We start from the raw sequence: 57,124 nt of genomic DNA, 5'->3' as shown, positions 1-57,124 counted from the left end.
GGCTGCCATGACTGTCGCCGCATCGGGGCCCTTGCTGGAGACGGAAGGTCTCACCCGCCGCTTCGGGGGCCTCACCGCTGTCGATCATGTGGATTTCCAGCTGTTCCCGGGCGAGATCCGCGCCCTGATCGGCCCCAACGGCGCCGGCAAGACCACTTTCGTCGGCCTGCTCTCGGGCCGCATTCCGCCGTCGGAGGGGCGGGTCCGCTTCGGGGGCGAGGACGTCACCCGCCTGCCGGCCCATGCCCGCATGGCGCGGGGCATGGCCTACACGTTCCAGATCACCTCGGTCTTCGCCAATCTGAGCCTGTTCGACAACGTGGCGCTGGCCGTCCAGCGGCGCCTCGCCCGCGGCGAGGGGCTGGAGGCGGAGACCATGGCCGCGCTTGATCGCGTCGGGCTGGCGGGCCGGGCGCGGCAGACCGCCGGCGATCTGTCCTACGGGCATCAGCGGTTGCTGGAGATCGCCATGGGGCTAGCGCAGCGGCCGCGGCTGCTGATCCTCGACGAGCCCACGCAGGGGCTTTCGGATGGCGAGATCGAGGGCTTCAAGGCGCTGGTCCGCGATGTGGCCGCGGAGGCGACCGTCCTGCTGATCGAACACAACATGGACGTGGTGATGTCGCTGGCGACCCGGATCACCGTGCTCGACATGGGCGCCCGGCTGGCCGAGGGCGACCCGGCCGCGATACACGCCGACGCCGCCGTGCAGCGCGCTTACCTGGGGGGCTGAGAGGATGCTGGAGGTCAGCGGGCTCGACGCCGGATACGGCAAGGTGCAGGTGCTGCGCGGGGTGAGCCTTTCGGTCGGGGCGGGGGAGATCCTCTGCGTCATGGGCCGCAACGGGGCGGGCAAGACCACGGCCATGAAGGCGATCATGGGGCTGGTTCCGCCGACGGGCGGCTCGGTGAAGATCGCGGGGGAGGAGCTGGTCGGGCTGCCCCCGCACGAGATCCCGCGCCGGGGCCTGGGCTATGTGCCCCAGGGGCGGCGGCTGTTCGCGGAACTGACCGTGGCCGAAAACCTCGACATCGGGCTGATGACCCGCAACCGGGGCGCGGCGGTGCGGGAGCGGATGCTGGACATGTTCCCCCGCCTGCGCGACCGGCTGCGGCAACGGGCGGGCACGCTTTCGGGCGGGGAGCAGCAGATGCTCGCCATGGCCCGCGCGCTGTGCCTGGAGCCCTCGGTCCTGCTGATGGACGAGCCGACGGAGGGGCTCCAGCCCTCGATGATCGCCCTGATCCGCGAGGCGGCGACCGCGATGAAAGCCGCGGGCGTCGCCATCGTGCTGGTCGAGCAGCGGGCCGACGCGGTGCTGTCGGTGGCCGACCGGGTGACCTTCCTCGACAACGGCCGGGTGAAGGAGACGGTGGAGGCGCAGGCGCTGCGCGACGACCCGGCCCTGCTGCACGCGCATGTGGGGGTCTGAGACCTCCGAGCGCGAACCCGGTCCCCGCGAAAGCGGCTGGACAGGCGGGGCGAACCGGGCTTGGATTTGTTTGTGAGCGAATGAAGCGGGCCTGCGCCCGGCGCGGCCCCGCCGGGGCGGCGCGAGAGGAGAGACGTGCATGAGCGTGGTTGCGGGCGTCGATGTCGGCGGGACCTTCACCGATCTGGTCTGGCTGGACGAGGGGACGCGGGCCGTGCGGCTGGCCAAGGCCCCGACCACGCCGCGCAACCAGGCCTTCGGCGTGCTCGCGGCCTTCGAGCAGGCGGGCGTCGACGTGGGCGGGGTCGACCTGATCGTGCACGGCACCACGGCCACCACCAACGCCGTGCTGGAACGCCGCCTGTCCCGCGCCGGCATGATCGCCACGGAGGGCTTCCGCGACATCATCGAGCTGGGCCGCCGCACCCGCCCGCAGGCCTACGGCATGACCGGGAGCTTCACGCCGGTCATCCCCCGCGACCTGCGCCTGGAGGTCTCGGAGCGGATGGACGCCGAGGGGAACGTGCTGACCCCGCTGGACGAGGACGCCCTGCGCGCCGCCGCCGCCCGGCTGCTGGAGGCGGGCTGCGAGTCCGTCGTCGTCCATTTCCTCCACGCCTATGCCAACCCGGCGCATGAGATCCGGGCGGGCGAGATCCTGTCGGAGATCTGGCCCAACGCCTATGTCACGCTGGGCCACGCGCTGCTGTCGGAATCGCGGGAATTCGAGCGGGGGGTGACGGCCTCGGTCAACGCCTCGGTCCAGCCCTTGCTGCAACGCTATGTGGACCGGCTGGCGGAGGAGCTGCGGGACCGGGGCTACGCGCATGACCTGCTGGTGATGAACGGCAACGGGGGCATGGTCTCGGCCCGGATGGTGGCGCGGGAGGCGGCGAAGACGGTGATGTCGGGGCCGGCCTCGGGCGTCATGGCGGCGGCCTATACCGGGCGCCGGGCCGGGGCGCCGGACCTGCTGACCTATGACATGGGCGGCACCTCCACCGACGTGGCGCTGATCCGCGACGCCAAGCCGGCGGTGTCGAACGAAATCGAGGTCGAATACGCCATGCCGATCCACGTCCCCATGGTGGACGTGCGCACGGTGGGGGCAGGGGGCGGGTCGATCGCGCGGGTCAACGCCTCGGGCCTGCTGGAAGTGGGGCCGGAGAGCGCCGGCGCCGATCCCGGCCCGATCTGCTACGGGCGGGGCGGGACGCGGCCGACGATCTCGGACGCCAACCTGCTGCTGGGGCGGCTCGACCCGTCGCGGCTGAACGCCGTCGAGGGCGGCGTGCGGATCGAGGACGTGGCGAGGGTGTTCGAGGCCGAGCTGGGCGCCCCCCTCGGCCTGTCCGCGACGGAGGCCGCGTCGGCCGTGATCCGCGTCGCCAACGCCCGCATGGCCGGCGCGATCCGCATGGTGTCGCTGTCGCTGGGCGAGGATCCGCGGGACTTCGCGCTTTTCGCCTTCGGGGGCGCCGGGCCCCTGCACGCGGTGGCGCTGGCGCGCGAGCTGGGCGTGCCGCGCGTGCTGGTCCCCGCCCGCCCGGGCATCACCAACGCGCTGGGCTGCGTGGTCGCCGACCTGCGCCATGACTTCGTGAACACCGTCAACCGGCCGCTGGACGGCGCCGACATGGACGAGGTCCACGCGGTTTTCGCCCGCCGCATCGAGGAGGGCCGCGCCCTGATCGCGCAGGAGAGCGTGGCGGTCGAGCGCATCGAAACAATCTGCTCCGCCGACATGCAGTTCATCGGCCAGACCCATCTTCTGCGCGTGGCGCTCGATGGCCCGGCGCCGGCCCGCGAGGATCTCCAGGCCCGGTTCGAGCGCGCCTACTGGGACCGCTTCCGCGTGTCCTTGCCCGAGATCCGGCCGAGCCTGGTGAACCTCAGCGTCTCGGTGATCGGGGTGCGGCGGGAGATCGACCTGGCCCTGCTGATCGACCCCGAGGGCCGCCGCGCGACGGTCGCGGAGGCCCGGACCGGCCTGCGCCCCGTCTGGTTCGACGGCGGCTGGACCGACACGCCGGTCTACCGGCGCGAGCATCTGCCTTGGGACGCGGTGATCGACGGCCCGGCCATCGTGGAGCAGCTGGACGCCACGCTGGTCATCGACCCGGGCTGCACGGCGCGGGGCGATGCGGACGGCAACCTGATGATCGAGATCGGAGGCGCGGCATGACCCCGCTCGACCCCATCACCCTGTCGGTGATCCAGGCCGGCCTGTCGCAGACCTGCGACGAGATGGACCTCGCCTTCACCCGCGCCGCGTTCTCTCCCGTCATCGCGGAGGCCAACGACCGCGCCGACGGGATCTATTCGGCCGAGGACGGAAGCCTGATCGCCCAGGGGCCGGACGGGCTGCCGGTCTTCGTGGGCGCGATGCAGGAAAGCACCCGCGTGCTGGTGGAGCGCATCCGCGCCGGGATCACCGCGGCGCCGGAGCCGGGCGACGTCTACATCGTCAACGACCCCTATCTGGGCGGCACCCACCTGATGGACGTGCGCTTCGCGCGCCCCTTCTATCGGGACGGCAAGATCTGGTGCTGGCTGTCCAATACCGGCCACTGGCCCGACACCGGGGGCGCGGTGCCGGGGGGCTTCTCCGCCTCGGCCACGTCGGTGGAGCAGGAGGGGCTGCGGCTCCCCCCGGTGCGGCTGTTCAAGAAGGGTGTTCTGGACCAGGAGATCTACCAGATCATCTGCTCCAACATCCGGGTGGCGGAGCAGCGGATCGGCGATGTGAAGGCCCAGGCGGCGGCGCTGGACGTGGGCGCCGCGCGGCTGGAGAAACTGCTGGACCGCTATGGCGACGCGGTGGTGGAGCAGGCGATCGCGGAGCTTCGCGCGCGGGCCGCCGAACAGACCCGCGCCCATATCCGCGCCATCCCCGAGGGCCGGTTCGAGGCGACCGCCTGGGTGGATTCCGACGGCGTGGTGAATGAGCCGCTCGCCATCCGGCTGGCGGTGGAGCGGGCGGGCGACGGGCTGGTCTTCGACTTCGCCGGATCGTCGCCGCCCTGCACGGGGCCGATGAACTCGGTGCGCTCCACCACCCTGTCGGCGGTCTATCTGGCCATGCGCCACATCTTTCCGGACGTGCCGATTTCCGCCGGCGCGTTCGAGCCGCTGGAGGTGCGGGGGATCGAGGGCACCTTCCTCGACGCCCATTACCCGCGCCCGGTCTCGGGTTGCGCCGCCGAGACCTCCCAGCGCATCGCCGAGGCGGTGTTCCTCGCGCTGGTCAACGCCATCCCCGACAAGGTGACGGCGGCGCCGGCGGGCACGTCGGGCAATTTCGGGCTGGGCGGGTCGGACCCGGCCAAGGGGCGGAATTTCGTGATGTATCAGCTTTCAGGCGGCGGCTATGGCGGCTCGGCGCTGGGGGACGGGCTGTCGAACGGCTGCTCCACCATCGGGATTTCCAAGGCCCCGCCGGTGGAGATCATGGAGCAGCAGTTCCCCATCCTCTTCCGCCGCTACGCCCTGCGCGAGGGCTCGGGCGGGGCGGGGACGGCGCGGGGCGGCCTGGGGCTCGACTACGAGATCGAGCTGCGGCGCGGCGAGGCGCGGGCGAGCTTCGTGATGGATCACGGCCGCTTCGGGCCTCCGGGCGCGCGGGGCGGGGCGGACGGGGCGCCCAACACCATCGAGGTGGTGCGGGGCGGCGTCTCCCATGTCCCGCAGCACCTGTCGAAGGAGCAGGACATCGCCATGCGCCCCGGCGACCGGGTGCGGGTGGGCACGCCGGGCGGCGGGGGTTATGGCGATCCGTTCGCGCGGGACGCGGAGGCGGTGGCCGAGGACGTGCGGCTGGGCCGGGTGTCGGCGAAGGACGCCGCGGCGCTCTATGGCGTGGCGGTCGCGGACGGCGCGGTGGACCCCGCCGCCACCGATGCGCTGCGCGCAAGGCGCGACCGCGAAGTGTCGTAGGGCGGGCGCCAGCCCGCCGCGCCGAACGGGGAGGCCGCGTCCGTGGCAAGGCGGGGGCGGCGGGTTCGCACCCGCCCTACGCGGGCGGCGCGGATGCCGGTCGCGCCGCGCGCCTCTCAGCCCAGGCCGTAAAGCGCCTTGGTCCGTTCCAGAAGCTGGCGGCGATGGGCGATGCCGTTGACGCCGCCATTGATGATCTTCGTCACCCGCATCAGATCGTCCCGGTCCGCCGGCCCGTTCAGCCCGCGGTTCGCCCAGTACCAGCCCGCCACGCCGACGCAGAGCTCCAGGTCCTCGGCGACGAGGGTGGGTTCGGACATGATCTCGTCCTTGCGGTCCACGGCCTCCGAGAACTTCTCGTAGTTGAAGCGGCCCGTGAGCTGGATCAGCCCGCGGCCCTTGAACCGCCGGCCGTCGCCCGACCGCACATTGCCGAGATCCGTCCGGCCCTCATAGGCGGCGCCCGAGGCGATCTCCTCCTGGAAGCGCAGCTCGCCGCTTTCATGCCCGATCTGGGCGAGGAAATGCGCCTGGCGCAGGGGCGTGGTCAGGTCGAAATCCGCGAAGCACTTGGCGATCGGGTCGCGGAAAAGCTCCACCTTCGCATCCGCCGCGGCCAGCATCGCGAGGCGCAGGAGCCGCGCGGAGAACACCGGCTTCACGCTCATGCGCAACGCCCGTTCCGTGCCGGCGCCGGGGGTGACGACCGAGTCCGGCTCCTCCATCCCCAGCAGCGCGGTCTGGGCGGCGACGATGCCCTCGCGGGTCTTCTCCCCGTAGATCCCGTCGGGCTTGAGCGGCGCGTCCAGCGTGATGCGCCCGTCCTCGGCGGTGTAGTTGAGCAGAAGCTGCACCGTCTCCACGTCGTCGCGGCGGTTGGGGCGCTTGGGCCCGACCTCGGCCGACAGCAGGGTGGTCATGGAGCCCGCGGGCGGCAGCGGAACCTGCGGGATCACGGGGGCGGGGGAGGGGGCGCCGGCCGCGATCTCCCCCGCCGTCATCGGCACGGTGGCGGGGCGCGGCGGCGGGACGGCCCCCGCGGCGGGGGCCAGCACGGTTCCCGCGACGGGCCCGGGGCGGGCGGTCACGCCCTCGCGCCGTTCGAAATGCGGGGTGTCCTTGAAGCTCGACCAGTTGCCGCCCCAGGCGTTGGCGGGATCCAGGCTCTCCCAGTAGTCGCCCAGGGCCTGCAACACTTCCTTGTCGTAGCACAGGTCCAGATCGTCCCCGTCGCGCACGAAGAAGTTGAGGTCGATGGCCAGCCGCTTCATGTGCTGGCTGTTGAGCGTCCTGGAGCGGCCCTCGCGCATGTGGATGCGCTGCTGCTCGATGGTGCGGTAAAGCTCGCCCCCCGTGACCACGAAGCCGAGGTCATGGGCGCGGCCGATCAGCCGGGACATGTCGGTCAGGAACCGGTCCTGTTCGTCGAGCAGACCCATCACTTGCCCCCCGAGCCGGAGCCCTTGAGGGCCGTGTTCTCCTCCAGCAGGCGCTCGATCGCGGCGCCCTTGCGGCTGGAGCCCTGGGAGGAGCCGAAGAAGAACTGGATGATCGCCGAGAGCGTGACCCCGAGCAGGAAGCCCAGGACGGTGTCGACGATGCGCGACTGCGCGAGCCCGGCCTCGGTCAGGGAGCCGTCGGGGTCCGTGCCGAAGACCGGACCGAACGCGGCCCAGCCGATGAAGGCCCCGGTCATCACGGTGATCAGCAGGGCGTAGACATAGATGAAGTTGCGGGAGAACCAGTCCTCGGTTCTCAGGGCCTGGCGTTGCAGGCCGCGGGCGTTCTTGCGGTCCTCGTTCTCGACTCGCATCCGCTCGATCTCGGCCTGGTCCTGGGCCTGGGCGGCGGCGAGCAGAAGCTCCTGGTTGCGCAGCTCGAATTCCTTGAGCTGGATCCATTGCGCGTCGGTGAGCTTCTGTTCGGCGACATCCTCGATCCTGATGCCGGTCTGATCCTCGATCAGCTTGGCCACTTTCTCGACGCCGGCGTCGGCGGCGCCGGAGAACACCCCGGTCAGAAGATCCAGCCCACGGCTGGCGAGCGCCGGGACCACGGCGGCGCCGAGCGCCCCCAGAATTGGCAAGACCATGTTCCGCGCCCTCCCCGAGCCTGTGCGAAAAGTCACTTTCTCATTGAGAAATAATGACTTGGCTTTCCGCACGCTACGTCAGGTGACATGACGTCAACCTGAACGGGCGGAGGAGGCGGCGGATGAGTTCACCCGGCGGCGCCCGGACGGGGCGCCGATCCGCGCGGGCGCCGGGCGCGCGGGGAGTAACCGGGGGGAAGCCGGGGGAAGGATCGGCGTCAGGTTCGGGGGCGGAGGCGGGCGCGCCTCCGCCCTCAGACCACCACGTCGCGCGCGGCCTGCTCGCCCACGCCGAAGACCCGCTTGTAGCGCGCGATCTCCTCGGCCGGGCCGGTGGCCTTGTTGGGGTTGTCCGACAGCTTCACGCAGGGATGCCCGTCCGCCGAAACCGCCTTGCACACCAGGCTGAACGGCGCCAGCCGGTCGTCGGGCGCCAGCCCGCGGAAGTCGTTGGTCAGCAGCGTGCCCCAGCCATAGGAGACCTTGACCCGGTCGGCGTAGCGGGCGTGCAGCGCCTCGATCAGCTCGATGTCCAGCCCGTCGGAGAAGATGATCCGCTTCTGCGACACGTCCTGGCCGTGACGCTGCCAGAAGGCGATGGCGGCTTCGGCGGCGTCGAACGGGTCGCCGGAATCCACCCGCACGCCGGTCCAGCGCGCGATCCATTCCGGAGCGTTGGCGAAGAACCCCTTGGACCCGATGGTGTCCGGCAACACGATGCGCAGGTTGCCGTCATAGTCCTTCTGCCATTCCTCCAGCACCTGGTAGGGGGCGGCGGCGAGGGCCGCGTCGTCCTCGCCTGCCAGCGCGCAGTAGACCATGGGAAGCTCATGGGCGTTGGTGCCGATGGCCTCGATGTCCTGGCGCATGGCGATCAGGCAGTTGGAGGTGCCGGTGAAGCGCCGGCCCAGCCCCTCGATCATCGCCTGCACGCACCAGTCCTGCCACAGGAAGGAATGCCGGCGCCGGGCGCCGAAATCCGCCACCGCGAGGTCGGGAAGCTTCTGCAGGCGCTCGATCTTCTCCCACACCCGGGACATGGCGCGGGCGTAGAGGATCTGAAGCTCGAACTTGCCCATGTCGCGCAGCACGGCGCGGGAGCGGAGCTCCATCAGGATGGCGAGGGCGGGGATCTCCCACATCATCGCCTCCATCCACGGGCCTTCGAAGGTCAGCTCGTACTGGTCGCCGCGGCGCTCCAGGTGGTAGTCGGGAAAGCGGAACCCCTCCAGCCACTGCATGAAGTCGGGCGTGAACATCCAGCGCTTGCCGTAGAAGGTGTTGCCGCGCAGCCAGGTGCTTTCGCCCCGGGTGAGGCTGAGCGAGCGCACATGGTCGAGCTGCTCGCGCAGTTCGCCCTCGTCGATCAGGCGGGCGAGCGGCACCGCGTCGGAGCGGTTGATGAGCGAGAATTCCACACGCGCCTCGCGGCGGTTGCGGAACACGCTCTGCGCCATCAGGAGCTTGTAGAAATCCGTGTCGAGGACCGAGCGGACGATCGGGTCGATCTTCCATTGGTGGTCGTGGACGCGCTGGGCGATGTTGATCATGCGGTCGAGCCGGGCAGGGGCGGCGCGGCGCCCCCGGAGGGACGCGCGGCCGCGGACGGGATCAGGCGATGCGGACCAGCAGGCGCAGAAGCTGCGCCCGGTCGTCGGGATCGAGCGGCGCGAGCGTGGCGTGGGTGGCCGCGACCGCGTCTTCGGCGAGCGCGGCGAACAGCGCCGCGCCGGCCTCGGTGAGCGAGACGATCAGGCGGCGGCGGTCGTCGGGCGAGGCGGCGGTGGACACCAGGTCCCGCTTGGCCAGTCGGTCGATGACGCCCTTGATGGTCGCCGCGTCCATGGCCGTGGCCCGGCCGAGCTGGTTCTGGCTGACGGGGCCGTCCTCATGCAGCTTGGCCAGCGCCGCGAACTGGCGCGGGGTCAGGTCGGGGATGCGGTCGGAGAAGATCGACAGGTGGCGCTGGTTGGCGCGGCGCAGCAGGTGGCCGATCTGGGCGTCCAGCCGATAGGCGTCCGCGGCCTCGCCCAGCGAGCGGCGCGCGTGCTGGTGGGCGGGGGGAGCTTCGGACGCCCCCTCCGGCGGGACCTGCCGGTCGCCCGCGCCGCGAGGGCCGGCGGCCGCTTCGGCCGGTCCGCGCGTCGCGCCCGCTTTCGTCGCCATGGCCACGTCAGCCATCCTCCCGTGAGAAGCCGTTTTGTCGTGACTAGCCCAATCGCGGCCGGATTGACAGGCCCGGCGGGGGGAGGCGCTGCGCCGCCGATTGACAAGACGCGGGAGCGGGGCGCAGGCTGTGTTTGCACGCAAACGATCGCGGCGGACCGTCCCGCGCCCGCGCCCCGCCTTTCGCGGGGGCCCGGCAGCCAGGCGCCGCCGCCGGAGACGCCGATGAGCTACGAGCGGCCCGAGAGCCTCGAACGCGCGCTGGCCCTGCGCGCCGCGCCCGGCGCGGTGCTGGCCGGGGGCACGGATCTCTATGCGCTGACCGCCCGGCGGGAACTGGCGGGGCCGGTGCTGGACCTGACCGCCTGCGCCGCGCTGCGGGGGATCGTCTGCGGGCCGGACGGGCTGCGCATCGGCGCCGCGACCAGCTGGACCGCGATCGCCGAGGCGAGGCTGCCCGACGCCTGCGCCGGGTTGCAGGCCGCGGCGCGGCTGGTCGGCTCGCGCCAGATCCAGAACCGCGGCACCATCGGCGGCAACCTGTGCAACGCCTCGCCCGCCGCCGATGGCGCGCCCCCGCTGCTGACGCTGGACGCGGAGGTCGAACTGGCCTCGGTCCGCGGCGCCCGGCGGCTGGCGCTGTCCGACTTCCTGCGCGGGCCGCGGGAAACGGCGCTGGCGGCGGACGAATTGATGACCGCGGTGATCCTGCCCTCGGCCGGGCTGGCCGGGCGGGGGACGTTCGTGAAACTGGGCGCGCGGGCGCATCTGGTGATCTCCATCGCCATGGCGGCGGTGCGGCTGGAGGTGGCGGGGGGCCGGGTCTCCGCCGCCGCGCTGAGCTTGGGGGCCTGCGGGCCGGTGGCGACGCGGCTGCCGGGGATCGAGGCGGCGCTGGCCGGGCGCGACGCCTTGCCCGAGGCGCTGGCCGCCGCGGTGACCGACGCGGCCGTGGCCGAGGCCGTCTCCCCCATCGACGACATCCGCGCCGACGCCGCCTATCGCCGTCGCGCCGCCGCCGAGATCCTGCGCCGGGCGCTCGTCGCGGCGCTGGAGCCCTCCGCCGCTTTCCGGGAGACCGCCGCATGAGCCTCGACGACGCCGCCTCCGCGCCGGGGCTGGTCCCGACGGTCGAACTGGTGCTGGACGGCGCGCCCGCCCGCATCGAGGCCGATCCCTCCCGCCGCCTGTCCGACGCGCTGCGCGAGGGGGCCGGGGTCCGGGGGGTGAAATCGGGCTGCGACGCGGGCGATTGCGGGGCCTGCACGGTGCTGCTGGACGGGGCGCCGGTCTGCGCCTGCCTGACCCCGCTGGGGCAGGCGGCGGGGCGGGAGGTGACGACGGTCGCCGGCCTTGGCGGCTGGGAGGTCAACGCCCTGCAGCGGGCCTTCCTGCGCCATGGGGCGGCGCAATGCGGGATCTGCACGCCCGGCATGCTGATGACCGCCTCGGCCCTGCTGCGCGAGACGCCCGCGCCCTCGCGCGCGGAGGTCGAGGAGGCGCTGGGCGGCGTGCTCTGCCGCTGCACCGGCTACGCCAAGATCATCGACGCGGTCTGCGCCGCCCATGCCGAGACGCCCGGCGCCGCCGCCCGCCCGGCCCCCGACCACGCGCCTGTCGGCGCCCGGATCGAGCGGCTGGACGGGCGTCCCAAGGTGGACGGGACGGAGGCATTCGGCGCCGATGCCTGGCCCGAGGGGGCCCTGGTGCTGCGCGCCGTCCGCTCGCCGCATCACCGCGCGGGGTTCGCCTTCGGGGACCTCGCGGGCTGGATCGCGGCGCGGCCCGGGCTGGTCGCCGTCTTCACCGCCGCCGACATCCCCGGCCGCAACCGCTTCGGCGTGATCCCCGACTGCGCGGATCAGCCGGCGCTGGCGGAACCCGCGCTGGGCGCCCGTTTCCGCGGCGAGGCGGTGGCGCTGGTGGCGGGGGAGGCGGAGGCGATGGCGGCGCTCGACCTTTCCGACTTTCCCATCGAATGGCGCCCCGAGACCCCGGTGATGGAGCCCGAGGACGCCGCCGCCCCCGGCGCGGCGCTGGTCCATGCGGACCGGCCGGGCAACCTGCTGATCCGCGGGCTGGTGCGCCGGGGCGACGCCGAGGCCGGGCTGGCCGCCGCCGCCGCCGTGGCCGAGCTGGCCTTCGAGACCGCCTATGTGGAGCACGCCTATATCGAGCCCGAGGCCGGCGCCGCCTGGATGGAGGGCGACGTGCTGGTGATCTCCGCCTGCACCCAGGCGCCGGTGATGGACCGGGACGACGTGGCGCTGGTTCTGGATCTGCCGAAGGACCGGGTGCGGATCATCCCCGCCGCGGCGGGCGGCGGCTTCGGCGCCAAGCTGGACCTGTCCGTGCAGCCGCTGCTGGGGCTGGCGGCGCTGAAGCTGGGGCGGCCCTGCCGGATGGCGTTCAGCCGGGGCGAGTCCATGGCCTCGACCACCAAGCGCCATCCGGCGCGGATGCGGGGGCGGATCGGGGCGGACGCCTCGGGACGGATCACCGGCATGGATTTCGACGGGGACTTCAACACCGGCGCCTATGCGAGCTGGGGGCCGACGGTGGCGAACAGGGTGCCGGTGCACGCCTCGGGCCCCTACCGGACGCCCAATTACCGGGCCGAGGCGTGGGCGATCCACACCAACGGCACGCCCGCGGGCGCGTTCCGCGGCTTCGGCGTGCCGCAGGCGGCGCTGGTGCAGGAGGTGCTTTACGACGACCTGGCGCTGGCGCTGGGCATCGACCGGCTGGCGTTCCGAAGGCTGAACGCGCTGGGCGAGGGCGAGGCGACGGTCTGCGGGCAGGTGCTGCGCGGCGTGGGCATCGGCGCCTGTCTGGACGCGCTGGAAGGCCCCTGGGCCGAGGCGCTGGCCCGGGCCGAGGCCGCCAACGCCGCGGCTGCGGCCGGGGGCGTGGCCGGGGGCGGGCCGCTGCGCCATGGGGTCGGCGTCGCCTCCTGCTGGTATGGCTGCGGCAACACCGGGCTGCCCAACCCGTCCACCGTGCGGGTGGGGATCCGGGGCGACGGGCGCATCGCGCTGCATCAGGGGGCGACGGATATCGGGCAGGGCTCGAACACCGTCATCACCCAGATCTGCGCCGAGGCGCTGGGGGTCGCGCCCGAGGCGATGCTCCTGATCGGGCCGGACACCGCGCTGACGCCGGATTGCGGGAAGACCTCGGCCTCGCGCCAGACCTATGTGACCGGCCGCGCGGCGCAGGGCGCGGGCGCGGCGCTGCGGGCGCAGGTGCTGCGGCTGCTGAACATGGGCGAGGGCGCGCGGCTGCGCGCGACGCCGGGCGGCATCGAAGGGACCGAGCGGGGGGAGACGCGGGCGCTGGACCTCTCCGCCCTGGCGCCCGCGCCCGAGGCCGCGGCGCAGGGCTACGCGCTGATGGCCGAAGCGCGCTACGATCCGCCGACCACGCCGCTGGATGCGGACGGGCAGGGGGTTCCCTACGCCGTCTACGGCTATGGCGCGCAGGTAGCGGAGGTGGCGGTGGACATGGCGCTGGGGACCGTGAAGGTCACGCGGCTGGTCGCGGCCCATGACCTCGGCCGGGTCATCAACCCGATGCTGGCCGAGGGCCAGATCGAGGGCGGGGTGGCGCAGGGGCTGGGTCTCGCGCTGATGGAGGAGTTCATCCCCGGCCGCACCGAGAACCTGCACGACTACCTGATCCCCACCACCTCGGACATGCCCGAGATCCGCTCGATCCTGCTGGAGACGCCGGACCCCGAGGGGCCGTTCGGCGCGCGGGGCCTGGGGGAGCATGCGCTGATCCCGACCGCGCCGGCGATCCTGAACGCGATCCGCCACGCCTCGGGCGCGCGGATCACCCGGGTTCCGGCGCTGCCGCACCGGGTGCTGGCCGCGATCGACCGCGCGAAGGCCGAGGGGGGGGCGCCATGACGGCCTGCCGAGGGAGCCGCGCGACCACCCGCCCGAGAGCTTGGAGCCTCCGCCCGCGCGGCGGGGCGACCGGGCGCCAGGCCGCCCCGACCCCCAGCCGGGAGACCGCGTGATGGACGGACCCGATCCCAGAACCCCGCGGGCCGCGCCCGAAAAGATCCGCTGCGACGCCTGCCCGGTCATGTGCTACGTGGCCGAGGGCAGGACCGGCGCCTGCGACCGCTACGCCAACGAGGGCGGGAAGATCGTGCGCTGCGACCCGCTCACCGTGCTCGATGCGGCGCTGGAGGCGGGGGCGGCGGTGACGCCCTTCCTCGACGCGCCATGGGACGGCGCGCCCGCCCCCGACGCCCGCCGGTTCGTCACCGGGCTGGGCGCGGGGACCACCTATCCGGATTACAAGCCCGCGCCCTTCATCGTCTCCCGCCAGGTGGCGGACGCGGACCTGGTGACGGTGGTGACCGAGGCGATCTTCTCCTATTGCGGGGTCAAGCTGAAGATCGACACCGACCGCCACCTGGGCGACGAAACCGCCATGGTCCGCGCCGACGGCGAGCCGGTGGGCCATGTGACCACGGCCGAATACGGCTCCCAGATGCTCAGCCTCGGCGGCGTGCGCCACCTGACCGGGGGCGAGAAGCGCGAGGGCCGGGTGACCTGCGACACCCTCCTGCGCCTGTGCAACCGCGAGGCGGTGAAACTGACCATCGACGGCGGGGCGACGGTGATCGCCCAGGCCGGGCGCCCGCCGATCGTGGACGGGGTGGAGGAGACGCGGATGCGGGTCGGCTGCGGCTCGGCCACCATCGGCATGTTCGCGACCCAGTGGCAGGGGCTGGCGGACGAGGTGGTGGTGGTGGACGACCACATCACCGGCGTCGTCTCCGAGCACCAGGCGGGCAAGGAGATCGGCTGGCCCGACACCGGCATCCGCATCAAGGGCCGCCGCTCCACCCCCGGCCGGTATTTCCGGGTGGCGGAGCCGGGCAAGGGCTGGGGCGGGGCCGATATCGACGACCCGCTGGAGATCCTGGGCGCGTGGAACCCCAAGAAGGGCGCGCGGCCCGGGCTGCGGCTGCTGATGGTCTCCACCACCGGGGAGCAGCACGGGTTCTACGTGCTGGACGAGGATCTGGTCCCGCGCCCCGCGCCGCTGCCCGAGGCGCTGCGCGGTCCGGTCCAGGTGATCGAGGAGAATTGCGAGCCGGCGCTGACCACGGTGCTGTTCGTCGGCGGCGCCGGGGGGAGCCTGCGGGCGGGCGTGACCGGCAACCCGGTGCGGCTGACGCGATCGGTGCAGGCCGGCGAGACGCGGGTGACCTGCGCCGGCGCTCCGGTCTGGATCTGGCCGGGCGGGGGCATCACGCTGATGGCCGACGTGATGGACCTGCCCGAGCGCGCCTTCGGCTATGTGCCCACGCCGGCGCTGGTGGCGCCGCTGGAATTCACCCTCCCGCGTGAGGCCTATGCCGGGATGGGGGGGCATATGGGCGCGATCCGCTCGGTCGAGGACGTGCTGGCGAGGGGCGGCGAATACGGGGGCGCGACCCGGGGGCTCGGGGTCGAGCCCGGGCGCGGGCCGGGCATGACATGGCCGCGGCGGCGCTGAGCCCTTCGGCCCCGGCCCCGGCCGTGGTCCCGGCGTCCGCGCCCGCGGGGACCGCGGGGCCCGGCTGGCGCGCGCAGGCGGCGATGCTGCCGGACGGCCGCCGGATGCACCTGCATCACGGACCCATCGACCTTGTGGTCGAGGCCTTCGGGCCGGAGCCGGAGATCCGCGCGGCGCTGGCGCAGGCGGAGGCCCGCTTCGCCTCGGTGCTCGACGCGCTGGTGGCGGAGCTGCCGCGCCTGCGCGCGCCGCTCCCGCACGCCGCGCCCCCGGCGCTCTCCGGTCCGGTCGCCGGGCGGATGCTGGCGGCCTGCCTGCCCCATGCGGAGCGCTTCGTGACGCCGATGGCCGCCGTCGCCGGGGCCGTGGCCGATGAGGTGCTGGCGGCGATGACCGCGGGGCGGTCCCTGACCCGGGCCTATGCGAACAATGGCGGCGACGCGGCCATCTGGCTCGCCCCCGGCGCGGCGATGCGCGTGGCGCTGGGCGCCCCCGACGGCGTGACCGGCGGGCGGGCCGAGATCCGGGCCGGGGATGCGGCGCGCGGCGTGGCGACCTCGGGCTGGCGGGGGCGCAGCCATTCGCTGGGCATCGCCGACGCGGTGACGGTCCTGGCCCGCACCGCCGCCGCCGCCGACGTCGCCGCGACGCTGATCGCCAACGCGGTGGACCTGCCGGGCCACCCCGCCATCCGACGCGGCCCGGCCCGCGCCGAGGCCCCCGACAGCGACCTCGGCGACCGGCTGGTGACGCTCGGCGTCGGCCCGCTGACCCCGGACGAGGCGGAGGCGGCGCTGGACGCCGGCCTGTCCGTCGCCGAAGACATGCGCGCGCGCGGCCTGGTCGAGGCCGCCGCGCTGACCCTCGCAGGCCGGACCCGCATCGCGGGCGCCCCGCGCCTGGCGGGGCCAAGGGAGGAGAGACCCAAGCCATGACCACCCAGTTCCCCATCCGCCGCACCGCCCTGATCGTCGAGGAGATCTTTCACGAGGGCGGACCGGCCCCGGAAACCCCGCGCCGCCGCGCCGCCATGCTGGCCGTCGTCGCCAACCCCTTCGCCGGGACCTTCGCGCCGGAGCTTCAGCCCGCCATGGAGGCCCTTGAGCCGCTGGGCGAGATGATGGCCCGGCGCCTGGTCGAGGCCATGGGCGGCCCGGGCAAGGTGGACGCCTATGGCAAGGGCGCCATCGTCGGCGAGGGCGGCGAGATCGAGCACGGCGCGCTGTGGCACGTCCCCGGCGGCTACGCGATGCGCGGGCTGGTGACCCCCTCCCGGGCCATCGTGCCCTCGGCGATGAAGGTCGGGGGCATGGGCGCGCGGCTGGACGTGCCGCTGGGCCATGTGAACGCGGCCTATGTGCGGTCGCATTTCGACGCGATGGAAGTGGGGCTGCCCGACGGGCCGCGGGCCGGCGAAATCCTGTTCGCCCTGGTCATGGCCGAGGGCGGTCGGGTCCACAGCCGCATGGGCGGGCTGGAGGCCCGGGACGTGACCGGCGAGGACGGGCTGCGCTGAGCGGCGCGCAGGGCGCCCCGATGCGAGGGGGCGCGCGACGGGGCGCGCGCGACGGGATGCGCGCGACGTGATGCGCGCGAAGGGGCCGGCTGGAAAAGCGGGATCGGCGGGAAAACCCCGGACGGCGGCAGGAGCGTCGTCGCCCGGGGGGAGTGGGCCTCCTTGCGCGCCGTGGGGGCGACGCGCAGGCCGGCTCGCCGAGAATGCGGGTCGTTGACCGCATCCCCGGCCGCGACGCCGGCTCTGGGGAAACCGGCGCACGCGGCGTCATGAACGCGAGATGACTTCGCGTCATGGGCACGAACGGGGGGATAACTCATGCTGCACCGCAATAAAACCGCTTGAATCAACTCAAAGGGGCAAATTGTGCGATTCCGGCGAATTATTTCGCCCTTTGGAAAGGTTAACGAGTTGTATCTACTGAAATATTCCGGAGACCTGACGATCCCGCCAGGCCGATGCGGAGGCGTTCCCGGGCCTATCTTCAAGTCAGGAAAAGGTTTTTCGGTCCCGAGGGCGGTCATGCCGCGCTGCGTCAGGGCGCGACGTCGGACAGCCCCTGCGGCCCGGAAGGCGTGAGCGAAATGCCGTTCATCAGCAGTTCGAGGAAGATCTCGGAGATCTGCTCCGGCGTTTTCGATTCGTCGTCGGTGTACCAGCGCAGGATCCAGTTCACCGCGCCGAGGAAGTAGTTGGAGGTGATCCGCACGTCGAGCGGCCGGATCGCCCCTTCCTCGATCGACTTGGTGAGCAGCATCCGCGAGTAGCGGTCCAGCTGGCGGCGTCGTTCCAGCAGCTGCTCGCGCTTGTCCTCGGGCAGCGCCACGAGATTGGCCTGGGTGGTGAAGGCGCCGCGTTCCTGCATCAGCAGGATCATGAAGCGGCGGTAGAGGTGGCGCAGACGCTCATAGGCGGTTCCGCCCAGGGCCTCGGTCTCCAGCCGCGCGGTCTGCCCGCAATCATAGGAGACGCGCAGGCATTCGAAGAGCAGCTGCTCCTTGTTCTTGAAGTAATAGTAGAGCGCGGTCTTGGAGACGCCGATCTCCTCGGCGATGTCGTCGAGCGAGGCGCCGTGGTAGCCCTTTTCGTTGAAGGCCCGGGCGGCGACCCGCAGCGCGACCCGGCGCTTGAGCTCGCGTTGTTCGGCGCGCGAGGCGACCACTCCGTCCCAGCTCGGCATGTCCCGCGCTCCTTGCCCCAGATCGTTCCCTCTTTGTAGCGCGGGCTGACGCGGGGCGCGAGGGCGAACGCGGCCGCACCTGCGTCGGAGGCGCCGCGCCGCGGCATGACGCGAAGGTGCGCGCGCCCCTGCGCCGGCCCCGTCCGCAACCGCCGACGATCCGTCTTTTTCCCTTTTAATCAGGGACCCTGACAAAGCGCAGGATTGAAGAGGCTGCATGTTGACGCAGGGTGGAAAAGGTGGTCTCAATCTTCGAAACAGACGCCGGCGGACAGAAGCCGGACGCAACGGGGAGCCGCGACGATCCCTCGAAACGACGGTCCAGGAGACCTGCGGAAGTCCCGCCGCGCCGGCTGGCGTGGGCGCGCCCCGTGGGAGCCGTGACGCGCAGGCCGCGCGCGTCCGGGGCGCCGTCGCCGGGGGAGGGTCGGGGGGGCCGGAGCGCGGGAGGCGCGCCGGCGTCGAAACGAAGACCAGGGAGGACGTCATGACCGAAGATCGCAAGGGGCTCGACCGCCGGACGCTGATGCGCGGGGGCGTTCTGGGCGCGCTCGCCGCGCCGGCCCTGATCGGCAAGGGCATCGCCGCGGGCGAAGTGAACTGGCGGGTGCAGTCGCACTGGCCCAAGGCCTCGGGGTCGTTCAACGACAGCCTCGGCGTGCTGGCCGAGCGGGTGAAGGAGCGCACCGACGGGCGCATGACGCTGGAACTGTTCGGCGCCGGCGAATTCGCCAAGGGCCCGGAAATCCTCAACATCGTGTCCAAGGGCGTGGTGCAGATGGGCTCGTCCTCGGCCTCCTACATGGAGAGCTACGGGACCTGCGCCGGTTTCGCTTATGGCATCCCCGGCACGCTGCGCAACAGCTGGGAGATCATGCATCTTCTGAAGAATCTCGGCGTCGAGAAGATGTTCGCCGACGAATTGCTGGAAGAGGGCGTGATCTACCGCTCCGAAAAGGTCTATCCGACCGAACTGGTGCTGTCGAAAGAGGTCGCCTCCGTCGACGACTTCAAGGCGCTCAAGCTGCGCTCCTCCGGCGGCATGCTGGACTACCTGTCGGCCGCCGGCGCCTCCGCCAGCTACATCGCGGGCTCCGAGCTTTACCAGGCGCTGTCGTCGGGCGTGGTCGACGGGGCGCATTGGGGCGCCGCCATCGGCGCCAAGTCGATGTCGCTCTGGGAGGTCTGCAAATACCACATGAAGCCGTCGCTCGGCTTCAACGCAGACGCCTGGATCTTCAACGCCGATGCGGTCGAGGACCTGCCCGAGGACATCCGCCTGATCTTCATGAGCCTTGTGGAGGAGCGGTTCTACCTGCGCTCGGTCGAGTATCTCGAAGGAGAGGCGCAGTCGCTCACCGACGGGGTGAAGAACGACGGGGTCGAGGTGCGCGATTTCCCCGACGACGTGCTGGCGCTGTTCGCCCAGGCGTCGAGCGACATTCTCGCCAAGGAGGCCGAGAAGGGCGAGAAGGCCGCCGCCGCGGCCGACGCGCTGACCGGCCTGATGAAGAACCTCGGCTACGTCTGATCCGGGGAGGGCGCCGCCCTCGATCGGATCGCGCCCTCCGTTCCGTCATGCGGGACGGGGGGCGCGCCTGTCGGGGACAAATTCCGCGATCCGCATCGGTCTTCATTGACCGGTTGATGAGTAGGCGTCCATTATGCCTGCGCGCTCCGCCGGTTCCAGACCGAGGCCACGGACGGAACCCGCTGCAGACGGGGCGCGCAAAGGGAGGAAGACATGACCGACACTTTCAAGACCAGCCGCCGCGCTCTTCTGGCCGGCGGGGGCGCCGCGGCGCTCGCCGCGCCGGCGCTGATCGGCCCGGCCATCGCCAAGGGCGAGGTCAACTGGCGCGTCCAGGCCGTCTGGCCCAAGGCCTCGTCGTCCTTCGGCGGCAGCCTCCAGGTGCTGGCCGACATGCTCGCCGAGCAGACCGACGGCCGCTTCACCTGGGAGCTGTTCGGCGCCGGCGAGTTCGCCAAGGGCCCCGAGATCTATGACATCGTGCGCAAGGGCGTGGTGCAGGCGGGGACGTCCTCGGCCTCCTACATGGGCCAGATCGCGACGACTTCGGCCTTCGCCTACGGCATTCCCGGGACGCTGAACGATTACTGGCAGGTCGGCCACTACAACAAGAATCTCGGGATCGAGGCGCTGATGTCGTCCGAGACCGAAGAGGACGGGGTCATCTACAAGGCCGAAAAGTCCTACCCGACGGAGCTGGTGCTCTCGAAGGAGATCAACTCGGCCGCCGACTTCGCCTCGCTCAAGGTCCGGTCCTCGGGCGCGCTGCTGGACTACCTGTCCGCCGCCGGCGCCTCGGCCAGCTACATCCCCGGCTCCGAGCTCTACCAGGCCCTGTCTTCCGGCGTGGTCGACGGGGCGCATTGGGGCGCGGCGGTCGGCGCCAAGACCATGTCGCTGTGGGAGGTCTGCAAGTACCAGATGCACCCGCCGCTGGCCTTCACCTCCGACTGCTGGGTGTTCAACGCCGACGCGGTCGAGGACCTGCCCGACGATCTCCGCCTGATCCTGATGTCGCTGATCGAGACCCGCTACTACGCGCGGACCGCCGAATATCAGCTGCTCGAGACGCTGGCGATCGAGGAAGGCAAGGCCGAGCAGGGCGTCGAGGTCCGCCAGTGGCCCGACGACGTGCAGGAGATCTTCGTGAAGGCCTCCGCCCAGATCCTGGAGGCCGAGGGCAACAAGTCCGAGAAGGCCGCGAAGGCCGCCGACACGCTCAAGGAGTTCATGGGCCAGCTCGGCATCGTCTGAGGCGCGCGACCGGGCCGGGTCGGGGGGCGAGCCCCCCGGTCCGGTCCCGCCGCCGCCGCCCGCCCCCGACCCCGCAGCGCCCCGCCCTCCCGGGGCGCGCCCGCCATCCCGGCGCCCCGGTCCCCGCCCGTCGCGAGGGCCGCCCGCCCTGTCAGTCGAGGGATGAATGTTCACGACCTTCGCCCGATCGGTCACCCGGTTGAACCGGTGGATCGGCAAGTTCACCGCGTGGATCGTGGTCCCGCTGTTCCTGCTGCTGCTCTGCGACGTGGTCATGCGCTACGTCGCCGGCCGGCCCCTTCCCTGGACGGCCGAGCTCGCCCAGCTCGTGTTCGGCATCTACGGCATTCTCGCCGGCGGGTTCCTGCTGGCCGAACGCGGACACGTCAACGTCGACATCCTTTACGGGCAGTTCTCGCCCAAGAAGAAGGCCCGGGTCGACGTCGCCACCTCGGTGCTGTTCTTCATGTTCGTGGGCGTGCTGCTGTGGCAGTCCATCGACCTGTTCCTGGACTCCATCGACTGGCCGCGGATGCGTCCGCATCGCATCGAGCGGTCGAACTCGGTCTGGAAACCGGTCCTGTGGCCGGTGAAAATGTTCATTCCCATCGCGGCGAGCCTGCTGCTGGCCCAGGGGGTCGTGCGGCTTGTCGCCGACATCCGGGTGCTGATGGGGATGCCGGTCCCAGATGACGTATACGGGGCGAAAGTCTCCGACGGAGGCGGCCACTGATGAGCGTCGAGATTCTCACCCTCCTGTTCTTCGGCTCGCTGCTGTTCTTCCTGATGCTCGGCGCGCCGTTGACCTTCGTGCTCGGCGGCGTGTCCGTCATCTTCCTCTACTATGAAATGGGAGAGGTCGGGTTCTACATCATCGCGTCGAAGATGTGGGACAACATGTCGAACTTCACCCTGGTCGCGATCCCGCTTTACGTCTTCATGGCGTTTCTGCTGGAACGCTCCGGGGTGGCCAAAGACCTCTACAACATGATGCACCTGTGGTGGGGCGGCCTGCGCGGCGGTCTGGCCATCGGGACCGTGGCGATCTGCGCGATCTTCGCGGCCATGTCGGGGATTTCCGGCGCCGCGGTGGTCACCATGGGCACCATCGCCCTGCCGCGGATGCTGGAGCGGGGCTATGACCCCAAGATGGCGCTGGGCGCGATCAACGCCGGCGGCGGCTGGGGGATCCTGATCCCGCCCTCGATCCTCATGGTGCTCTACGCCCTGCTGACCGAGGTCTCGGTCGGCCGGCTCTTCGCCGCGGGCATCGGGCCGGGGGTGCTGCTGTTCGTCCTGGTGTCGGTCTACATCCTGATCCGTTGCGCCATCCAGCCGTCCATGGGCCCGTCCCTGCCGCCCGAGGAGCGCGGCGACTGGGGCGCCAAGATGAAGGCGTTGTCGGCGGTTCTGCTGCCGCTGTTCATCGTCTTCATCGTGCTGGGGTCGATCTTCGGGGGCTTCGCCACGCCGACCGAGGCCGCGGCCATCGGCGTGTTCGGCGCCCTGATCGCCTCGGCGGTCAACCGGCAGCTCACCTATCAGAACATCAAGGAATCCGCGGTTCAGACCCTGCGGCTGACCGCGATGATCATGTGGATCCTGTTCGCGGCGCACGGCTTCTCCACCGCCTACACGGCGCTGGGCGCGGCCGAGCTGATCTCGGGCGTGGTGGAGCTGATCCCCGGCGGCAAGTGGGGCGGTCTCGCCTTCATGATGCTGATGCTGTTCTTCCTGGGCATGGTGCTCGATCCCGTGGGGATCATGCTGATCACGCTGCCGGTGTTCCTGCCGATCGTGGCCGCCAACGGCTTCGACCCGATCTGGTTCGGCATCCTGTTCGTGATCATGATGGAGGTCGGCTACATGACCCCGCCCTTCGGCTTCAACCTCTTCTACCTGAAGGGCGTGGCGCCGCCGGGCATCACCATGGGCGACATCTACGTCTCGGTCATTCCCTACGTGCTGGTCACGTTGCTGGGGGCGTTCCTGATCGTGGTGTTCCCGCAGATCGCGCTGTTCCTGCCGAACATCTTCTTCGGACAATGAGGCGGGCGACGGGGGCCCTCGCGGGTCTCCGTCGCGCAGCGGAACGAAACGGCCTTCCGGCCCGGCGGACCCCCTCCGCCGGGCCGGTTGCGTTCCGGGGGGCGGACGGGGCGTCATCCGCGGGCTGATATGCGCCGGCGCGATTATTGACTGACGAGTAGAATCTTGGTCTGATCGTTCAAAAGCGCCCGCGGAGGCGCGTCCGGGAGGTTCCATGAACGCATTTCTCGACGAGGAGCAGACGCTCCTTCAGAACCAGGTTCGTCGTTGGCTGGATGAGAACGTCTCGCCCCTGATCGATCGGCATGAGGCGGCGAAGACCTTTCCGTTCGAGATCCTCTCGGACCTCGCGCAGTTCGGCTATCTCGGCGGGCGGATCCCCGAGGCGGATGGCGGCTACGACCTGCCCTACGTCACCTGGGGGATGCTGATGGAGCGGGCCGGCTATTGCTGGGGCAGCCTGCGCACCATCCTCAACATCACCAACGGCACCATCCAGAAGCTCTCCACCCATGGGACGGAGGAGCAGAAGGCGCGCTGGCTCAAGCCGATTCTCGCCAATCAGCTGAAGGTCTGCACCGGGCTGTCGGAGCCCAATATCGGCTCCAACGTGCGGGGGATCGAGACGCGGGCGGTGTGGAAGGGCGACCACTACGTGCTGTCGGGCCGCAAGCTGTGGATCACCAACGGGGTGAACGCGGACATCGCGCAGATCGTGGCGCGGGTCTCGGGGTCGCCGGATTGCGAGGACGGCAAGCTTTCGACCTTCATCGTCGAGCGGGGGATGGCGGGCTATTCGGCGCGGCCGGTGGAGAAGATGGTGCTGCGCTGCACCGGCACGGCGGAGCTGGAGCTGGACGACGTGGTGGTCCCGGCCGAGAACCGCCTGGGGCCGGAGGGGCGCGCGCTGGCCGGCACGCTGGCGGGGCTGAACACGGCGCGGGTCAACATCGCCATGGGCGCGGTGGGGGCGGCGCAGGCGGCGCTGGACCTGTCCATCGACTACGCCAAGACCCGCAAGCAGTTCGGAAAACCCATCGGGGCGTTCCAGCTGGTGCAAAAGCACATCGTGGACATGACCGTCCGGGTGAAGGCCGCCCGCGCGCTGTCCTACCAGGCCGCCGCGGCGCTGGACCGGGGGCTGGAGGCGCGGGAGGACTGCTCCATCGCCAAGCTCTACGCCACCGGCGCGGCCTTCGAGGTCGCCGACATGGCGCTGCAGGTCCACGGCGGCCTCGGCTACGCGGTCGGCTACCCGATCGAGCGCATCTTCCGGGACACCCGCGGGGGGATGATCCCCGAAGGCACCTCGGAGATCCAAACCCTGATCGCGGGTCGTGAGATCCTCGGCATCGACGCCATCGCCTGAGGCCCGCCATGACCCTGGACCATACCCCCGCCTCCCCCGCCTCCCCCGCCGCCCCCGCCGACTGCGCCTTCCAGGACCTGAGCCGGCTGTTCTCCCCCGCCTCCATCGCCATCGTCGGGGCCTCGGACCGGGAGAACTCCATCGGCGCGCATACGCTGTCCAACCTGGTCGACCATTCCGACTTCAAGGGCGAGCTGCTGCTGGTGAACCCCAGGCAGACCGAGATCCGCGGCATCCCCTGCCATCCCTCGGTGGAGGCGCTGCCCGCCACGCCGGATGTCGCGGTCATCGTCATCCCCGCCCCCGGCGTGGTCGAGGCGGTGCGCCAGGCCGGCGCCCGCGGCGTGCCCTTCGCGGTGATCCTGACTTCGGGCTTTTCGGAGGCCGACGAGGCCGGAAAGGCGATGGAGGCCGAGCTGGTCGCCATCGGCAAGGCCACCGGCATCCGCATCTACGGCCCCAACTGCCCGGGGCTGGTGAACATCAACGCCCGGGTCGGCATGACCTTCTCGCCGGCCTATCGCAACGACCTGCGCGCCGGCCCCATCGGGCTGGCGACCCAGGGCGGCGGGCTGGGGCGCAACATGATGCAGGGGATGGAGCGCGGAGCGGGGATCGCCATGTGGTCGTCCTCGGGCAACGAATGCGACCTGCAGGTGGCCGATTTCATCCACCACATGGCCGGCGATCCGCAGGTGCGCGTCATCGCCACGCTGATCGAGGGCATCAAGGACGGCCCCCGCTTCGCCGCCGCGGTCGCCCACGCGGCCCGCATGGGCAAGCCGGTGGTGGGGGTGAAGGTCGGGCGGTCGGAATACGGGGCGCGGGCCGCGGCCTCGCATACCGCGTCGATCACCGGCTCGGCCGAGGTCAATTCCGCGGTCCTGCGCCAGTTCGGCGTGATCGAGGTCGACGACCTGGATGAGGTCATCGACACCGCCGCCCTGCTGGCCCGCAGGCTGCCGACGGGCGAAGAGAAGATCGCCGTCTTCGCGTCCTCGGGCGGGGCGGCGTCGCTCTGCGCCGACAATGTGGGCGCGGCGGGGCTGGAGCTGGCGGCCTTCGCGCCCGAGACCGACCGCGCCATGCGCGCCGTGCTGCCCGAATACGCGGCTTTCGGGAACCCGGTGGACACGACCTCGGTGACCATCTCCAACCCCTCGGCCTTTTCCGACAGCCTGCTGCCGGTGGCGCAGGATCCGGGCGTGGGTCTGGTGCTGCTGCCGATCCCGATGGATTACCACCAGTTCACCGCCCATACCGCCGGGCTGATCGTGGAGGCGCAGGGGCGCACCGACACGCCGCTCTGCCCGATCTGGATGTCGGATCGGCTGGGCGAGGGCTACAAGGTGTTCGCCGAGGCCGGGATCACGCCGTTCCGCTCCCTGCGCAACATGGCCAAGGCGGTGCGGCGTTGGGTGGATTACGGGCGCTGGCGGGCGGGGGCGGACCTGGACTGGACCCCGGCCCTGCTGACCCGGGGGCATTGGACGGAGGCCGAGGCCACCGCCACGCTGACCGAGGCCGAGGGCAAGGCGGAGCTTGCCGCCGCCGGCGTCCCCGCCGCGGCGGCGCAGGTGGCGGCCTCCGCCGGCGAGGCGGCGAAGATCGCGCATGGCCTCGGCGGACGCTCGGCCATGAAGATCGTCTCGGCCCGGATCACCCACAAGTCCGACATCGGCGGGGTGAAGCTGAACGTCCCCGCGCATGCGGCCGCCGGCGCCTTCGACGAGATCATGGCCAACGCCGCCCGCGCCGCCCCCGAGGCGACGCTCGACGGCGTGCTGATCGAGCCGATGGCCCCGGCGGGCGGGCTGGAGGTTTTCGTCGGCGTCTCCCGCGATCCGGTCTTCGGCCATGTGATGACCTTCGGGCTGGGGGGCGTCCATGTGGAGCTGTTCAAGGACGTCGCCCGCCGGATGCTGCCCGTCACCCCGGCCATGGCGCGCGAGATGATGGCGGAGATCCGCTCCGCTCCGCTGCTGACCGGCATCCGCGGTCAGGCGCCTCGGGACATGGCGGCGCTGGAGGCGCTGATCGTCGCCGTCTCCGACTACGTGGTCGCGCATTCGGGGCGGGTGGAGGAGCTGGACATCAACCCGGTCTGGGTCGGGGAGGAAGGGCAGGGGGCGCTGGCGCTCGACGCCGTGATCGTGGTGCGGGCGTGACCGCGCCGCTCTCGGGCGTCCGGGTCGCGGATTTCACCGAACTGCTGCCCGGCCCGTTCCTCACCCAGTCGCTGGCCGAGATGGGGGCCGAGGTCATCAAGCTCGAACGCCCGCCGCGGGGCGATCTGGTGCGCACGGTCTCTCCGGGGCTGTTCGGGGCGGTGAACCGGGGCAAGCGGAGCCGGCTGGTCGACCTCAAGGACCCGGTCCAGCGGGACGCGGCGCTGGACCTCGCCGCCGGGGCGGATGTGGTGATCGAGGGCTATCGGCCCGGCGTCATGGACCGGCTGGGCCTGGGATATGCGGCGGTGCGGGCGCGCAATCCGCGGGTCGTTTACCTGTCGCTGACCGGCTACGGGCAGACCGGGCCGCTGCGCGACGTGCCGGGGCATGACCTGAACTACCTCGCGACCGCCGGGATGACCTCGCTTTGCGGCGCGCCGGGCGGGCCGCCGCGGCACGGGATCGGGGCGCCGGTGGCGGATCTGGGCGGGGCGGTCTACGGGCTGTCCGCGGTGCTGGCGGCGCTGTTCCAGCGGGAGCGGACGGGGGCGGGGCAGTATCTCGACCTGTCGATGACCGATTGCGTCGCCCACATGCTCAACGCCCGCAAGGGGGTGTTCGAGGCCAGCGGCATCGTGGACCTGGAGGGGCAGCGCGCCGTCGCCCTCTCCCGCCCCGCCTATGGCGTGTTCGACGTGGCCGACGGCGCGGTGACCGTCGCCGCGCTGGAGCTGCATTTCTGGCGCGCGCTGGTGGCGCTGTTGGGGCTGGACGACTGGGCGGGGGAGGAATTCCACCCCACCCCGGCCCGCGTCGCCCGCTGCGCCGAGATCAACGCCGCCATCGCCGCCCGGCTCGCCCCCATGACCCGCGAGGCGGCGGTCGCGAAACTGCTGGCCGCCGACATCCCCGCGGCCCCGGTGCTGAGCGTGGCGGAGGCCGACGCCTCCGCCCATTTCGCCGCGCGGGGGCTGGCCGCGCCCACCGAAGCCGGTCGGCTGACCCCGTTTCCCGTGCGCCTGGCCGGCATGGCACCGATGCAGGCCGTCCCCGCCCCCCTCGACGATTTCCGCGAGGGGGGCGAATGAGCCTAGCGCCCGCCCGAGACGTGCATCACCTGGGCCGAGACGAAATCGGCCATCGACGAGGCGTGGAAGATCACCGCCTTGGCGATGTCCTCGGGGATCGACAGCCGGGGCAGGGGAGTGAGCGCCTTGGACCGCTGTTCGAGCTTGTCGAAATCCTTTCGCGCCCGCAGCCGGGGCGTCGCCACCAGCGCCGGGGCCACCGCGTTGACGGTGATGTTGAACGGCCCCGCCTCGCGCGCCAGGGCCGCGGTCAGGCCCACCAGCCCGGCCTTGGCGGAGCTGTAATTGGTCTGCCCGGCATTGCCCTGATAGCTCATCGAGGTGATGTTCACGATCCGGCCCCAGCGCCGCTGCATCATCCCGGGCAGCACCGCCCGGCAGCAGTGGAACGTGCCCTTGAGCACCACGCCATGGACGATGTCCCAGTCGGATTCCTCCATCTTGGTCATGTACTTGTCGCGCGAGAACCCGGCGTTGTTGACCAGCACGTCGATCGGGCCGAGCTCCGCCTCCGCCCGCGCGAATGCCGAGGTCACGGCGGCCTTGTCGAGAATGTCGACCTCCAGCCCGATGGCGGTTCCGCCGGCGGCGGCGATCTCCGCGGCGGCGGCCTCGGCCCCCTCCCGGTTGATGTCGAGCAGGGCGACCTTGGCGCCTTCCTCCGCGAACATCCGCGCGGTGGTCGAGCCGATGGCGCCGCCGCCGCCGGTGATCGCCACGACCTTGCCCTTGATCCCGAGGTCCATGGGGCGTCCTCCCTTGGTGTCGAACAACTTACTCAATGTTCAATAAACCGTCGAAGCCGGACTCGGAACCCTGTTTTTAAGGGTTGTTCAGGGGCGATCCAAATTCTACGCTGGAGTAGAAAATCAGAAAGGCCGCCGGGGAGGGGCCCGTTCCATGGAGCTTGAGAAACCGGATCTCTGCGCGCTTGCGCCGGGGGGGAAGACCCTTCGCCTGCGCGCCTCGCGCTGCGCCGATTGCGGGGGGCTGAGCTTTCCGCCCGCGCCCTATGGCTGCCCCGCCTGCGGCGCGGCCCCCGACCGGGTGGCGGAGGAACTGCTCTCCGGCCGCGCGCGCCTGCTGGAGTTCATCACCATCCACACCCGCATCGCCCCCGGCCTGCGCCCGCCGGTGGTGGTGGGCGAGGCCGAGATCGCGCCCGGCCTCATCGAGGAGATCGAGCTGGGCGCGCCCGAGGACCGGCTCGCGCGCGACATGGAGGTGCAGGCCGTCCCCGTGTTGATCGAGCGCGATGACGTCGAAAGCCTCGCCATCCGCTTCGTCCCCGCGGCCGATCTGGAGGCCGGAGCATGACCGCGACGCTCAGGGATCTCCGCCCGGTCTATGTGCTGGGCGTGGGGATGCATCGCTACCAGTTCGCCTCCGACACGCCCTATATCGCCATGGGGCTGACCGCCCTGCGCGCGGCGCTGACGGATGCGGGGATCGATTTTCCGGCGATCCAGAGCGCCTATTTCGGGACCACCGGGCTCGGCATGGCGGCGGGGCGGGTGATGTTCCGGCATATCGGCTCCACCGGGCTGGCGGTGCAGCAGGTGGAGAACGCCTCGGCGTCGGGCTCCTTCGCCTTCGCGGATGCGTGCCTGGAGGTGGCCTCGGGGCGCGCCGATATCAGCCTCGCCATCGGCGTCGACAAATATGGCGACCAGAAGCGCGCGGTGCTGAAGGAAGGCGTCAACCGCCTGTCCGACACCGCCCATGTGCCGCTGGTGAAATACGCCCTGCTGTGCCGCACCCTGAAGCGGGAGAAGGGGTTGGCGGCGGAGGACCTGGCCGGCGTCGCGGTGAAGAACCACAACAACGCCGCCACCAACCCCTTCGCCCAGTTCCAGAAACCGCGGACGCTGGCGCAGGTCATGGGCTCGACCAATGTGGCGGGCGACCTGACCTCCCTGCAATGCACCCCGCGCGGAGAGGGGGCGGCCGCGGCCATCGTGGTGTCGGAGGACGCGATGCGGGCCCACGGGCTCGACCGTTCGCGCGCCATCCGGGTGGCGTCGTCCACCGCCGGGTCGGAGACCCCGCCGCAGGGACGGGAGCCGGGATCGGTCGCCGCCGCCCGCGACGTGGCGCTGCGGACCTATGCGGAGGCCGGGATCGCCTCTGCCGACCTCGACGTGGTGGAGCTGCATGACGCGTTCTCCATCGAGGAGCTGCTCTACACCGAGGCCTTCGGGCTCTGTCCCCAGGGCGAGGGCCACCACTACCTGCGCGAGGGGCGCTCGGCGGTGGGGGGGGACTGCGCGATCAACTCCTCGGGCGGGCTGATCGCCCAGGGGCACCCGCTGGGGCCCACCGGCATCGGCCAGGTGCACGAGATCGTGCGGCAGTTGCGGGGCGAGAACGGGCCGCGCCAGCAACCGGGCGCCGCCACCGGCATGGCGCACATGATCGGGCTCGGCTCGGTCGCCATCGCCCATATCCTGCGGCGCGAGTGAAAGGGGCGAGCATGGACGTCAAGCCATTGGACTGCGTGAACTATTCCGTGAAGGACGGGGTGGCGGTGATCGAGATCAACCGCCCCGACCGGATGAACACGCTGGGCGCGACCCTGAAGCCGGACCTGGAGGCCGCCTTCTTCGACTACGCCCGCAATGACCCGGAGGTCCGCGCCGTGGTGCTGACCGCCGTGGGCGACCGCGCCTTCTGCGCCGGCGCCGACATCAAGGAACGCGACGGCCGGCAGATCACCACCTTCGACTACTTCGTCACCCAGGAATACACCCACGACCTGTTCCGCCGGATCGAGACTTTCGAGCGTCCGGTGATCGCGGCCATCAACGGCGTGGCGCTGGGCGGCGGGCTGGAGATCGCCATGTGCGCGGACATAAGGCTCGCGGCCGAGCACGCCCGCATGGGCCTGACCGAGGTGAAGCTGGGCGCCATCCCCGCCGCCGGCGGCACCCAGCGCCTGACCCGGCTGGTGGGCGAGAGCCGGGCCAAGGAAATGGTCTACACCTCCGCCATGCTGGACGCGCAGGAGGCGCTGCGGCTGGGGCTGGTGTCCCGCGTGGTCCCGCTGTCGGACCTGCGCGGGGCGGCGATGGAACTGGCGCGCCGCATCGCCGCGCAGCCGCCGCTGGCGGTGGCCTTCGCCAAGCAGACCATGAACGCCGGGATGCAGGTCGGCATCGACGCGGGACTGGTCTATGAGCGCTACGCGGCCTCGATCCTGGTGAACTCGGAGGATCGCAAGGAAGGCTTCCGCGCCTTCGTCGAAAAGCGCCCGCCGGTGTTCAAGGGGGTCTGAGCCGATGGAGCCGCAGCTTTTCTCCACCCGCCTGACCGAGATGTTCGAGGTTCCCCACCCGATCGCGGCGGGGGGGATGATGTGGCTCTCGACCGCCGGGTTCATCGCCGCCGTCGCCCGCGGCGGGGCGATGGGGTTCATGACGCCCCGCTCCTACGGGGAGCCCGAGGCGTTCCGCGAGGGGCTGGCGGAGTGCATCGCGCTGGCCGAGGGGAACCCGGTCGGCGTCAACCTGACCCTCCCGCGCTATCACGCGACCTCGGCGCCCAACCGCGAATACCTCGCCATCGCGCTGGATCAGGGCGTGCGGATGTTCGAGACGGCGGGCGCGCATCCCGGCGGCCTGATCGAGGCCATTCACGCGGGCGGCGGCCGGGTCATGCACAAGGCCACCCAGTTCCGCCACGCGCTGGCGGCGGAGCGCGACGGCGCCGATGCGGTGGTCATCGTGGGGATGGAGGCGGGCGGTCATCCCGGTCTCAACCCGCATCCCGCCCCGGTGCTGCTGGCGCATCTGCGCCCGAAACTGCGCGTCCCGCTCGCCATCGGCGGGGGGATGGGCACGGGGCGGCAGCTGGCGGGGATGCTGGCGATGGGGGCGGAGGCGGTGCTGATGGGCACGCGCTTTCTGACCGCCGCGCAGATATGGGCGCATCCCGACTACAAGGCCCGGCTGGTGGCCGCGACCCATGACGACACCACGACCGCCATGGAATCGATCAAGGCCACCTGGCGGGTGCTCGACAACGCGACCGCGCGCGAGATCCGCCGGATGGAGGCTGAGGGCGACCCGAAGTTCGAGGATTTCGGGGCGGTGGTCCGCGGGACCTACGGGCGCGACAACGCCTATGTGCGGGGGGACGCGGAGAAGGGGCTGCTGTCCTGCTCCTCCGCCGTGGGGTTCGCGCAAGGGGTCGAGCCGGCGGAGGCCATCGTCGCGTCCATCATCGCCGAGGCGCGCGCAGCGCTGGGCCGGCTGGACGCGCTGCGGGTCGCGCCCGCCGGCGCCGCCGTCTCCGCCGCCTAGGCGGCGCCCCCGGGCAGGTTCGGTCCGGGCGGGATGCGTCCGGCGAAGGCCCTGGCCACCGCCACCGACAGGACGATGCGCAGGATATGGTGCGAGGTCACGTAGATCACCGAAATCTGCAGGGAGACCGCGATCAGCGACATCTCCGCCAGCCCGCCGGGCGCGAAGGCGAGCACCACGGCCTCGGGGATCTCGCCCACCGCGCCGGACAGCAGCAGGGCCGCGCAGATCGCCAGGATCAGCGTGAAGATGATGTTGACGAAGGCCAGCCGCAGCGCCCGGGCGAGCAGCCTTGTCTTCACGCCGACGAAGCGCGTGCCCAGCGTGGTCCCGATGATGAGCTGGGTGAGCTGGATGGACCAGTCCGGCGGCGCCGCCGCGGTCAGCCCGGCCAGATGCACGATGCCCGAGACCAGGATCGGCCCGGTGATGATCCCCGCCGGCATGTTCAGCTGTCGCCCGGCGAAAAAGCCGATCACCCCGGCCGCGGCCAGCACGGCCACGTCCATCGGCCCCAGCGTGGCGCCGGGCGCGGCCAGCGAGGCGCCGGCGGAGGAGCCCACGGCCATCCCCTCGAACAGCTGAAAGCCCACCGGCACCAGCATGATGCACAAGATCAGCCGCATGAACTGCAGGATGGTGAGCATCCGGGGATCGGCGCCGGCTTCCTCGCCCATCATGATGACTTCCAGCAGGCCTCCCGGCACCGCCGAGTAATAGGCCGTGCAGGGGTCGAGCCCGCCCATGACCCGATAGCCCCAGTAGCCTACATAATGGGCCAGCGGGATGTAGACGAAGGCGGCCAGCAGGGTCGGCCACCAGTTCAGCGCCTCCGCCAGCACCTGCGGGGTGAAGGCCGTGCCGATGGACACGCCGATGATCGGAACGAAGAACAGCCGCAGCCCCATCGGCACGCCCGGATCGCGCCCGCCCGGCCGGAGCCCCAGCCAGGCGGCGACGCCCACCGCCAGCACCGAGCCGAGCAGCATCGGCAGCGGCAGCCCGGCCAGCGTGGCCAGCGCGCCGCCCGCCCCGCCGATGGCGAAGGTCGCCAGCGCGGTGAGCGTGTGAATCTCCTGCTGTCCAATCCGGAACCGGCGCCAGTTCATCTCGCATCCGTCTTGGGCCCGCGCGGGGCCGGGGGCGCGGGGCGCGCTCGGGACCGGCACGATGGCGGAGTTTCGACTGCGCGGCAAGTTTCGGCCCGCGCCTCAGCGCCGGCGCACGCCCTCGATCACCATGTCGTAGTATTGCATCGCCACCATCTCCGCCGACAGGCGGCCGCTGGGCGAATGCCAGCGCGGAATGTGGTTGAGCGCGGAGTAGATCAGCCGCCCCAGCATGGCGGGGTCGACCTCGCGCAGGTCGCCGGCCTCGATCGCCTCGACCACGATCTCGCGCAGCAGGCGTTCCAGCCGGTCGCGGCCGGTGCGGATGGCGGGCGCCAGGTCCTGCGGCCCCAGCACCCGGTAGATGGAGGACGAGGCCACCCAGCCGGCCCGGTCCTCGTCGATGCGCCGGGCGGTGGTGCGCACGAAGGCCTCCAGCCTGTCCAGCGGCCCGCCCGCGAGATCCACCGCCGCCAGCACCTGGGCGTAGTTCTCCGCAAGGCGGGAGACGACGACGGCCTCGTAAAGCCGCGCCTTGTCGGGGAAGTGGTAGTAGACCGCGGCCTTGGTCAGCCCGGCCTCGTCGGCGATGTCCTGCAGCGAGGTCTTGTCGAAGCCCTTGGCCGCGAACAGCCGCGTGGCGATGCCCACCAGCTCCTTCCTCCGCCGGTCGCCCTTGGGGGAGCGGCGCGGGGTCGGGGCGGACGATGGCTTGGACGGCGGCTTGTGGGGCGACTGGGGCGGCGACTGGGGGGGCGGGGCCTGCGCGCCGCTCACGGGGCGCCCCGCGCGGCGCGGAGGGCGGAACCGGCGCAAGCGGGGCCGGCGAATCGGCCATATGCTCGAACAGGGCGACCCGGACGCCGGCCCGGATCGCGATGGGGCGCGCAAAAACCCACCCTGCGTATGAATCTCCGCGCATCCGTCGCCATGTCGCCGCTTTCCCTGACGTTGCGAAACCAGAACGAGAGGCCATGGTGATGACTGCGACCGAGATCGCAACCGGACATTTGAGCATCAACCCGCAGGATCGGGTGATTTTCGGCATGCCCGCGGCCGAGGCCGTGCCCGCCGAGATGGCCCGCCAGGGCGTCTCCCGCGCTTTCGTGACCTCCACCGCGTCGCTGGCGCGGCTGTCCGAGGGACCGCTGCAGGCGGTGCTGGCCGGGCTGGGCGCGACCTGCGTGGGCGTGCACGACCATATCCGCGCCCATTCGCCGGAGGAGGACGTGGTCGAGGCCGCCAACGCCGCCCGCGCCGCGGGGGCGGACGTGCTGGTGGCGGTGGGCGGCGGCTCGGTCATCGACGCCACCAAGGCGGTGCAGATGTGCCTCTGGTTCGGCGCCGACAGCGTGGACGCGATGCGCGAGGCGGGCGCCAGGATGGCCGCCGCGCGGGAGGCGGAGCCGGGCGGGGCCATGCGCATCATCGCGGCGCCGACCACGCTGTCGGCCGCCGAATTCACCTCCACCGCCGGGATCACCGACACCGCCAGGGGGGTGAAGGGCGGCTACACCCATCCCCGCCTGGTTCCGCGGGCGGTGGTTCTGGACCCGGCGGCGACGCGGGCCACGCCGCCGGCGCTGCTCGTCTCCACCGGCATGCGGGCGATGGATCACGCGGCGGAGGGCTGGTGCTCGCCCACCGCCAACCCGATGACGGACATGTTCGCGCTGGCCGCGGTGAAGGCGCTGGCGTCGTCCCTGCCGGCGATCCTGGCGGCGCCCGACGATCTCGGCCCCCGGCAGGCGGCGCAGTTCGGCATGTGGCAGGCGATCTCGGCGCTGACCGGAGGCGCGGGTTCGGGGGCCAGCCATGCGGCGGGCTACGCGCTGGGCGCGGCCTTCGGCGTGCCGCATGGGGAGACGTCCTGCATCATGCTGCCCGCGGTCCTGCGCTGGAACTCGGAGGTCAACGCCGACCGTCAGCAGGCGCTGGCCGAGGCGCTGGGCGACCCCGCCCGCCCGGCCTGGGAGCTGATGGGCGAGCTGGTGCGCGGGCTCGGCGTCCCCTCCACCCTGCGCGACAAGGGGATCACGCGGGAGGATCTGCCGAGACTGGCCGAGCTCGCCTTCGACTACGCCCCCATGCGCCGCAATCCGCGCCCGGTCGGCTCGCCCAGGGATATCGAGGAATTCCTCGACCACGCCTTCTGAGCGCCCGCCCGCGCGCGTTTCCGCCCCCCGCGCGCCGAAAGCCGCGCGGGGGGCTTCCGCAACGGTGTCCAAGGGTATTAACCTTTCCTTAGTTCACGACGTTCCGAGAGTTCACGACGTTCCGAGGGCGCGCCGCCATCCTTCGCGCGCCCGCCTCCCCGGCCCCCCATCCCGCTCCGCGCCCCGCCGCGGCGCGCGTCTTCCCCTCGGGGCCGGGCCATCACAGCGAGACCCGTCCATGACCGACAGCCCCAGCGCGCCCCTGCCGAGCATCGCGCTTCCGGCCGACCCCCGCCGGGGCCGGGCCGAAGACCGCCGCCTGACCACCGGCCGCGGGCGCTACACCTCCGACATCGCCGCCGAGGGCGCGCTGCACGCGGTGTTCCTGCGCGCGCCGACCGCCTCGGCGACGGTCTCGGGGCTCGACGTGGCCGAGGCCCGCGAGATGCCGGGCGTGCGCGCGGTCTACACCCACGAAGACCTCGCCGCCGACGGGATCGCGCCCTTCGTCGCCCCCTTCAAGCTGCCCCGGGAGGACGGCGGGGCCTGGACCCAGACCGACCGCCCGTTCCTCGCCATCGACCGGGTGCGCTTCGTGGGCGAGGCGGTGGCCATGGTGGTGGCCGAGACCCGCGCCCAGGCGATGGACGCGGCCGAGGCGATCATGGTCGACTATGACGAGACCCCGGCCGTCTCCGACGGCGCCGCAGCGCTCGCCCCCGACGCGCCGCTGGTGTGGGAGGATCACCCGGGCAACATCGCCTATGTCTGGAACAAGGGCGACTGGGACGCGACCGGCGACATCCTCGCCGCGTCCCACCACGTCGCGCGCATCGACCGCCACGTGACCCGCGTCGCCGCCGTGCCGATGGAGCCGCGGAGCGCGCTGGCCATCCCGGGTCCGGACCGCACGACGCTCTACGCCTCCATCCAGAACGCCCCGGCCATGCGCGGCGCGCTGGTCAGGGTGCTGGGCGTGCCGGCGGAGCATGTGCATGTGGTGGGGCCGGATGTGGGCGGCTCCTTCGGGATGAAGTCCGGGCCGCTGCGCGAAGAGACGCTGGTGTTCTGGGCCGCCCGCAAGCTGGGCGCGCCCCTGCGCTGGACCGCCGACCGCACCGAGGCGATGCTGACCGACGAGCCCGGCCGCGACATGACCGCGATGGCGGAGCTGGGGCTCGATGCGGACGGCAGGTTCACCGCCCTGCGGGTGCGGCTGACCATCGGCATCGGGGCCTACGCCTCGGGCCGCTCGCTGGTGGGCATCCTGAATTTCGGCGGGGTCTCGGGGGTCTACGTGATCCCGAAGACGGCGGGGGAGGCGATCGGCGTCTTCTCCCACTCCACCCCCACCGCGCCCTATCGCGGGGCCGGGCGGCCCGAGGCGACCTTCGCCATCGAGCAGGTGATCGACCAGGCGGCGCGGGATCTCGGGCGCGACCCGGTGGCGCTGCGCCGGGCCAACCTGATCCCGCCCGAGCGCATCCCCTACGACACCGGCTTCATCTTCACCTATGACAGCGGGAACTTCGCCAAGGTGATGGACGAGGCCGAGGCCCGCGCCGATCTCGCCGGCTACGCGGCCCGCAAGGCGGCGTCGGAGGCCAGGGGGCTGGTCCGCGGACTGGGCGTCGCCAACTGCATCGAGGTGGCGGGCGGTCCGTTCGGCAATGCCGGGCCGGACTATTCCCGCGTCGCCATCGGCGCCGACGGCCGGGTCAGGGTCGTCTCCGGCGTGATGTCGGCGGGGCAGGGGCTGGAGACGGCGATGACCGCCTTCGCCGCCGGCCGACTGGGCATCGACGAGGGCCTGATCGACTATGTGCAGGGCGACACCGCGGCGATGGAGGTCGGCAAGGGCATGGGCGGGTCCGCCGCCATGACCACCGGCGCCCCCGCGGTGCAGGACGGCATCCGCAAGGCGCTCGACAAGGCGCGCGAGGTCGCGGCGAAGGAGATGGAGGTCGCCGAGGCCGATCTGGACTACGACGCGGGCGAATTCCGCGTGGCCGGCACCGACCGCGCCATGACCCTCGCCGCCGTGGCGAAGGCCGCCGAGGCGCGGGCCGTGGCGCTGGAAGGGTCGGGAGAGTTCAAGCCCTCGGACGCCACCTATCCCAACGGCTGCCATGTCTGCGAGGTGGAGATCGACCCCGAGACCGGCGTCACCCGCATCGACCGCTATTCCGCGGTGGAGGATATCGGCCGCGTGCTGTTCCCCCAGATGGCCGAGGGCCAGATCCATGGCGGCGTCGCCCAGGCGCTGGGCCAGGTGCTGTGCGAGGCGGTGCGGCTCGACGCCGACGGGCAGGTGCTGTCGGCGACCTTCATGGACTACGCCATGCCGCGGGCCGACATCATGCCCGCCTATGATTGCGGCTTCTCGGAGGGCCAGCCCACGGCGATCAACCCGCTGGGGGTCAAGGGCGTGGGCGAGGCCGGATCGGTCGGCGGGCTGGCCGCGGGCATGAACGCGGTCTGCGACGCGCTGGCCGGGCTGGGGGTGGAGCGTTTCGAGATGCCCGCCAGCCCGCAGCGGGTCTGGGCGGCGATCCAGGCCGCGCAGGGCTGAGCCCGGGGGGCGTTCCGGCGCAGGGGCGGAGCGTGACGGGCGGGCGGGGGCGAATCCCCCCGTCCGGCGTCGCCGCCCGCCGTCGCCCGACGCCGCCAGTCGGGGCGGAGGCGCGGGGCTTCCGCTACGTTCCCGGGCGGGAAGCCGCGCCTCACATAGGATGCATGCGAAATAAATCGCCAGCGATTTCCGTGCGGAAGTTGAGAACGCTTCGCAAGGCGGCGGAATTCATTTGCCAGCCGCGGGGGAGTGTGGTTAGGGATGAAGAAGCGACGCACATCCGCACGGCAATCCGGCCGGGGGTGATGATCGCCCCAGGGCGGAGACCCCGGGCGTATCGCATGTCGCATCGGAGGCCACCGGGCGCTCCGCCGGTCGAGAGCCGCGCCGCCTGGCGCGGGAGATGAAATTGGTCGTCCCTGCGGCCCGAAATGGCAAGCGCAGCGCGGACGACGGACGAAAGACCCCCCTTGAAGTCATTCGCGGCTTACCGCGTCGCCGGCCAAGACCTCCCTCCGCACGTTGCGGAGCCGAGCCTTAATCGCGACCCCGCCGTTTCCGACGGCCTGTCCACCCAGCGCGAGGCCCTCGGCCTGCGCCGGGGCGACTCCGCCGGGAAACAGGCCAGGATCACGGCCGACGCGGCTCGCCGCCTTCCCCCTTGCGTGAATGCATCCCGCGCCCCCCGGCCAGCGCTCTCAGCGCGCCGGGGCGCGACGCCTCACGCTCCCCATCGCAGCGCGTGTCCACCCCGGTCCCGTCTGCGCGCACCCGAATAGAGGAGACATCTCGATGGCTACGGGTACTGTGAAGTGGTTCAACGGCACCAAGGGTTACGGCTTCATCGCCCCCGATGAGGGCGGGGCCGACGTGTTCGTGCACATCTCGGCGGTCGAGCGTTCGGGCCTGAACGGCCTGGACGAAGGCCAGAAGATCGGCTTCGAGATCGAAGTCGACCAGCGTCGGGGCAAGTCCTCGGCCGTGAACCTCAAGTCGCTCTGATTTCGTATCCGGCCGCGATGCGGTCGGGCGCGAGATGAGACGGCCGGACAAGAGCGGACCCGGGGCGCGAGCCCACAGGGCGACCCGGGACGGTCCAAGGCAAGATAACGGGACGCGCGCGGCGAGAGCCGCGGGCGTCCCTTGACGTTCCGGGGGGCCTGTTTCGAGCCCGGCCTCGGGCGGTCGCCCGCCCCTCCTCCCCCCGCTCCCCTCCCCTCCTTCCCTCTCCCCTCCCCCCCCTGCTGCGACCCGATCCGGAGCCCGTTCATGCGCCTTGAGACCGACCGGCTGATCCTGCGGCCCCTGGCGGCGGGCGACATCGACTGGACCGCGGGGGCGATCTTCGCGGACCCGGAGGTCTGCGCCGGGCTCGCCCATGACATCTCCGACCCCGCCGCCCGCCGCCCCTTCGCCGAGGGCTGGTGCCTGGGCCAGGGCGAGACCGGCCCCGCATGGCGCGCCGGCGGCGTCGGCGCCTTCGCGGTGGAGGACCGCAGCGGCGCCGTCGCCCGCCCCGGCGATCCGCTCGGCGTGGTCGGCGCCTTCGACGCCGCGCGCCGGGACGGGATCTGGACGGGCGAGTATTTCCATGCCTTCGCCAGCGCCTTCCAGGGCCACGGGCTGGCCGCGGAGGCGGGCGTCGCGGCGCTCGCCGCCTGGGCTGCGCTGCCGGGCGCGGGGCCGCTCTACGCCTGCTGGTGGGGGCGGCTGAACCCGCGCTCGGGCGCGGTGCTGGCCCGCTTCGGGTTCGGGGCGGCGGCGCCGCTGGACCTGCTCGACGAATACGACGCGCCCCGCGCCGCCTCCTTCGCCCGGTTCGAGCTGTGGCGGCTCGCCAACGCCGCGCCGTGCCAGCGGGCGCGGGTGGGGCGGGAGGCGGCGGTGAAGCTGGGCCACCTGGCCCGCGAGGCGGTGATCGCGCGGGACACCGCGCGGGCCGACCTGCGCCGGCTCTGGCCCGAGGGCGGGGAGGCGCTGGACGCGGCCTTCGCCGAGGGGCTCGCCCATCCCGGGATGCTGCGGTCCGTCTTCACCCCCTGAGCCAGCGCCCGGCCCCGCCTGAGGGAGCGCCGCGACCGGGCGCCCGCCCCTGTCCCGGTTCCGCCCGCGGCGCGGTCGGGCGGGAGCGCGGGTGGCGGCGTCTCCGCCCGGCGCCCGGTCGCCCTGCGCCGCGGGCGCCCCGGCGCGGCGCTCGGGCCGGTGGTCGCGGCGCTCCCCCCGACGGAAAACGGGCGCGGAGGTCTCCCCCCGCGCCCGCATAACGTCTCACCGCCCGAAGGCGGCCGGGATCAGGCGACCTCGAACAGGCCGGCCGCGCCCATGCCGCCGCCGACGCACATGGTGCAGACCACGTATTTCGCGCCGCGCCGCTTGCCCTCGATCAGCGCGTGGCCGACCATCCGGGCGCCCGACATGCCGTAGGGATGGCCCACCGAGATCGCGCCGCCGTTGACGTTCAGCAGCTCGTCGGGGATGCCCAGCTTGTCCTTGGAATAGAGCACCTGCACCGCGAAGGCCTCGTTCAGCTCCCACAGGCCGATATCCGACACCTTCAGCCCGTGCCGCTCCAGCAGCCGGGGCACGGCGTAGACCGGGCCGATCCCCATCTCGTCCGGGTTCAGGCCGGCGACCGCGATGCCGCGATAGTAGCCCAGCGGGCTCAGGCCGCGCTTCTCGGCCTCCTTGGCTTCCATCAGAACCGAAGCCGAGGCGCCGTCGGACAGCTGCGAGGCGTTGCCGGCGGTGATATGCGCGCCGGCCTTCACCACCATCCCGTCCTTGAACACCGGGTTGAGGCCCTGGAGGCTCTCCAGCGTGGTCGAGGGACGGTTGCCCTCGTCCTTCTCCAGCGTGACCTCCTTGAACGAGACCTCCTTGGTCTCCTTGTCCATCACCGCCTGGGTGGAGGTCAGGGGGACGATCTCGTCGTCGAAGGCGCCGGCCTGCTGGGCGGCCGCGGTGCGCTGCTGCGAGCGCAGGGCGTATTCGTCCTGATACTCGCGCGAGACGTTGTAGCGCTCGCCCACGATCTCGGCGGTCTCCAGCATGGACATGTAGAGCGCGGGGACGTGCTCCTTGATCCAGGGATCGCCGGCGCGGTAGCCGTTGCGGTGCTCGTTCTGGCACAGCGAGATCGACTCGACGCCGCCGCCGATGGCGACGGTCATGCCGTCATCGATGATCTGCTTGGCGGCGGTGGCGATGGCCATCATGCCGGACGCGCACTGACGGTCCAGCGACATGCCGGCGATCTTGTCGGGCAGGCCGGCGCGGATCACGGCCTGACGGCCGATATTGCCGCCCTGGGCGCCCTGCTGGATGGCCGAGCCGACCACGCAGTCCTCGATCTCAAGCGGATCGACGCCGGCGCGCTGGACGGCGTGCTTCACGGCGTGGCCGATCAGCTCCTGGCTCTGGGTGTTGTTGAAAGCGCCGCGATAGGCCTTGCCGATCGGGGTGCGCGCGGTGGAAACGATGACGGCTTCCCGCATGGGAATTCTCCTCTCCCTTGGGTTCTTCTCGACCGGCCGCGCAGGGGGGCGCGCGACCGGCATCGGGCGTCGGCTCAGATCGTGTCGCCGCCATCGGCCACCAGCAGGTGGCCGGTCATGAAGGCGGCGGCGTCCGAGGCGAGGAAATGGGCGCAGCCGGCGATGTCGTCCGGCTCGCCGATGCGGCGCAGGGGGACCTTGTTCTCGACCCGCTCCAGGCGGTCGGGGTCGGTCCACAGCTCCTTGGCGAAATCGGTCTTGACGAGGCCGGGCAGGATGGCGTTGACGCGCACCCCCTTGGGGCCCCAGGCGACCGCGAGATTCTTGGTCAGATGCGCTTCGGCGGCCTTGGAGATCGAGTAGAAGGCCAGCATCTCGGAGGCGCGCAGCGCCGCGACCGAGCTGATCAGGATCACCGCGCCGCTTCCCTGCTTCTCCATGATCGGGGCGACCAGGGAATTGACCAGGATGTAATTGGATTTGACGTTGTTATCCATGATCTTGTCCCAGGCGCTTTCGGGCAGGCCGGGCATGGGACCGTAGACGGGGTTCGAGGCGGCGTTGCACACGAGGATGTCGATGCGGCCCCATTTCTCCATGGTGGCGTCGACCAGGCGCACGAGCTGCTCGCGCTCGCCGATATGGCAGGGGACCGAGATGGCTTCGAAGCCGGCGTCGGTGATCTCCTTCGCCACGGCCTCGCAGACATCGGCCTTGCGCGAGCTGATCACCACCTTGGCGCCGGAGCGCGCGTATTGCCAGGCGATGGCCAGGCCGATCCCCTTGGTCGAGCCGGTGACGATGGCGACCTTGCCCTTGATGTCGAACATGCGGGTTTCTCCTCCCCTTCGGTTCTTATGACTTGTCGGCGGCGTCGGCGGCGGCCGCCGCGGCGGCGACCTCCGCGTCGGCCTGCGCGCGGGCGGCCAGCGCCACGTCGAGCGGCTCGCCCTCCGGATCCTCGGACCCGCGCATGTACTGGAAGCTGCCGATGCCGTGGGCCAGCACCTCGCCGTCCTCGGACAGCGCCTCGGCGGTGGAGGTGTAGATGCGCCGGCCCGAGGCGACCTTGCGGGCCTCGACCCGGATCAGGCCGCTGCGCACGCGGCCAGTGAACTTCACCGTCATCGACAGCGTCACCGCCCGGCGCACGTTGCCGGGGACCGAGCACCACAGCCCCGCCCCGGTCATGCAGGCGTCGAGGATGGTGCAGTAGATCCCGCCATGCACGATGCCCGAGCGGTTGAGGTGATAGGGCGTCACCTGAAGCTCGCCCCAGATCGCGGTGGGCGAGCGGTGGGTGAGCACCAGCCCGAGCCGGTCCTGGAAGCCCTCGCGCGCCAGCGGGCCGGCGGGGATGGGCTGACGGTCGGGGTCCGGATCGGCGTCCTTCATGCGGTCTCGCCGATGCGCGGGGCCGCGGCGGCGCGCGAGTCGCCCCGGGGCCGGGCCATGACCGGGGCGGGGCCCCTGATATCTGTCAGGCAGGCGCGCGCGGCTGGAGGCCTCTTGTCGATCATGGTCCTGAATTTCCTCCCGATTTTCGGTCCGTTCGCGGGGCGGCGGCAACGGCGCGTTAAGACCGCGAGCGGGATTTCCCGACCGCCGATCCGTCGCGTTTCATGTTGACTCGGAATTCAGCACTTCTTAGCCTCGGCGTCAAATTGCAAAATATATTTCCGCACCGCAGAATTTGCGGTCGGAAGGACGTCGCAGCGGGGAGGAAAGCTCGTGTCCGAAGAAAAAGTCGCCATGCGCATGGTGGGTCGTGTGGCTGTGGTCGAGTCCGACAACCAGCCGGTCAACGCCCTGGGTCACGCGGTCCGCAAGGGCCTTTTCGACAACGTTTCGGCCGCCGCGGCGGATGCCGGGGTCGACGCCATCGTCATCGCCTGCAAGGGACGCACGTTCCACGCCGGCGCCGACATCACCGAATTCGGCAAGCCGCCGCAGGAGCCGGGCCTGGTCGAGGTGATCGAGCTGATCGAGGCCTGCGAGAAGCCGGTCGTCGCCGCCATCCACGGCACCGCGCTCGGCGGCGGGCTGGAGCTGGCGCTCGGCTGCCATTTCCGCGTCGCGGTCCCGTCGGCCAAGGTCGGCCTGCCCGAGGTGAAGCTCGGCCTGCTGCCCGGCGCCGGGGGCACCCAGCGCCTGCCGCGCCTGATCGGCGCCGTCGCCGCGCTGGAGCCCATCGTGAAGGGCGACCCGATCCCCGCGCCCCGCGCCGCCGAGCTCGGCATCATCGACGCGGTGGCCGAAGGCGACCTGGTCGAGGCCGCCGTGAAGATGGCCGAAGCCAAGGCCGCCGAGGGCGGGCCGCTGCCCCGCATCTCCCAGATGCGGACGCCGCCCACCGACATGGAGGCCTTCGAGGCCGAGGCCGGCCGGCTGCTGTCCCGATCCCGCGGGCTGAAGGCGCCGGCGACCTGCGCGCAGACCGTGCGCAACGCCATCACCATGTCCTTCGCCGACGGCACGGCGCAGGAGCGGGCGCTTTTCGCCGAACTGCGCGACGGCCCCGAGTCCAAGGCCCAGCGTCACGCCTTCTTCGCGGAGCGCGAGGCCAACAAGGTTCCCGGCGTCACCAAGGATGTGAAGCCCCGGCCGGTCAACCGCATCGCGGTGCTCGGCGCCGGCACCATGGGCGGGGGCATCACCATGTCCTTCGCCTCGGCCGGCATCCCGGTGACCATCATCGACCTGAACCCCGAAGCGCTTGAGCGCGGCATGGGGGTGATCGAGAAGAACTACCGCAACACCCAGCGCCGCGGCGGCCTGACCGAGGCGCAGGTGGACGCGGCGCTCGCCAACATCACCGCCAGTTCGGATTTCGACTCCGTGGCCGAGGCCGACATGGTGATCGAGGCGGTGTTCGAGAACATGGATCTGAAGAAGAAGATCTTCAAAGACCTCGACGCCAAGTGCAAACCCGGCTGCGTGCTGGCCTCCAACACCTCGACCCTCGACGTGGACGAGATCGCCGCCGTCACCTCGCGCCCCGAGGACGTGGTGGGGATGCACTTCTTCTCGCCGGCCAACGTGATGCGCCTGCTGGAGATCGTGCGCGGTGAGAAGACCGCCCCCGACGTGCTCAAGACCGCGATGGACGTGGGCAAGAAGGGCGGCAAGATCCCCGTGGTGGTCGGCGTCTGCTACGGCTTCGTCGGCAACCGGATGCTGCACGCCCGCGGCGCCCAGATCGAGCCGATGCTGCTGGAAGGCGCCTCGCCCAGCGAGATCGACGGCGCGCTGACGAAGTTCGGCATGGCGATGGGGCCGCTGGCCATGTCGGACATGGCCGGGCTCGACGTCGGCTACCGCATCCGCCAGGAAAGCGGCAGGAAGGCCCCGGTCAACGACGCCATCTGCGAGATGGGCCGCTTCGGGCAGAAGACCGGCAAGGGCTGGTATCTGTATGAAGAGGGCTCGCGCCGTCCGATCCCCGATCCGGAGATCGACGCCCTGATCGCCCGCGTCGCCAAGGAGCAGGGGGTGACCCGCCGCGAGTTCTCCGAGCAGGAGATCTTCGAGCGCCTGATGTTCCCGATGATCAACGAGGGCGCCAAGACGCTGGAGGAAGGCGTCGCGCTGCGGGCCTCCGACATCGACGTGATCTACCTCTACGGCTACGGCTTCCCGGTCGGGCAGGGCGGCCCGATGTATTACGCCGACCAGGTCGGCGCGGACTACATCTGCGAGCGGCTCGACCACTACGCCGATGTCACCGGCACGGAGAGCCTTCGCCCCTGCGCGCTGATGCGCAAGCTGGCGGCGGAGAAGAGCACCTTCGCCGCGGCCAAGGCGGCCTGAGGCCGCCCCATGCGACGGGCGGGTCCGCGTCAGGGCCCGCCGCAAGTCCCGGAAACAGGGACGGCGCAACGACCGCGACAGCGACAGGGAGTGCCGCGCGATGCTCGACGACATGCCCGCCTGGGCTCGATGGTATGCGGAAGGCGTGGACCCGCATTTCACGCCGGAAGCGACCACGGTCAATCGCCAGTTCGAGATGTTCACCCAGGCCTTCGCGGATCGTCCGGCGCTGGACTACAACGACCATGTCCTGACCTACGCGGCGTTCCGGACCGAGTGCGCCCGGCTCGCCAACGCCCTGCGCGCGCGCGGGATCGGGCCCGGCGACGTGGTGGCGCTCTACCTGCCCAACACCCTGTTCCACCCGCTGTTCTTCTTCGCGACGCTGCTGACCGGGGCCACGGTCACGCATCTGTCGCCGCTCGACGCGCTGCGGGAGCTGGAGCACAAGATCCATGACAGCGGCGCGCGGATGATCGTCGCGCTGTCCTTCGCGCCCTTCGGCCCGCGGGTGGTCGAGCTGCTCGACACCGGCGCGCTGTCCGAGGCGGTGCTCTGCGACGACGCCCTGTTCGGCGGTCCCGCCGGCGCGATCCCCGACGATCCGCGCGTCACCTCCTGGCCCGCCCTGATCGAGGGCGCGGGGACCGAGCTGTCGGTCCATGACGCGGCCCCCGGGGACCGGGCGCTGCTGCAATACACCGGCGGCACCACCGGCCTGCCCAAGGCGGCGGTGCTGACCCATGCCACCCTCGCCGCCGCGGTGCAGATCTACGAATACGCCTGGCTCAACGACCCGGACCGGCTGGAAGGCGCGGCGAGCCTCACGGTCTCGCCCTTCTTCCACATCATGGGGCTGACCTCGATCCTGATGACCCGGCTGAAGACCGGGACGTCGATCGTCATTCACCAGCGCTTCGACGCGAACCGCGTGGTCGACGATATCGAGCGCAAGCGCATCGTCTCCACCGGCGGCGTGCCGACCATGTGGATCGCCATCGCCAACATGCCGGGGATCGAGACGCGGGACCTGTCCTCGCTGCGCTCCATCGGCTCGGGCGGCGCGCCCATGCCGGTGGAGATCGTGCGCAAGATCAAGGCGCTGACCGGGCTCGACATGCGCGGCGGCTGGGGGATGACCGAGACCGGGGCCGCCGGCACCTCCATCCCCGCCTCCCACGCCTGGGAGAAGCGCGCCTCCATCGGCATCCCGCTGCCCGGCGTGGCGCTGGAGATCGTGGACGTGGACGACCCCACCCGCGTCCTGCCCGTGGGCGAGACCGGCGAGATGCGCATCAAGTCCCCCGCGGTGATGACCCATTACCACGACAACCCGGAGGAGACCGCGCGCAGCTTCGTCGACGGCTGGTTCCTGACCGGCGATATCGGGCATTTCGACGAGGACGGGTTCCTGTATCTTGTGGACCGCAAGAAGGACCTGATCCTGTCGGGGGGCTACAACGTATACCCCCAGGCGATCGAGCAGGCGATTCACGCGCATCCCGACGTCGCGGAGGTCATGGTCATCGGCGTCCCCGACGACTACCGGGGCGAGAGCGCGCGCGCCTATGTGGTGCTGAAGCCGGGGGCGGCCGAGTTCGACCTCGCGGCCCTGCGGGTCTTTCTCGACGACCGGCTGGGCCGGCACGAGATGCCCCAGGGGCTGGAATTCACGACGAGCCTGCCGCGCACGCCCGTCGGAAAATATTCCCGCAAGATGCTGCGGGATCAGGTTCTCAAGGCGCCGGACGGGGCTTGACCCCGCCGGCCGACACCAGGGAGAGGAACACGCCGTGGATCTTGAATTCACCGCCGAGGAGAAGGCCTTCCGCGACGAAGTCCGGACCTTCATCCGCGAAAATCTGCCCGAGGGCACCCGCACCCGCATGAAGGAGGGCCGCGGCACCTCCAAGCAGGACATGGTCGACTGGATGAAGATCCTGGCCGACAAGGGCTGGAGCGCGCCGCGCTGGCCCAAGGAATACGGCGGGCCGGGCTGGAACGCGATCCAGCAGTATATCTTCACCGAAGAGATCCAGCTGAACCACGCTCCGGATCCGCAGGGCTTCAATATCTCGATGGTCGGGCCGGTGATCTACACCTTCGGCAACGACGCGCAGAAGAAGAAGTTCCTGCCCTCGATCCTCGATTGCTCGGTGTGGTGGTGCCAGGGCTTCTCCGAGCCGGGCGCGGGCTCCGACCTCGCCTCGCTGAAGACCAAGGCGGTGCGCGAGGGCGACGAATACGTGGTGAACGGTCAGAAGACCTGGACCACCTACGCCCAGCACGCCGACTGGATCTTCTGCCTGGTGCGCACCAACCCGGACGCGCCGAAGAAGCAGATGGGCATTTCCTACCTGCTGATCGACATGAAGACCCCGGGCATCACCGTGCGCCCGATCCAGACCATCGACGGCGGCGTCGAGGTCAACGAGGTGTTCTTCGACAATGTCCGCGTCCCGGTCGAGAACCTGGTGGGCGAGGAGAACAAGGGCTGGGACTACGCCAAGTTCCTGCTGGGCAACGAGCGCATCGGCATCGCCCGCGTCGGCGCCTCCAAGGCCAAGCTGCGCCGGGTCAAGGAACTGGCGGCCTCGGTGCCCCAGGGCGAAGGCTCGCTGATGGACGATCCCCGCTTCCGCGCCAAGGTGTGGGAGACGGAGGTCGAGCTGAAGGCGCTGGAGATGACGCAGCTGCGCGTGCTCTCCGACATCGCCATCCGCGGCGGCAAGAAGCCCCATCCGGCGTCCTCGGTGCTGAAGCTGAAGGGCTCCGAGATCCAGCAGTCGATCACGCATCTGCTGATGGACGTGGTGGGGCCCTACGCGATCCCGCGCTCGATGGGCGTCGAGGGCTCGAACGAGCCGTCGGTGGGTCCGGACTGGGCCGACGCCATCGCGCCGGGTTATTTCAACTACCGCAAGGTATCGATCTACGGCGGCTCTTCTGAGGTTCAGAAGGGCATCATCGCCAAAGCTATCCTGGGACTGTGAGGAACCGATGGACTTCGAACTGAGCGAGGAGCAGCAGCTCCTGAAGGACATGGTCGGCCGCTTCATGCAGGACCGCTACGACTTCGAGAAGCGCAAGAAGTACATGGCGGAGCCCGGCGGCTTCTCCGAGGAGATCTGGGCGGCCTATGCCGAACAGGGTCTGCTGGCCGTGCCCTTCGCGGAAGAGGACGGCGGCATCGGCGGCGGTCCGGTCGACCTGATGATCGTGATGGAGGAGATGGGCAAGGCGCTGGCGCTGGAGCCCTATCTGTCCACCGTGGTCATCGGCGGCTCGATCCTGCGCACCACGGCGACCCCGGCCCAGCGTTCGGCGCTGGCCGAGGAGATCATCGGCGGGGCCTGCAAGCTGGCCTTCGCGCATTCCGAGCCGAAGGCGCGCTACGAGCTGGCCCATGTCGAGACCAAGGCCGCCAAGTCCGGCGACGGCTACACGCTCGACGGCGCCAAGACGCTGGTCATGTATGGCGGCGTCGCCGACAAGCTGATCGTGTCGGCGCGGGTTTCGGGCGCGACCACGGACGAGGCCGGCGTCGGCCTGTTCCTGGTCGACCCGAAGGCGGACGGCGTCGCGATCCGCGACTACCCGACCCAGGACGGCCTTCGCGCCGCCGAGGTCACGCTGACCGGCGCGGCCGCCGAGCTGCTCGGCGACACGCCCGACAGCATGGCGGCCATCCGCCAGGCCTCCGACGAAGCCATCGCGGCGCTCTGCGCCGAGGCGGCGGGCGCGCTGGGCAAGTCGCTGGACCTGACGGTGCAGTACATAAAGGACCGCGAGCAGTTCGGCCGGGCCATCGGCTCGTTCCAGGGACTGCAGTTCCAGGCCTCGGAAATGTTCGTGGAGCTGGAGCTGGCGCGCTCGATGATGATGTACGGGGCCATGGCCTCGCGGGATGCCGATCCGGTGGAGCGGTCGCGGGCGGTGTCGGCGGCCAAGGTGCAGCTGGGCCGGTCGGCCAAGCAGCTGGGCGAGAAGTCGATCCAGCTGCATGGCGGCGTGGGCATGACCATGGAGTATTCCATCGGTCACTACTTCAAGCGCCTGTCGATCATCGACCGGACCTTCGGCGACACCGACCATCACTTGGCGCAGCTGGATGCCGTGGGCGGCATGGCCGCCTGATCCGGAGCGGATCGGAACAAATCGTCGGACATCGGGGGGCGCGGCGGGAAACCGTCGCGCCCCTTTGTCGTGGACGGGAGCCGCGCGTCCCGCGCCCGCCCGGCGGACCGGTTCCGCCCGCGCGGCGTGGGGACGGGGGCGCCGGGGGGCGCCGTTTCCGGGGGGCGGGCGTCGGGGAGAAACTGGCGCGGCGCTCGCAACCCGCGGCGTCGCGGCTCGCGCCCGATCCGCCGGGCCGCGCGGGCGGGCGGGGGCGACCCGCGCGACCGCGACGCGCGGCCTCCCTCCGGCGCCGCGTCGCGCCGCCGCGGGCGGGTTCCCGGCGCCCGCCTCCCGCCCCATATGCGCGGGACCGTGGAGGAAACCGGAGCTCGCCCGATGTTGAACCTGATCTACCGCGTGCCGCTGATCGGCTGGATGATCCGCGACGCCATGGAGGGCGAGGAGGACGCGCCGGTCTGGTTCGCGGTCAACCTGCTGATGCTCTGGGTGCTGGCGGGCGTGATCTTCGGGATCCAGGGCGTCGCCATGCTCGCCCTGATCGCCACGCCCATCGTCTTCGGCCTGATCCTGACGGTCACGCTGGGCAGGTAGCGCGCCGCCCGCGCCCCTGGCTAGTGGCGCGAGATCCGGGCGGCGAGGTCCAGCAGCCTCGGGCCGACCTCCTTCTCCAGCTTCAGCCGGGGCAGGGTGTAGGCCGCGCCGCCGCAGGTCAGCGTGTAGAGCGTGTCGTCATGGGCCAGCCGCAGCGGCACGCCGGCCGTGTTCACCTGCGCCCGCCAGTTGCCCAGCGACATGCAGAAGCCCCGCTCATGCACCGAGCGCACCGAGTCCCGGATCCCGGTCAGCGTCGCCGGCCAGATCGCGGGATCGGCGCGGGCCTCGAGCTCGACGATCAGGCGCTCGCGCTCCTCGGTCGAGGTGGCTGCGAGATAGGCCCGCCCGGCCGCCGAACGGCCCAGAGACAGCCGCGAGCCGACGTCGAGCTGGAGGCTCATCACCCCTTCCGACGACCGCGCGCAGGCGAGATAGACCATCCGCAGGTTGTCGCGCGCCGACAGCGCCACCAGCACGCCGCCGCCCACGGCCTCGGCCATCTCCTGCATGTGGGCCTGCGCGGTCTCGCGGATGCGGAAGCCGGCGAGACAGGCGTAGCCCAGCCCCAGCACGGCCACCCCGAGCCGATAGCGCCCGGTGGCCGCGTCGTAGCGCAGATAGCCCAGCCGGGTCAGCGTGTAGGTGATGCGCGAGACGGTGGAGGGCCCCAGCCCCGAGCGCTGCGACAGCTCCAGGTTGCCCAGCCCGTCGTCGCCGGGCTGGAAGCAGCGCAGCACCTCGAGCCCCCGGTGAAGCGCGGAGACGAACTGGCGGTCGCCCTCGAAGGATTTCGCGCCGACGGCGACGTCCGCCGCGGCTTCGGGCATGGCGCTGCGTTTTCGCACGGATGGTTCCCCCGATGATCGCGCCGCACCCGCTTGCGAGAAGGGGCGCGGCGCGGAGCGTCAGGCGGCCGGCGGGGCCGCCGGGGCGCGGATCAGCCCGCCGCGGCGGCCGAGGCCTTGAGCAGGCGCCCGTAGCCCGGATTGGCGGCCTGCGGAACGGTGGCGTTCAGGCGGGCGATGGCCTCGAAATACTCGCGCTCCAGCCGGGCCACCAGCTCGGCGGTCGGGACCACCTCGTCGATCGGGCCGATGCCCTGGCCGGCGCCCCAGATGTCCTTCCACTTCTTGGGCTTCGGGCGTTCGCCCTCGGCGTTCAGGGTGAAGCTCATCTTGGAGGGATCGGAGCCTTCGAGGTTGTCGGGGTCGAGCCCGGCCGCCGCGATCGACGGGCGCAGGTAGTTGCCGTGCACGCCGGTGAAGGTGTTGGTGTAGACGATGTCCGACGCGCCGTGGCGCGTGATCATGTCCTTGTAACCCGGCACCGCGTTGGCCTCGTCCGTGGCGATGAAGGCGGTGCCGACATAGCCCATGTCGGCGCCCATGGCCTGGGCGGCGAGGATCGAGTCGCCCTTGGAGATCGCGCCCGACAGCAGCAGCGGGCCGTCGAACCATTCGCGGATCTCGCGGATCAGGGCCAGCGGCGACTGGGCGCCCGCATGGCCGCCCGCGCCGGCGGCGACGGCGACCAGACCGTCGGCCCCCTTCATGATCGCCTTGTGGGCGAAATGGTTGTTGATGACGTCATGCACCACCACGCCGCCGACGGAATGCGCGGCGTCGTAGACCTCGGTGCGCGCGCCCAGCGAGGTGATCCAGACCGGCACCTTGTGCTTCACGCACATCTCCACGTCGCGGTCGAGCCGGACGTTGGACTTGTGCACGATCTGGTTGACCGCATAGGGCGCGGCGGGCGCGTCCGGATTGGCCTGGTTGTGGCGATCCAGCTCCTCGTTGATGCGGGTCAGCCAGATGTCGAGCATGTTGGGCTCGCCTTCCTTCTCGCGCGCGTTGAGCGCGGGGAAGGAGCCGATCACGCCGGCCTTGCACTGGGCGATGACCAGCTCGGGGCCGGAGACGATGAACAGCGGCGACGCCATCACGGGGATGCGGGTGCGCTGAAGAATGGGCGGCAGGCTCACGAGGCGGCTCCCTCTGGAATTCTCTGGTGGGCCCGCGCGAAACCGCGGCCCGATCGGGGGCCGTGACTTGCGACGGGGGCGTTCCTCCCTGCGGAACAAGGGGCAGGGTAGCGAGATTCGCGAGGTTGCGAAATATATTTCTGCAGGCCGAAATTCGCGGTCGGCCGTCCGGGTCTCCGCATGGTTCCGAGCTTCGCTTTTTCGGAATTTCCGCAGCAAGTTGCGCGTTCTGTCGCGGGCGCGGCCGGGCGAAGCCGATGCGAAGGGTCGTGACGTCGGCGCGGAAATCGTGAACTCTCCCCCGGTCCGGCGCCAAGACCGGATGTGGGAGGAGACCCGAGACATGACCATCGCCAGCGAGCTGCAGGCCGCGGCCGACGCCGCCCCGACCCCCATCGTGCTGCCCCCGGTGGACCGCGCCTGGCAGGCCAGGCTGACCGAGGAGATCCTCGAACCGGATCTGCCGATCATCGACCCGCACCACCACCTCTGGGGTCCGCCGCGGGACAAGTATCTGGCCGACGATCTGTCCGCGGACATCGCCGCCGGCCACAAGGTCGAGCAGACCGTCTATATCGACTGCCGCGAGGGCTTCCTGACCGAGGGGCCGGAGATGATGCGCCCGCTGGGCGAGGTCCGCTTCGCCCGCGGCGTCGGCGAAAAGGCCGACGAGGCGGGGGGGCCGCGTCTCTGCGCCGGCATCGTGGGCCATGCCGACCTGACCAACGGCGACGCCATCGCCGAGCTGCTGGAGGCGCAGGTGGCCGAGGGCGGCGGGCGGTTCCGCGGCATCCGGCAATCCGCGGTCTGGGACCCGAGCGGGCTGCGCACCTCGTCCCGCGTGGCGCCCAGGGGCCTGCTGGCCGACCCGGCCTTCCGCACCGGCTTCGCGCATCTCGGCCGGCTGGGGCTGAGCTTCGACAGCTGGAACTATTTCCACCAGATCGGCGAGCTCGCCGACCTCGCCCGCGCCTTCCCCGACACCACGATCATCCTCGACCATGTGGGCGGCGTGCTGGGCGTCGGTCCCTACGAGGGCAAGCGGGACGAGCATTTCGCCCAATGGAAGGCCGGGATCCTCGACGCCGCCTCCTGCCCGAATGTCAGCGTCAAGCTGGGCGGGCTGGCCATGCACACCGTCGGCTTCGGCTTCGAGCATCGCGAGACGCCCGCCGGTTCGGAGGAGCTGGCCGAGGCCTGGCGGCCCTATATCGAAACCTGCATCGAGGCCTTCGGCGCCGACCGGGCCATGTTCGAAAGCAACTATCCCGTGGACGGGGTCACCTGCTCCTACGCCGTGTTGTGGAACGCGCTGAAGCGGCTGGGGGCCGGCGCCTCGGCGGACGAGAAGGCGGCGCTGTTCAAGGGGACGGCCCGCCGGGTCTACCGGCTCGACTGAACGCACCGGGTCTACAGGCTCGACCGAACCCGCCGGGCCTGACGGCCGGACGGCGCCGCGCGCGGAGCCCTCGTCCAAACCGACGAGGGCTCCTTGCCGCGACGTTGGTATGGCTTCCATACTGGTGGCGGCCGCCGCGTCGTGGCATGGTCCCGCCCCAGAACCGCCGGCGCAGCCCGCCGGACGCGCGGGTTCCGGAGGCGGACCGGACCCGGCATCGCCCACAAGCAACCGCCGAAACGGGATGGACACATGACGGATGAAGCCCCGGCGCGGACCGGCTTCCTCTCGCCCTATCGCGTGCTCGACCTCTCGGACCATCGCGGCCTGATCGCGGGGCGCATGTTCGCCCAGCTCGGCGCCGACGTGGTCCAGATCGAGCCGCCGCAGGGCTCCAACGGCCGCAAGGTCGGCCCCTTCGACGACCGCGGCCGGTCGATGCACTGGGAATCTTACGCCGCCGGCAAGCGGAGCCTGGTGCTCGACCCCGACGCGCCCGGCGACCGGGAGACCCTGCTCGCCCTCGTCGCCAAGGCCGATTTCGTGTTCGAGAGCCGCGGGCCCAACGAGCCCTCGCGCCTGACGCCCGATGAGATCGCGGCGGCCAATCCCGCGATCATCCACATGATCGCCACCCCCTACGGCATGACCGGCCCCAAGGCCGATTACGCCGAAAGCGACCTGGTGCTCTGGGCCTCGGGCGGGCCGCTGGCGCCGACCGCGATGATGGGCGGCACGCCGACCCGGATTTCGGTCCCGCAGGCCTGGACCCACGCCTCGGCCGACGCCGTGGGCGGCGGGCTGATCGCGCATTTCGCCCGGATGCGGTCGGGCAAGGGGCAGCTGGTCTCGACCTCGGCCCAGCGTTCGGCCACGCAGTCGACGCTGTCGGGCTCGCTCGCCGACGTGGTGGGGCAGCCGGACTTCTCGCTCCGCCCGCGCTACACCGGCTCCAAGAAGCCGCTGGACCTGTCGGGGTCGGGCGCGCGCACCCAGCGCTCCAAGTGGCCGTCGAAGGACGGGCTGCTGGAGATCCACCTGGCCATCGGGCCGGCGACCGGGCGCTTCACCAACAATTTCATGAAGCTGCTGATCGACCGCGGCGCGCTGAGCCCCGAGTTCCACGACTGGGACTGGGGCACGATCCATCACCGGATCATGGCCGACGAGATCGACGACGACGACCTGGAGCGCGTGCGCGAGGAGGTCGGGGTCTTCCTGCTGGAGCTTGGCCATGAGGAGGCGGTGCAGCTGGCGATCGAACGCAAGCTGCTGCTCGCCCCCGTCTCCACCGTCAAGGACCTGGTGGAAAGCCCGCACGAGGCCGCGCGCGACTTCTTCGACGTGGCCAAGGGGTCGGACGGGGCGCCGGTGACGCTGCCCGGACCGTTCGCGATGACCGAGGCGCCGGGCTTCATGCGCGGCGTCGGCGCGCCGGCGCTGGGCGCGCATTCCGAAGCGGTGCTGACGGAATGGCTGGGCTCGGCCGGGCGCGCGTCCGCCGCCCCCGCCGCCGCCGCCGCGCCGACCATGGAAGGAGCCGTGCGATGACCGCCGCTGTTCAGAACGGAGCGCATATGCCCGCCGGCGCCGTGGACGACGCCCCCTTCGGCGGGCCGGACGGACCCATGCAGGGTCTCAAGGTGCTGGACCTCGCCTGGGTGGTCGCGGGCCCGATGATCGGCCGCAACCTGGCCGATTTCGGCGCCACCGTGATCCGGGTCGAAAGCTCCAAGCGGGTCGAGACGGCGCGCAACATGGGCCCGTTCTACGGCGGGGTGCAGGACGCGCAGCGGTCGTCGCTGTTCGGCAACTGCAACGCCTCCAAGTTCGGCCTGACGCTGGACCTGGCGCAGGAGGACGGGCGCGACGTGGTGCGCGACCTGGTCAAATGGGCCGACGTGGTGGTCGAGAGCTTCGCCCCCGGCCAGATGAAGCGCTGGGGCCTGGGCTATGACAAGCTGCGGGAGCTCAATCCCCGGCTGATCATGCTGTCCACCTCGCTGATGGGCCAGACCGGGCCGTGGACGGCGCTGGCGGGCTTCGGGAATATCGGCGCGGCCATGGCCGGCTACCAGGGGCTGGTCGGGCCGCAGGACGGGCTGCCGATCGGGCCTTACGGGCCTTACACCGACTATGTGGGCCCGCGCTTCGGGCTGGCGGCGCTGCTGTCGGCGCTGGACTGGCGGCGGACGTCTGGCGAGGGCTGCTGGCTCGACATCGCCCAGGCCGAAGCCGGGATGCAGATGCTGGCCCCGGCCATCGCGGATTACGCCGCCACCGGCCGGGTGGCGAAGGCCGAGGCCAACCGCGACGCCCAGATGGCTCCGCACGGCGTGTTCCCGTCGCTTTCGCCCGAGGGCGCCGACCCGCGCTTCGTGGCGATCGCCGCGCGCACGGATGCGGAATGGATGGCGCTGGCCGGGGTGATGGGGCTCGACGATCTCGCCGCGGACCCCGCGCTCGCCACGCTGGAGGGCCGGAAGGCCGCCGAGGACATGCTGGAGGCGCGGATCTCCGAGTGGACCTCCGCCCGGTCGCCCGAGGACGCGGAGGCCGCGCTGCAGGCGGCCGGGGCGCCGGCCTATGTGGTCGCCACCGCCGCCGATCTCGGCCGCGACCCCCAGATCGCCGAGCAGGGGCACTTCGTGAACGTCCCCGGCTATGACTGGGAGGTGATCGTGGAGCGCTGCAAGATGGACCTTTCGGAGACGCCCGCCCGCGTGGCCCGTCCGGCGCCGACCTTCGGGCGGGACCGGGAGAAGGTGCTGTCCGAGATCCTCGGCTACGACGCGGCCCGGATCGAGGCGCTGGACAAGGTCGGCGCGCTGAGCTGATCCCGGCCGGGCGGCCGCGCGGCCGACGACCCAGGCGGAAAGGGCGGGTCCGGGGAACCGGGCCCGCCCTTTTCCTGTCGGGGGCGCCGCGTCAGGCGTGAAGGGCGGCGGCGGCGCGGGCCATGATCCCGATCTCCTCCCAGGCGCCGGCGGCGACCATCCTGGCGGGCGCCATCCAGGACCCGCCCACGCAGACCACATTGGGCAGGGCCAGCCATTCCGGCGCGGTCTGCGGGGTGACGCCGCCGGTGGGGCAGAATTTCAGCCCGCCCAGCGGCGAGGCCCAGGCCCCCAGCGCCGAGGGCCCGCCATTGGCGGCGGCGGGGAAGAACTTCAGGTGGTCGAAGCCCCGCTCGGCGGCGGCCAGCGCCTCGGACGGGGTGGCGACGCCGGGCAGCAGCGGCAGGCCGGCCTCGGCCGCGGCGTCGGCGATGGCCGGGGTCAGGCCCGGCGAAACGCCGAAGCGCGCGCCGGCGGCGACGGCGGCCTTCACGTCGGCGGGGCTGCGCAGGGTGCCGGCGCCCACCACCGCGTTGGGCGCGGCATCGGCCATGGCCCGCATGGCGTCCAGCGCGACCGGCGTGCGCAGGGTGATCTCCAGCGCCCGCAATCCATTGTCGGAGAGCGCCTTCGCCAGCGGCGCGGCGGAGGCGAGGTCGTCCACGATCAGCACCGGGATCACCGGGGCGAGGGCGCAGAGTTCGGCGACGGTCATGGGCGTCGTCACAGCGGAAGGCATGGCGGGCTCCTTCGGGGGAGGGAAAGGGGTCGGAAACGGGCGGCGGCGCGGCCGGGCGCCCCCGGCGCCGTGCGGCGCGGGCGCGCGGGCGAGGCTTGCGGGACGGTCGGCGCGCCGCTCCCTCGCTCGCCAGGCGCGGAGAGGGCGGGCGCGGCGCGATCACCGTGCCGAGGGCGGTTGGGGCGCGCCCGCGCCGCGAGGGCGGGGACGGCGCCAGGCCGAGACGGGCGCGGAGGGCGCATGGCGGTCAGACCACCACCGCGGCGCCGGTCTCGGCCCGGCCGACCACGTCGCGGAAGGCCGCGAACATCTCGCGCCCGATGCCATGGGCGTTGCCCGAAAGGTCCGGGGCGGCGGGCGCGCGGGCGGCGAATTCGGCCGCATCGACCAGCGCCTCCAGCGTCCCGGCCTCCGCGTCCACCCGCACCACGTCGCCGTCGCGCAGACGGGCGATGGGGCCGCCATCCGCGGCCTCCGGGCTCACGTGGATCGCGGAGGGCACCTTGCCGGACGCCCCCGACATGCGCCCGTCCGTCACCAGCGCGATGGCGTGGCCCCGGTCCAGCGCCACCCCCAGCGGCGGGGTCAGCGAATGCAGCTCCGGCATCCCGTTGGCCTTCGGGCCCTGGAAGCGCACCACCACCACCACGTCGCGGTTGAAGGCTCCGTCCCGGAAGGCCTGCT

48 protein-coding genes (2 of these 48 cut by a window edge) are annotated in these 57,124 nt (G+C 71.5%); 33 read left to right on the top strand and 15 right to left on the bottom strand.

Going from position 1 to position 57,124, the window contains the following annotated elements:
- The 5 genes from BLV24_RS06525 to BLV24_RS06505 all read left to right on the top strand — a co-directional run.
- A protein-coding gene (locus BLV24_RS06525) for a branched-chain amino acid ABC transporter permease (RefSeq protein ID WP_092680378.1) crosses the window boundary here: on the top strand, positions 1-11 show its final stretch. Its footprint begins 934 nt before the window's first position; only the last 11 of its 945 coding nucleotides appear in the window; its start codon lies off the left edge, out of view; the stop codon is at positions 9-11.
- On the top strand, positions 8-733 hold the full coding sequence (locus BLV24_RS06520; RefSeq protein WP_092680377.1) for an ABC transporter ATP-binding protein: 726 nt from the start codon (positions 8-10) through the stop codon (positions 731-733). The genes BLV24_RS06525 and BLV24_RS06520 overlap by 4 nt, the downstream gene beginning before the upstream one ends.
- Positions 734-737: 4 nt before the next feature.
- Positions 738-1,433, top strand: coding sequence for an ABC transporter ATP-binding protein (locus BLV24_RS06515; protein WP_092680376.1), 696 nt, complete (start codon positions 738-740; stop codon positions 1,431-1,433).
- A gap of 139 nt (positions 1,434-1,572) precedes the next feature.
- Positions 1,573-3,618: a hydantoinase/oxoprolinase family protein gene (locus BLV24_RS06510; protein WP_092680375.1), complete on the top strand. Its 2,046-nt coding sequence runs from the start codon at positions 1,573-1,575 to the stop codon at positions 3,616-3,618.
- Positions 3,615-5,369, top strand: a complete 1,755-nt coding sequence (locus BLV24_RS06505) for a hydantoinase B/oxoprolinase family protein (protein ID WP_092680374.1) — start codon at positions 3,615-3,617, stop codon at positions 5,367-5,369. The genes BLV24_RS06510 and BLV24_RS06505 overlap by 4 nt, the downstream gene beginning before the upstream one ends.
- Positions 5,370-5,485: 116 nt before the next feature.
- Here BLV24_RS06505 and BLV24_RS06500 read toward each other — a convergent pair whose 3' ends face one another.
- From BLV24_RS06500 to BLV24_RS06490, 4 genes are all read right to left on the bottom strand, one after another.
- The gene (locus BLV24_RS06500) at positions 5,486-6,808 is read right to left on the bottom strand and encodes a M15 family metallopeptidase (protein ID WP_176954655.1); all 1,323 of its coding nucleotides are present in this window, start codon (positions 6,806-6,808) and stop codon (positions 5,486-5,488) included.
- Positions 6,808-7,461 (bottom strand): hypothetical protein, encoded by a 654-nt coding sequence (locus tag BLV24_RS21920; protein WP_176954654.1) that lies wholly within the window; start codon positions 7,459-7,461, stop codon positions 6,808-6,810. The genes BLV24_RS06500 and BLV24_RS21920 overlap by 1 nt, the downstream gene beginning before the upstream one ends.
- 254 nt (positions 7,462-7,715) lie before the next feature.
- Positions 7,716-9,011, bottom strand: a complete 1,296-nt coding sequence (gene pncB, locus BLV24_RS06495; RefSeq protein WP_092680372.1) for a nicotinate phosphoribosyltransferase — start codon at positions 9,009-9,011, stop codon at positions 7,716-7,718.
- Positions 9,012-9,072: 61 nt separating this feature from the next.
- The gene (locus BLV24_RS06490; protein ID WP_092680371.1) at positions 9,073-9,627 is read right to left on the bottom strand and encodes a MarR family transcriptional regulator; all 555 of its coding nucleotides are present in this window, start codon (positions 9,625-9,627) and stop codon (positions 9,073-9,075) included.
- A gap of 225 nt (positions 9,628-9,852) precedes the next feature.
- On the opposite strand from BLV24_RS06490, the gene BLV24_RS06485 reads away from it, so the two are divergent.
- The 5 genes from BLV24_RS06485 (at position 9,853) to BLV24_RS06465 (ending at position 16,663) form a co-directional block, all read left to right on the top strand.
- Positions 9,853-10,716 (top strand): FAD binding domain-containing protein, encoded by an 864-nt coding sequence (locus tag BLV24_RS06485; protein ID WP_092680370.1) that lies wholly within the window; start codon positions 9,853-9,855, stop codon positions 10,714-10,716.
- Positions 10,713-13,538 carry a molybdopterin-dependent oxidoreductase gene (locus BLV24_RS06480; protein WP_092680369.1) on the top strand — a complete coding sequence of 942 codons (2,826 nt, stop codon included), beginning with the start codon at positions 10,713-10,715 and terminating at the stop codon, positions 13,536-13,538. Before BLV24_RS06485 ends, BLV24_RS06480 begins: the two co-directional genes overlap by 4 nt.
- Before the next feature lie 112 nt (positions 13,539-13,650).
- Entirely contained in the window at positions 13,651-15,147 is a 1,497-nt protein-coding gene (locus BLV24_RS06475; protein WP_092680368.1) for a 6-hydroxynicotinate reductase, read from the top strand.
- A 23-nt stretch (positions 15,148-15,170) separates the two neighbouring features.
- A complete protein-coding gene (locus BLV24_RS06470) occupies positions 15,171-16,082 on the top strand; it encodes a UPF0280 family protein (protein ID WP_281242887.1) in 912 nt (303 codons plus the stop codon).
- Entirely contained in the window at positions 16,079-16,663 is a 585-nt protein-coding gene (locus tag BLV24_RS06465) for an amino acid synthesis family protein (protein WP_092680367.1), read from the top strand. The genes BLV24_RS06470 and BLV24_RS06465 overlap by 4 nt, the downstream gene beginning before the upstream one ends.
- Positions 16,664-17,198: 535 nt before the next feature.
- Here BLV24_RS06465 and BLV24_RS21915 read toward each other — a convergent pair.
- Positions 17,199-17,843 (bottom strand): TetR/AcrR family transcriptional regulator, encoded by a 645-nt coding sequence (locus tag BLV24_RS21915; RefSeq protein WP_176954653.1) that lies wholly within the window; start codon positions 17,841-17,843, stop codon positions 17,199-17,201.
- A 487-nt stretch (positions 17,844-18,330) separates the two neighbouring features.
- On the opposite strand from BLV24_RS21915, the gene dctP (BLV24_RS06455) reads away from it, so the two are divergent.
- The 7 genes from dctP (BLV24_RS06455) to BLV24_RS06425 all read left to right on the top strand — a co-directional run bounded on the left by dctP (BLV24_RS06455) (position 18,331) and on the right by BLV24_RS06425 (position 27,305).
- Positions 18,331-19,374 (top strand): TRAP transporter substrate-binding protein DctP, encoded by a 1,044-nt coding sequence (gene dctP, locus BLV24_RS06455; protein ID WP_092680365.1) that lies wholly within the window; start codon positions 18,331-18,333, stop codon positions 19,372-19,374.
- Between the two features lie 213 nt (positions 19,375-19,587).
- Complete coding sequence (dctP, locus tag BLV24_RS06450) at positions 19,588-20,628, top strand: TRAP transporter substrate-binding protein DctP (RefSeq protein WP_092680364.1); 1,041 nt, start codon at positions 19,588-19,590, stop codon at positions 20,626-20,628.
- Between the two features lie 166 nt (positions 20,629-20,794).
- Positions 20,795-21,361, top strand: a complete 567-nt coding sequence (locus BLV24_RS06445; RefSeq protein WP_092680363.1) for a TRAP transporter small permease subunit — start codon at positions 20,795-20,797, stop codon at positions 21,359-21,361.
- The gene (locus tag BLV24_RS06440) at positions 21,361-22,677 is read left to right on the top strand and encodes a TRAP transporter large permease (RefSeq protein ID WP_092680362.1); all 1,317 of its coding nucleotides are present in this window, start codon (positions 21,361-21,363) and stop codon (positions 22,675-22,677) included. Before BLV24_RS06445 ends, BLV24_RS06440 begins: the two co-directional genes overlap by 1 nt.
- Before the next feature lie 214 nt (positions 22,678-22,891).
- The gene (locus BLV24_RS06435) at positions 22,892-24,046 is read left to right on the top strand and encodes an acyl-CoA dehydrogenase family protein (RefSeq protein WP_092680361.1); all 1,155 of its coding nucleotides are present in this window, start codon (positions 22,892-22,894) and stop codon (positions 24,044-24,046) included.
- Between the two features lie 8 nt (positions 24,047-24,054).
- Entirely contained in the window at positions 24,055-26,214 is a 2,160-nt protein-coding gene (locus tag BLV24_RS06430) for an acetate--CoA ligase family protein (protein ID WP_092680360.1), read from the top strand.
- Positions 26,211-27,305, top strand: coding sequence for a CaiB/BaiF CoA transferase family protein (locus BLV24_RS06425; RefSeq protein ID WP_092680359.1), 1,095 nt, complete (start codon positions 26,211-26,213; stop codon positions 27,303-27,305). The genes BLV24_RS06430 and BLV24_RS06425 overlap by 4 nt, the downstream gene beginning before the upstream one ends.
- Positions 27,306-27,307: 2 nt before the next feature.
- Here the strand turns inward: BLV24_RS06425 and fabG are convergent, their stop codons facing one another.
- Complete coding sequence (gene fabG, locus BLV24_RS06420; protein ID WP_092680358.1) at positions 27,308-28,051, bottom strand: 3-oxoacyl-ACP reductase FabG; 744 nt, start codon at positions 28,049-28,051, stop codon at positions 27,308-27,310.
- Between the two features lie 154 nt (positions 28,052-28,205).
- Here fabG and BLV24_RS06415 point away from each other — a divergent pair, with 154 nt between their 5' ends.
- Genes BLV24_RS06415 through BLV24_RS06400 form a run of 4 tightly spaced genes read left to right on the top strand, consistent with a single transcriptional unit; the run spans position 28,206 to position 31,606 of the window.
- On the top strand, positions 28,206-28,622 hold the full coding sequence (locus tag BLV24_RS06415; RefSeq protein ID WP_092680357.1) for a Zn-ribbon domain-containing OB-fold protein: 417 nt from the start codon (positions 28,206-28,208) through the stop codon (positions 28,620-28,622).
- Positions 28,619-29,767 carry a thiolase family protein gene (locus BLV24_RS06410; protein ID WP_092680356.1) on the top strand — a complete coding sequence of 383 codons (1,149 nt, stop codon included), beginning with the start codon at positions 28,619-28,621 and terminating at the stop codon, positions 29,765-29,767. Before BLV24_RS06415 ends, BLV24_RS06410 begins: the two co-directional genes overlap by 4 nt.
- 11 nt (positions 29,768-29,778) lie before the next feature.
- A complete protein-coding gene (locus BLV24_RS06405; protein WP_092680355.1) occupies positions 29,779-30,579 on the top strand; it encodes an enoyl-CoA hydratase/isomerase family protein in 801 nt (266 codons plus the stop codon).
- Between the two features lie 4 nt (positions 30,580-30,583).
- Positions 30,584-31,606, top strand: coding sequence for an NAD(P)H-dependent flavin oxidoreductase (locus tag BLV24_RS06400; RefSeq protein WP_092680354.1), 1,023 nt, complete (start codon positions 30,584-30,586; stop codon positions 31,604-31,606).
- Here BLV24_RS06400 and BLV24_RS06395 read toward each other — a convergent pair.
- Together BLV24_RS06395 and BLV24_RS06390 are read right to left on the bottom strand one after the other, a co-directional pair.
- Entirely contained in the window at positions 31,603-32,715 is a 1,113-nt protein-coding gene (locus tag BLV24_RS06395; RefSeq protein WP_092680353.1) for an AbrB family protein, read from the bottom strand. The two genes, BLV24_RS06400 and BLV24_RS06395, sit on opposite strands and share 4 nt — an antisense overlap.
- Positions 32,716-32,817: 102 nt before the next feature.
- On the bottom strand, positions 32,818-33,366 hold the full coding sequence (locus BLV24_RS06390; RefSeq protein WP_176954652.1) for a TetR/AcrR family transcriptional regulator: 549 nt from the start codon (positions 33,364-33,366) through the stop codon (positions 32,818-32,820).
- Between the two features lie 323 nt (positions 33,367-33,689).
- On the opposite strand from BLV24_RS06390, the gene BLV24_RS06385 reads away from it, so the two are divergent.
- From BLV24_RS06385 to BLV24_RS06370, 4 genes are all read left to right on the top strand, one after another.
- Complete coding sequence (locus BLV24_RS06385; RefSeq protein ID WP_176954651.1) at positions 33,690-34,871, top strand: iron-containing alcohol dehydrogenase; 1,182 nt, start codon at positions 33,690-33,692, stop codon at positions 34,869-34,871.
- 238 nt (positions 34,872-35,109) lie between these two features.
- Positions 35,110-37,443, top strand: coding sequence for a xanthine dehydrogenase family protein molybdopterin-binding subunit (locus BLV24_RS06380; protein ID WP_092680350.1), 2,334 nt, complete (start codon positions 35,110-35,112; stop codon positions 37,441-37,443).
- A 792-nt stretch (positions 37,444-38,235) separates the two neighbouring features.
- Positions 38,236-38,445: a cold-shock protein gene (locus BLV24_RS06375; RefSeq protein ID WP_092680349.1), complete on the top strand. Its 210-nt coding sequence runs from the start codon at positions 38,236-38,238 to the stop codon at positions 38,443-38,445.
- Between the two features lie 267 nt (positions 38,446-38,712).
- The gene (locus tag BLV24_RS06370; RefSeq protein WP_092680348.1) at positions 38,713-39,486 is read left to right on the top strand and encodes a GNAT family N-acetyltransferase; all 774 of its coding nucleotides are present in this window, start codon (positions 38,713-38,715) and stop codon (positions 39,484-39,486) included.
- A gap of 248 nt (positions 39,487-39,734) precedes the next feature.
- On the opposite strand, the gene BLV24_RS06360 is transcribed toward BLV24_RS06370, so the two are convergent.
- The 3 genes from BLV24_RS06360 to BLV24_RS06350 all read right to left on the bottom strand — a co-directional run bounded on the left by BLV24_RS06360 (position 39,735) and on the right by BLV24_RS06350 (position 42,332).
- Positions 39,735-40,937, bottom strand: a complete 1,203-nt coding sequence (locus BLV24_RS06360) for an acetyl-CoA C-acyltransferase (RefSeq protein ID WP_092680346.1) — start codon at positions 40,935-40,937, stop codon at positions 39,735-39,737.
- 74 nt (positions 40,938-41,011) lie between these two features.
- Positions 41,012-41,767: an SDR family NAD(P)-dependent oxidoreductase gene (locus BLV24_RS06355; protein ID WP_092680345.1), complete on the bottom strand. Its 756-nt coding sequence runs from the start codon at positions 41,765-41,767 to the stop codon at positions 41,012-41,014.
- A 25-nt stretch (positions 41,768-41,792) separates the two neighbouring features.
- The gene (locus tag BLV24_RS06350; protein WP_092680344.1) at positions 41,793-42,332 is read right to left on the bottom strand and encodes a PaaI family thioesterase; all 540 of its coding nucleotides are present in this window, start codon (positions 42,330-42,332) and stop codon (positions 41,793-41,795) included.
- A gap of 336 nt (positions 42,333-42,668) precedes the next feature.
- Here BLV24_RS06350 and BLV24_RS06345 point away from each other — a divergent pair, with 336 nt between their 5' ends.
- From BLV24_RS06345 to BLV24_RS06325, 5 genes are all read left to right on the top strand, one after another.
- Positions 42,669-44,747 (top strand): 3-hydroxyacyl-CoA dehydrogenase NAD-binding domain-containing protein, encoded by a 2,079-nt coding sequence (locus BLV24_RS06345; RefSeq protein ID WP_245710438.1) that lies wholly within the window; start codon positions 42,669-42,671, stop codon positions 44,745-44,747.
- A gap of 100 nt (positions 44,748-44,847) precedes the next feature.
- Positions 44,848-46,506, top strand: coding sequence for an AMP-binding protein (locus BLV24_RS06340; protein WP_092680343.1), 1,659 nt, complete (start codon positions 44,848-44,850; stop codon positions 46,504-46,506).
- Between the two features lie 34 nt (positions 46,507-46,540).
- On the top strand, positions 46,541-47,740 hold the full coding sequence (gene pimC, locus BLV24_RS06335; RefSeq protein WP_092680342.1) for a pimeloyl-CoA dehydrogenase large subunit: 1,200 nt from the start codon (positions 46,541-46,543) through the stop codon (positions 47,738-47,740).
- A gap of 7 nt (positions 47,741-47,747) precedes the next feature.
- The gene (locus tag BLV24_RS06330; protein WP_092680341.1) at positions 47,748-48,884 is read left to right on the top strand and encodes an acyl-CoA dehydrogenase family protein; all 1,137 of its coding nucleotides are present in this window, start codon (positions 47,748-47,750) and stop codon (positions 48,882-48,884) included.
- Positions 48,885-49,262: 378 nt separating this feature from the next.
- Entirely contained in the window at positions 49,263-49,478 is a 216-nt protein-coding gene (locus BLV24_RS06325) for a hypothetical protein (protein WP_092680340.1), read from the top strand.
- A 20-nt stretch (positions 49,479-49,498) separates the two neighbouring features.
- Here the strand turns inward: BLV24_RS06325 and BLV24_RS06320 are convergent, their stop codons facing one another.
- Positions 49,499-50,326, bottom strand: coding sequence for an IclR family transcriptional regulator (locus BLV24_RS06320; protein ID WP_143040236.1), 828 nt, complete (start codon positions 50,324-50,326; stop codon positions 49,499-49,501).
- Between the two features lie 92 nt (positions 50,327-50,418).
- Complete coding sequence (locus BLV24_RS06315) at positions 50,419-51,423, bottom strand: NAD(P)H-dependent flavin oxidoreductase (protein WP_218133379.1); 1,005 nt, start codon at positions 51,421-51,423, stop codon at positions 50,419-50,421.
- Positions 51,424-51,808: 385 nt separating this feature from the next.
- Between BLV24_RS06315 and BLV24_RS06310 the strand changes: the two genes are divergently transcribed.
- The 3 genes from BLV24_RS06310 to BLV24_RS06300 all read left to right on the top strand — a co-directional run bounded on the left by BLV24_RS06310 (position 51,809) and on the right by BLV24_RS06300 (position 55,701).
- The gene (locus BLV24_RS06310) at positions 51,809-52,864 is read left to right on the top strand and encodes an amidohydrolase family protein (protein WP_092680337.1); all 1,056 of its coding nucleotides are present in this window, start codon (positions 51,809-51,811) and stop codon (positions 52,862-52,864) included.
- A 252-nt stretch (positions 52,865-53,116) separates the two neighbouring features.
- The gene (locus BLV24_RS06305) at positions 53,117-54,415 is read left to right on the top strand and encodes a CoA transferase (RefSeq protein WP_092680336.1); all 1,299 of its coding nucleotides are present in this window, start codon (positions 53,117-53,119) and stop codon (positions 54,413-54,415) included.
- Positions 54,412-55,701, top strand: a complete 1,290-nt coding sequence (locus BLV24_RS06300) for a CaiB/BaiF CoA transferase family protein (protein ID WP_218133361.1) — start codon at positions 54,412-54,414, stop codon at positions 55,699-55,701. Before BLV24_RS06305 ends, BLV24_RS06300 begins: the two co-directional genes overlap by 4 nt.
- A gap of 91 nt (positions 55,702-55,792) precedes the next feature.
- Here BLV24_RS06300 and eda read toward each other — a convergent pair whose 3' ends face one another.
- Both eda and edd read right to left on the bottom strand, forming a co-directional pair.
- Positions 55,793-56,440 carry a bifunctional 4-hydroxy-2-oxoglutarate aldolase/2-dehydro-3-deoxy-phosphogluconate aldolase gene (gene eda / locus BLV24_RS06295; protein ID WP_245710436.1) on the bottom strand — a complete coding sequence of 216 codons (648 nt, stop codon included), beginning with the start codon at positions 56,438-56,440 and terminating at the stop codon, positions 55,793-55,795.
- Positions 56,441-56,687: 247 nt separating this feature from the next.
- Positions 56,688-57,124, bottom strand: partial view of a phosphogluconate dehydratase gene (gene edd / locus BLV24_RS06290; RefSeq protein ID WP_092680334.1) — the 3' portion only. Its footprint extends 1,369 nt past the window's final position; 437 of the gene's 1,806 nt are visible here — the last part of the coding sequence; the start codon falls outside the window, past its right edge — the gene reads right to left on this strand; the stop codon is at positions 56,688-56,690.

Origin of the sequence: Albimonas donghaensis, assembly GCF_900106695.1 — a bacterium.
GTDB lineage: Bacteria > Pseudomonadota > Alphaproteobacteria > Rhodobacterales > Rhodobacteraceae > Albimonas > Albimonas donghaensis.
Note: the sequence above shows the minus strand (reverse complement) of the source record. Positions and strands in the feature narration are given on the sequence as shown.

Coding starts and splice junctions, on each gene's coding strand:
- BLV24_RS06520 (WP_092680377.1), top strand. CDS start 8: ATGACTGTCGCCGCATCGGGGCCCTTGCTGGAGACGGAAGGTCTCACC.
- BLV24_RS06515 (WP_092680376.1), top strand. CDS start 738: ATGCTGGAGGTCAGCGGGCTCGACGCCGGATACGGCAAGGTGCAGGTG.
- BLV24_RS06510 (WP_092680375.1), top strand. CDS start 1,573: ATGAGCGTGGTTGCGGGCGTCGATGTCGGCGGGACCTTCACCGATCTG.
- BLV24_RS06505 (WP_092680374.1), top strand. CDS start 3,615: ATGACCCCGCTCGACCCCATCACCCTGTCGGTGATCCAGGCCGGCCTG.
- BLV24_RS06500 (WP_176954655.1), bottom strand. CDS start 6,808: ATGGGTCTGCTCGACGAACAGGACCGGTTCCTGACCGACATGTCCCGG.
- BLV24_RS21920 (WP_176954654.1), bottom strand. CDS start 7,461: ATGGTCTTGCCAATTCTGGGGGCGCTCGGCGCCGCCGTGGTCCCGGCG.
- pncB (WP_092680372.1), bottom strand. CDS start 9,011: ATGATCAACATCGCCCAGCGCGTCCACGACCACCAATGGAAGATCGAC.
- BLV24_RS06490 (WP_092680371.1), bottom strand. CDS start 9,627: ATGGCGACGAAAGCGGGCGCGACGCGCGGACCGGCCGAAGCGGCCGCC.
- BLV24_RS06485 (WP_092680370.1), top strand. CDS start 9,853: ATGAGCTACGAGCGGCCCGAGAGCCTCGAACGCGCGCTGGCCCTGCGC.
- BLV24_RS06480 (WP_092680369.1), top strand. CDS start 10,713: ATGAGCCTCGACGACGCCGCCTCCGCGCCGGGGCTGGTCCCGACGGTC.
- BLV24_RS06475 (WP_092680368.1), top strand. CDS start 13,651: ATGGACGGACCCGATCCCAGAACCCCGCGGGCCGCGCCCGAAAAGATC.
- BLV24_RS06465 (WP_092680367.1), top strand. CDS start 16,079: ATGACCACCCAGTTCCCCATCCGCCGCACCGCCCTGATCGTCGAGGAG.
- BLV24_RS21915 (WP_176954653.1), bottom strand. CDS start 17,843: ATGCCGAGCTGGGACGGAGTGGTCGCCTCGCGCGCCGAACAACGCGAG.
- dctP (WP_092680365.1), top strand. CDS start 18,331: ATGACCGAAGATCGCAAGGGGCTCGACCGCCGGACGCTGATGCGCGGG.
- dctP (WP_092680364.1), top strand. CDS start 19,588: ATGACCGACACTTTCAAGACCAGCCGCCGCGCTCTTCTGGCCGGCGGG.
- BLV24_RS06445 (WP_092680363.1), top strand. CDS start 20,795: ATGTTCACGACCTTCGCCCGATCGGTCACCCGGTTGAACCGGTGGATC.
- BLV24_RS06440 (WP_092680362.1), top strand. CDS start 21,361: ATGAGCGTCGAGATTCTCACCCTCCTGTTCTTCGGCTCGCTGCTGTTC.
- BLV24_RS06435 (WP_092680361.1), top strand. CDS start 22,892: ATGAACGCATTTCTCGACGAGGAGCAGACGCTCCTTCAGAACCAGGTT.
- BLV24_RS06430 (WP_092680360.1), top strand. CDS start 24,055: ATGACCCTGGACCATACCCCCGCCTCCCCCGCCTCCCCCGCCGCCCCC.
- fabG (WP_092680358.1), bottom strand. CDS start 28,051: ATGGACCTCGGGATCAAGGGCAAGGTCGTGGCGATCACCGGCGGCGGC.
- BLV24_RS06415 (WP_092680357.1), top strand. CDS start 28,206: ATGGAGCTTGAGAAACCGGATCTCTGCGCGCTTGCGCCGGGGGGGAAG.
- BLV24_RS06410 (WP_092680356.1), top strand. CDS start 28,619: ATGACCGCGACGCTCAGGGATCTCCGCCCGGTCTATGTGCTGGGCGTG.
- BLV24_RS06405 (WP_092680355.1), top strand. CDS start 29,779: ATGGACGTCAAGCCATTGGACTGCGTGAACTATTCCGTGAAGGACGGG.
- BLV24_RS06400 (WP_092680354.1), top strand. CDS start 30,584: ATGGAGCCGCAGCTTTTCTCCACCCGCCTGACCGAGATGTTCGAGGTT.
- BLV24_RS06395 (WP_092680353.1), bottom strand. CDS start 32,715: ATGAACTGGCGCCGGTTCCGGATTGGACAGCAGGAGATTCACACGCTC.
- BLV24_RS06385 (WP_176954651.1), top strand. CDS start 33,690: ATGGTGATGACTGCGACCGAGATCGCAACCGGACATTTGAGCATCAAC.
- BLV24_RS06380 (WP_092680350.1), top strand. CDS start 35,110: ATGACCGACAGCCCCAGCGCGCCCCTGCCGAGCATCGCGCTTCCGGCC.
- BLV24_RS06375 (WP_092680349.1), top strand. CDS start 38,236: ATGGCTACGGGTACTGTGAAGTGGTTCAACGGCACCAAGGGTTACGGC.
- BLV24_RS06370 (WP_092680348.1), top strand. CDS start 38,713: ATGCGCCTTGAGACCGACCGGCTGATCCTGCGGCCCCTGGCGGCGGGC.
- BLV24_RS06360 (WP_092680346.1), bottom strand. CDS start 40,937: ATGCGGGAAGCCGTCATCGTTTCCACCGCGCGCACCCCGATCGGCAAG.
- BLV24_RS06355 (WP_092680345.1), bottom strand. CDS start 41,767: ATGTTCGACATCAAGGGCAAGGTCGCCATCGTCACCGGCTCGACCAAG.
- BLV24_RS06350 (WP_092680344.1), bottom strand. CDS start 42,332: ATGAAGGACGCCGATCCGGACCCCGACCGTCAGCCCATCCCCGCCGGC.
- BLV24_RS06340 (WP_092680343.1), top strand. CDS start 44,848: ATGCTCGACGACATGCCCGCCTGGGCTCGATGGTATGCGGAAGGCGTG.
- BLV24_RS06330 (WP_092680341.1), top strand. CDS start 47,748: ATGGACTTCGAACTGAGCGAGGAGCAGCAGCTCCTGAAGGACATGGTC.
- BLV24_RS06325 (WP_092680340.1), top strand. CDS start 49,263: ATGTTGAACCTGATCTACCGCGTGCCGCTGATCGGCTGGATGATCCGC.
- BLV24_RS06315 (WP_218133379.1), bottom strand. CDS start 51,423: ATGGCGTCGCCGCTGTTCATCGTCTCCGGCCCCGAGCTGGTCATCGCC.
- BLV24_RS06310 (WP_092680337.1), top strand. CDS start 51,809: ATGACCATCGCCAGCGAGCTGCAGGCCGCGGCCGACGCCGCCCCGACC.
- BLV24_RS06305 (WP_092680336.1), top strand. CDS start 53,117: ATGACGGATGAAGCCCCGGCGCGGACCGGCTTCCTCTCGCCCTATCGC.
- BLV24_RS06300 (WP_218133361.1), top strand. CDS start 54,412: ATGACCGCCGCTGTTCAGAACGGAGCGCATATGCCCGCCGGCGCCGTG.
- eda (WP_245710436.1), bottom strand. CDS start 56,440: ATGCCTTCCGCTGTGACGACGCCCATGACCGTCGCCGAACTCTGCGCC.